Genomic DNA, 56,355 nt, shown 5'->3' with positions numbered 1-56,355 from the left:
TACTGTCAAAGGTTTGTACTGACATGTTTACAACATGACACGGAGGGCCTGAATGCCGCCCCGGCGCGGGCCGTGTGGCAGGCAGTGGGCGCAACCCCTGCGGGCTACTTGCCGGGGACGCCGAGCTCACCGGTGGCGTACTGCGCCCGACGAACCCGAAGGACCAGTCCCCCGCGGTGTTCTCGACGTAGCCAATGAAGACATCCTCGCCCGCGACTCCGATGACGGCCAGCTTCTCCGTGATGGAGGCAAACATGGACTGCTTGGCCTCCTGGCTGCGCCCGGCCTGGGTAAAGATCTGGATCATCACCACATCCGGCGTCCGCTCGAAGCCGAGGCCGGCGTCCTGGGCCAGGATCTGACCCGCGGGATGTTCGGTCAGGACATGGAAGTAGTCCCGCTCCGGAATGCCATAGTCGGCCACGATGGCGTGGTGGATTCCCCGGCTGAGCGCCCGGAGCTCCACCGGGGTCCGGCCCTGGTTGACGTCGATTCGCACGAAAGGCATTCATTCCTATTTTCTTAGTTTGTCCTGACATACTAACAATTACAGACCGACGGATCAAGAGAACACCGCAGTGCGGGGTCATCTCCCGCCCACCCCGGGGTGTGGGATGGACGCGAGGTGACCCCGCGCTGGGCTATTGCGCAGACCGGAAGCCAGGCGTAGCGTTAACAACCTAGAGGTTGATCAATGAACTGGTTGATCACCAGTCACTGCCGGTGGAGCAGCAGAAAAACCCCGCCGGATCCGGCACGGGAGGTGGGGATACAGTGGACGAACGTGACGACGGCATGCTCGATTCGGCCTTTCTGGCCCTCGCCGACCCCGTCCGCCGCCGTATCATTGCCCGGCTCAGCCGGGGTCCGGCCACTGTGAATGAATTGGCGGAACCTTTCGAGATCACCAAGCAGGCGGTCTCGAAACACATCCAGGTCCTCGAGCAGGCGCAACTGGTCACGCGCACCCGTGACGCCCAGCGCCGGCCCGTCCATCTGAATCCCGCACGGCTGGAGGCGCTCACCGCATGGATCGACCAGTACCGGCTGGTCCGCGAAGGGCAGTTCCGCAGCCTTGACGCCGTGCTCCAGTCAGTTGCCGCGGCACGCGGCACGCAGGCAAAGGACACATCATGACCAACGCCCTGAAAGTTACCGCCCCGGAGGGACTGCCCTTCATCGATTTCGACCGGGAATTCGATTTTCCCGTTGCCGAGGTCTTCCGGGCCCACAAAGAACCGGACCTCGTCGCCCAGTGGCTGGGCCCCCGGCGGCTCAAAATGGACGTCGACCATTACGACTTTCGCACCGGCGGTAGCTACCGCTACACGCACACTGGGCCCGACGGCGTCGCCCACTTGTTCAGCGGCGTCTTCCACACTGTTCGGGACAACAGCTTCGCCATCCAGACCTTCGAATACGGCGGCTATCCCGACGTGGTCAGCATCGAGTTCCTCACCTTCGAAGATCTCGGCGCCGGCCGCGCCCGGCTGTCGGCGCATGCCGTCTATCCCAGCATGGAGGCCCGGGACGGCATGGCACAGTCGGGAATGGAAGGCGGATTGACCGAAGCCTACGAACGGCTGGAGGAGGTCCTGGCCGGCGCGGAAGTCTGAGCGCACCACGCCCGCAGCGAGGGCACGACGGCGGCAGGCCACCTACCCGGGGAAGGTGGCCTGCCGCCGTCGTGTTTAAACAAACAACGCGGGGTCATCTCCGGTCCGGCCCCAGCGAGTGGGACAGACCGTAGATGACCCCGCGTTGTGCGGTGGCGCCTAGTCGCGCTTCGGCCCTAGAGGGTGGCGAAGACCTCGCGCAGGAGCTTGGCGGTCTCGGACGGCGTCTTGCCGACCTTGACGCCGGCAGCCTCGAGGGCTTCCTTCTTGGCCTGGGCGGTGCCCGCGGAGCCCGACACGATGGCGCCGGCGTGGCCCATGGTCTTGCCTTCCGGGGCGGTGAAGCCGGCCACGTAGCCGACAACCGGCTTCGTGACGTGTGCCTTGATGTAATCGGCAGCGCGTTCTTCGGCGTCGCCGCCGATTTCGCCGATCATGACGATCGCTTTGGTCTCCGGGTCGGCTTCGAACGCTTCGAGGGCGTCGATGTGCGTGGTACCGATGACCGGGTCGCCGCCGATGCCGATGGCGGTGGAGAAGCCGAGGTCGCGCAGTTCGTACATCATCTGGTAGGTCAGGGTGCCTGACTTGGAGACCAGGCCGATGGGGCCCTTACCCGTGATGTTCGCCGGGGTGATGCCGACGAGGGCCTCCCCCGGGGTGATGATGCCGGGGCAGTTCGGTCCGATGATGCGCGTGACCTGCTTGCCGTCGGCGTCAACGGTGGACTGGGCCAGCGCCCAGAACTCGGCAGAGTCCTGAACCGGCACGCCTTCGGTGATGACAACGACCAGGCCGATGCCTGCCTCGATAGCCTCAACGACAGCGTTCTTGGTGAAGGCCGGCGGCACGAAGACGATGGAGACATCGGCGCCGGTCTCGGCCATGGCTTCCTTGACGGTGCCGAAGACGGTGATCTCGTTCTCGCCGTGCAGCACCGTGGTGCCGGCCTTGCGGGCGTTGACGCCGCCAACGACGTTGGTGCCGGCCTTGAGCATCAGGGCGGTGTGCTTGGTGCCTTCGCCGCCGGTGATGCCCTGGACGATGACCTTCGAGTCTTTGTTCAGATAGATAGACATAGTCGGGTCCCTTTACTTCGCTGCGTTGGCGAGCTCGGCGGCCTTGTCGGCGCCCTCGTCCATGGTGGCGGCCAGGGTAACCAGCGGGTGGTTGGCCTCGGCCAGGATGCGGCGGCCTTCCTCAACGTTGTTGCCGTCGAGGCGGACTACCAGCGGCTTGTTCGCGGAGTGGCCCAGCTCGGCCAGTGCACCGACGATGCCCTTGGCGACGGCGTCACAGGCGGTGATGCCGCCGAAGACGTTGACGAAGACGGATTTGACCTGCGGGTCGCCCAGGATGACGTCCAGGCCTGCTGCCATGACTTCGGCGGAAGCTCCACCGCCGATGTCCAGGAAGTTGGCGGGCTTGACGTTGCCGTGGTTCTCACCGGCGTAAGCGACGACGTCGAGCGTGGACATGACCAGTCCGGCGCCGTTGCCGATGATGCCCACGGAGCCGTCGAGCTTGACGTAGTTGAGGTCCTGCGCCTTGGCCTTGGCCTCGAGCGGGTCAGCTGCGTCCTTGTCTTCAAGGGCTGCGTGCTTGGCGTGACGGAAATCGGCGTTCTCGTCGAGGGAGACCTTGCCGTCCAGGGCGACGATGTCACCGGCGCCGGTGAGGACCAGCGGGTTGACCTCTACCAGGGTGGCGTCTTCCTTCTTGAAGACGTCCCAGAGCTTGAGGATGACGCCGGCAACTTTGGCGCGCAGTTCTTCGGCGAAGCCGGCGGCGGCGACGATCTCGTCAGCCTTGGCCTGGTCGATGCCGACAGCCGGGTCGATGGAGATCTTGGCCAGGGCTTCGGGGCGCTCAACGGCGAGCTGCTCGATTTCCATGCCGCCCTCGACCGAGCACATGGCCAGGTAGTTGCGGTTGGCCCGGTCCAGGAGGACGGAGAAGTAGTATTCCTCGGCGATGTCCGCACCCTGGGCGATCATGACGCGGTGGACCGTGTGGCCCTTGATGTCCATCCCGAGGATGTTGGTGGAGTGTTCAAACGCTTCGTCAGCGGTCTTGGCAACCTTGACGCCGCCGGCTTTGCCGCGGCCTCCGGCCTTGACCTGCGCCTTGACGACAGTTACGCCGCCGATTTTCTCGGCAGCTGCCTTTGCTTCTTCAGGGGTGTGCGCCACGATGCCGGCAAGCACGGGTACACCGTGCGCCTCAAACATATCGCGCGCCTGGTATTCAAACAGGTCCACGGTTGAGTGTCCTTCTACGTCGAAGTAGTTTCTGTACAGCCGGACCCCACGTTCTCGCGGTTACCGGGCTGCGGAATAAACGCACCCTGCGACTTGCTTGGAAACGAGCCACACGACGCAATGCTCCTTTCGGAACTCTAGCCCTTCCTTGGGAGAAGCCCTTCCCAGAGTACCCGGAATGTGAGTAAGGACACTATTCTATGGAGCGTAGAAAAACGCCTAGATTACGGGGTTTTTGGGGCGTCCGAGCGTCCCCGCGGGCCGGGTTTTCCGGCTGCGGGAATCCGTTCGTTGCCCTCGCGCGCACCGCTGAAAGAGGCGCCCCGCGGAGAGGTTTCCGCAGACAGCGCCGTTGCTAATACAGCTAGGCGTCGATTTTGGTCAGCGGGGCGTACCGGAGCAGGAGACGCTTCTCGCCGACGCCGAACTTCACCTTCGCGACGGTCTTGTCCCCGGCGCCTTCGACGGCGAGTACGGTGCCGTTGCCGAAGCTCGTGTGGTTGACCTTGTCGCCCACACTGACCGCCACGATCTCCTTTTGCGGCTGCACCCGGTTCTTGGCGATGGCCGCGGGGACGTCCGCGTTGAACCCGGCGGTGGGAGTGCCTTCGGACCCGCGGGCGGTGCCGGCGCCCCAGAAGGACCCGCCGTACCGGCTGGAGCCGATCGCGGCGCCGCTCCCCCAACCGCCGGCCTGGCGGCTGGAGCCTTCGCGCTTCCACTCCACCAGTTCCGCGGGGATTTCCTCGATGAACTGGCTGGCAGGGTTGTATTGGCTTTGACCCCACATGCTGCGGACCTCGGACCGGGTCAGGTACAGGCGTTTCCGTGCCCGGGTCAGGCCCACGTAGGCAAGCCGGCGTTCCTCTGCCAGTTCCTTGGGGTCGGTGGCGGAGCGCTGGTGCGGGAACAGCCCGTGCTCCATGCCGGTCAGGAACACCACGGGAAATTCCAGGCCCTTGGCGGTGTGCAGGGTCATCAGGGTGACGACGCCGAGCCGCTTGGCTTCGGCGACGGCGGCGGCGAGCTGGTCGGGGCTCCCTGCGGGTGCGTCCGGAATCTGGTCGGCGTCGGCGACGAGGGACACACCTTCAAGGAAGGCTCCGAGCGACCCTTCAGGGTTGTCGCGTTCGTATTCACGCACGACAGCGACGAGTTCCGCCAGGTTCTCCACGCGGGACTCGTCCTGCGGGTCGGAGCTGGAACGGAGGGTGGCAAGGTAGCCGGTTTGTTCCAGCACCGCTTCCAGGGCAGCCGCCGCACCGGAGCCGGAGGCGACCTCGGCGAGGTCGTCGAGGAGTTTCACGAAGCCCTGGACCGCGTTGACGGAACGGGTGGCCATGCCCGGCGCCTCATCGGCGCGGCGGGCCGCTGCCATGAACGAGATCCTGTCGCGCTGCGCGAGGGAGGCCACGGCACCCTCGGCCCGGTCGCCGATGCCGCGCTTGGGCTCGTTGAGGATGCGGCGCAGGTTGACGTCGTCGTCCGGGTTGACCAGGACCCGGAGGTACGCGAGCGCGTCTTTAATTTCCTTGCGCTCGTAGAACCGGGTACCGCCGACCACTTTGTAGGGGAGCCCGACACGGACCAGGACGTCCTCGATCGAGCGGGACTGGGCGTTGGTGCGGTAGAAGATCGCGACGTCGCCCGGGCGCAGATCGCCTTCGTCCTGCAGCCGGTCAATTTCCTTGGCGATGAACTGGGCTTCGTCGTGCTCGTTTTCGCCGACATAGCCGACGATCTTCTCGCCGTCGCCCTCTGCCGTCCAGAGCCGTTTCTCCGGCCGGTTGGGGTTGCGGGAGATCACCGAGTTGGCGGCGCTCAGGATAGTCTGGGTGGAGCGGTAGTTCTGCTCGAGCTTGATCGTGTGGGCGTCCGGGTAGTCCTTCTCGAATTCCACGATATTGCGGATATCGGCGCCGCGGAAAGCGTAGATGGACTGGTCCGAATCGCCGACGACGGTCAGCTCGGCAGCGCCGGGGCCTTCGCCGACGATCTCCCGGACGAGGGCGTACTGGGCGTGGTTGGTGTCCTGGTATTCGTCGACGAGGACGTGCCGGAAGCGGCGCCGGTAGGACTCCGCGAGCGCCGGGAAGGCGCGGAACATGTAGACCGTCTCGGCGATCAGGTCATCGAAATCCATGGCGTTGGCCTGGCGCAGCCGCTGCGTGTAGCCCTTGAAGACCTCGGCAACGGCCTGTTCGAAGGGCTCGTTGTGGTTGGCGCTGGAGGAATAGCTGTCAGCGTCGATCAATTCATTTTTGAGCGCCGAGATCTTGTGCTGGATGGCCTTGGGCGGAAAGCGCTTGGGGTCCAGGTCCAGGTTCTTCGCCACCAGGTTGATCAGTCGCAGCGAGTCAGCGGAATCGTAGATGGAGAAGTTGGAGTTCAGCCCGACGTTCTTGGCTTCGCGGCGCAGGATCCGGACGCAGGAGGAGTGGAAGGTGGAGACCCACATGGTTTTGGCCCGGCCGCCCACCAGGGCTTCCACCCGCTCCCGCATTTCGGCGGCAGCCTTGTTCGTGAAGGTGATGGCCAGAATTTCGCCGTGGTGGGCGCGGCGGGTGGCGATCAGGTAGGCGATGCGGTTACTGAGTACCCGCGTCTTGCCCGAGCCGGCACCGGCCACGATCAGCAGGGCGCTGCCGGCGTGCTTCACGGCCTCTTCCTGCTGCGGGTTCAGCCCTTCCAGGAGCTCCGCTGCGCCCGGAAGCGCGGGGTGGTCCCGTTCCCCTGCCGGGTGGCCTCCGTGGACGCGGCCCGGCCCGAGGTTTTCCGCGGAATCCAGCCCGGCCATGCCCATTCCGGCGGGCGTTTTTGTGTGCACCGCCGACTTTGAGTTAGCTGCGAAAGGTCCGTCGGCGTAAGGGTCAAACAACATATCCATGGTGTTAACAAGTCTAGGCGGTGCCGCTGACGCCGACGTCCGACCTGCCGGGCATGCCCGTCTTTGCCCCCGGCCACTGGACATAACGCCCATATGTCCAGGCCCCGCCACCAACAATGAGCATGTCCGTCTGGGACGGCAACCACCACCGGGCATGCCCGTCCGGGCCCTCAAAAAACGGGCATGTCCGTCTGGGACGGGACCCACCACCGGGCATGTCCGTCCTTGCCCCCGGCCACTGGACATAGTGCCCATATGTCCAGGCCCCGCCACCAACAATGAGCATGTCCGTCTGGGCCCTCAAAAAACGGGCATGTCCGCCGCACGCGGGGCGCCCGCCGGCCGCTAAGCTACGGAGCCGGATTCCAAGGCGGCGCGGAGCTGCTGGACCGCCGTCGTTCCGCCGGCGACAAACCAGTCGAGCCCGTTGACCCGGACGACGTCGACAGCGCCGCCGGCAGCGAGAACAATCGCTTGGCCCGGGAGCCAGTCCCATTCCGGGCAGCTGTGCTGGAACCAGCATCCCAGTTCGCCGTCGGCCACCCGGCTCAGGTCGCAGGAACCGGAGCCAAACATGCGCAGGGCGGCGGCGGACGTCGCAGCAGCATGCCACGGCATGGCGCATAACGGGTCGGCGAGCCAGGTGGGATGGATGTAGGTCGCTGCTCCGAGTTCGGACAAGGGGGTATCAGCGCGGCGGGCGCCGGCGACCCCGCCCGGACGGAACGTCACGAGTGGATCGCTGTTGAGGGTGGCCGGCTTCTCGGTTCCGCCGAGCCAGAGTTTGTCCTCCTCCGGCTGGTAGATTGCGCCGAGCAGCACCCCGGAGGGATCCTTGAGGGCAATCGCGGAGCACCAGTAGGTGGAGCCGTTCAGGAAGTTATACGTCCCGTCGACGGGGTCGATGACCCAGGTCCGGCCGCTGGTGCCGGCCACGGAGGCCCCCTCTTCGCCGAGGATGCCGTCGTCGGGCCGGCAGCGCTGGAGCTGCTCCAGCACGTAGGCCTCGGCCGCGTGGTCGGCGGCGGTGACGACGTCGGAAACCGAGGTCTTTTGCCGGCCCTCCAGCCCGGCCTGGCGCATGAGCAACGCCAGGGTGCCGGCCTCACGCACCAGCGCCTCGGCGAGCCGGTAATCGTCCAAGGCGGGGTCGAGTTCAGCAGTGCTGTGCCGGCCAAGCCGGTGCTTTCCTAGTTCGGTCACGCGCTCCAGCCTATCGGCGCCCACCGGCAGTGAACAGACAGCCCGGGGCGGCACGGACCTGGCGGGCGCCCCACGCCGCCGGACGGCCGGTTTCGCGGCGGGGCCGGGCGATAATGGAGCCATGGCCAAGACACCCGCACAGCGAATCAAGAAGCACGGCGCCAACGCGTCGGTTCCCCAGCACCAGCTGCCGCCGGTGGTCAATCCCAGCACCAGCCGCACACCGCAAAAGGCGCAGAGCAACAGCAACCTGATCCTTATCGCCGGCGTCGTGGCCAGCCTGTTCCTGTTCTGGTACCTCCACCTGCTCACGCTGAACCAGCTCACCCAGCTCAGTGGGGGCATGGCTATGCCGGACTCCCTGATTGGCGGCTTCGACCCAGGCTTCGTGGAACAACTCCGCGGCGCGACGGATGAAGCGGCCCGCGGCCAGCTCAACTACGTCCACAAGACGGCCGGCACGCTCTTTCCGCTGATCTTCGGCTTCACCTGGCTGCTGCTGATCGGCACCAACGTGGCCAGGAAGGGGCTGCGGTGGGCGCTTTGGGCAGTTCCCCTGCTCTTTGCGGCCGTCCGGCTGTGGGGTAATGCGGCGATCGACTCCATGCTTTCTGCGGACACCGTCGACGCCGGCCAGGTCGCTTTGGCCTCCGGCCTCACGGTCGCGGGCTGGGTGCTGCTGGTGCTGAACCTGGTGGCCGGCGGCGCTGCAGTGTTCCTGGGCCGCAAGCGTTCCTCCGCCGCAGCTCCCCCCACTGGACATGCTCATTCCTAAGCGCCGCCAACGAGCATAATCCGGTTATGCCCAGCAGTCCGGGCGATCGGAGGGCATGTCCATCCGTCCGGGCGATCGGAGGGCATGCCCAGCCGTCCGGGCGATCGGAGGGCATGCCCAGTAGGAGGGCGGCCGGGCCCGCGCACCCGGCCGGCTCAAGCGTCGTCCGCGAGGAACTCCCGGGCCTGGTCCGCACGCTGTTGCGCGCCTGACGCCTCGAAATGGTCCGCGGCCAGCAGCAGATTGTCCCTTGCCGCCTCACCATTGCCGGCGCTGGAATGTGCCCGGCCGAGCAAGAGATGGGCTTCACCGAGGATCTGCGGGGACGGCTTGTCGGGAGCGGCGATAATCTGCTCCAGCAAGCCGATGGCCACGTCGGCTTCGCCTGCCAGGAAGTTCCAATGTGCCCGGTTCAGCTTCATCAGCAAGAAATCGTTGGCACTTCCGCCAATGACGTCGGTGGCCAGTTCTGCCCGCTCAATACAGCGCAGAGTGTCGGCGTCCGCCACATCGGCCGCGAGCCGCATAGCCGCTGACGCTTTGTTGAACTTTGCCCAGACATCGAGGTTCCGGGCGGGAGAAAAAGTCGCCGCTGCGAGCTCGTGATATTCAAGCCCCTCCCGGACTTTGCTGCACAGAAAGGCTACGTTGCCGATCACCCAGTAGACCTTGCCGATGAGCTGGTCGTCGACTTCAGCAGAAACTGCCTCATCCAGGCCAAGGCACTCAGTCCAGGCTTCTTCCAATCGTCCGCTATCCGCCAGTGCCGCGATCAATGCTTGCCGGGCCTTAACCGTGGTTTCCACGTCGTTCTCCGACACGAGCTCGACGGCGGCCCGGGCAGCGTCTGCCGCTTGTTCCAACAGGCCGGCGCCCTGCCGGGCCTTGGCCAACAAGATATTTGCCCGTGCCTCGGCCTGGTCCTCGGTCGTCGCGTCTCCGCCATCGACCAAGTCTGAAGCGAGGCAGGCGCAGGTCGCGAACTCCTCTGCATCCAGCAGGTTTTCGGCCTCGAGAAACGTCATCCGCCACCAAGCATCGGTTTCCCCGTCGCCACGGGCTATTGCCGCGGCATCGTGAGCGCTGGCGGCAGCCTGGATGAAGTCATGATTGATCCGATGCTCGTACGCCCTGAGTTCAGCTGCAGCGTACGCAGGCGAGGCGGAGTGCAATGTCATGACTTCATTATCTGTTGCCGCGGCTGGGCTGCCGCACGGCACGCTCTTACGGGCAAGGTGAACATTCGATGGCCACAATGGCAGACCTCGTCCAATAACACAGTTACGAAAATAATTGGCGAATAGTTGCCACGCGGCGTGTCTTATGCCCCTATACTGAACTCGTATCACACGAGTCACATCAGCCTCTTACGTATCAGGAGTTCTTCATGAAGAAAACCCTCGCAACCCTTCTCGTCGCCGGTGCGCTGGCAGCCGCAGGGCTTACCACCACCTCGGCGATCTCCGCATCCGGCGACAACGCCGGCCAGGGCTCCGTTCAGGCTGTCAACTGGTGGCCGAACTCCACCCCGAAGAACTAGTCGGGACAACGAAGGGCGGGCAGCGGACCTAGGGTCCGGTGCCCGCCTTTTTCGTGCCGCCGTTCACCGGAACAGTGGTAACAAACAGTTGGGAGCGCTGCCTATCGCACGCGGCGGCGGAGCGTTGCCTCAAGCTCCGCCGCCGGGACGGGCCGGCCGAAATAGTAGCCCTGGCCGCTCGAGCATCCCAACCGGATCAGCTCAGCTGCCTGCTCCGCCGTCTCGATACCCTCGGCGACGGCCGTGAGCCCGCAGGCGTGGATGAGGTGCAGGACCGCCGCCACAAACGCGCTCTCCTTCGCGTCGCTGCCCAGCCCGTCGATCAAGCTCTTGTCGATCTTGACCACATTGACCGGCAGTTGCCGCAAATAGCTGATGGATGAGTATCCGGTGCCGAAGTCGTCAATCTCCAGCTGGACGCCCAGGCGTCGCAGGCCGCTGAGGGAGTATTTGTCCACGTCCCCGCCGTTGACGGCCATGGATTCCGTCAACTCCACCACGAGGTTGGCGGCGTCCACACCTGTTTCGCGGAGGATATCGCGGACGTTCTCGATCAGGTCGAGATTTTGCAGCTCGGTGGTTGAAATGTTGACCCGAACGTTGAACTGCGCGTCCACGTGCAGCCCTTGCTGCCAGTGCCGCAATTGACGCACCGCGTGCTGCAGGACCCAGTGGCCGAGTTCCACGATCATCCCGGTCTCTTCCGCCAGCGGGATAAACGAATCGGGCATCAGGAGCCCCCGCTCCGGATGGTTCCAGCGCACCAGGGCTTCCACACCTTCAATCCGGCCCGTGGCCAGGTCCACCACCGGCTGGTAGTGCAGCGTGAGCTGGTCCTGGCGGATGGCCTCGCGCATCTCCGTGACCATGACGCTCTGCAGTCGGCGGGCATAGAGCAGCGCCGGTTCGAACACTTTGATGCTGCTGTGCGGCTGGGCCTTGGCCGCGTACATCGCGGTGTCGGCCTCCATGACCAGGTCATCGACGGACTGTCCGGCCTCCGCGACCCGCAGGCCGATGCTGGTGCCGCAGGTGATGCGGAGGTCCCCCACCTCGAGGCTCTCGCTGAGGGCCTTGAGAATCCGGTTGGCCACCCGTCGGGCCCGGACCAAATTGGATTTCGGCAACATGACGGCAAATTCGTCGCCGCCGAGGCGGGCGACGGTGTCGGTGTCCCGGACGGCGCTCTCAAGCCGCCGCGAAATCACCCGGAGGACGTCATCGCCGGCGCTGTGTCCCAGCGTGTCGTTGATGCCCTTGAAGGAGTCGAGGTCCAGGACCAGCAGCGCCGGCGGCATTTCGCCCCGGGAGGTCTCTGCGAGGGCGTGGCTGAGGACGGAGTTCAGTGCGGTCCTGTTGGCCAGTTGGGTCAACGGGTCGGTCAGGGCCATCCGCTCCAACTCCACCTGGGCATCGCGCAGCATCGCCGTCCGGCTTTCCACGCGTTCTTCCAGTTCCTGGTAGATGGTCTGCAGGTCATCAGCCATCAGGTTGATCCCGGCAATGACCGCCGCGACGTCGTCCCTGGCGCCGGAGGGCGCAATCCTGGTGGTCAAATCGCCGCCGGCGATCCGGACGATGCCTTCGACGAGGGCGTGCAGACGGGGGTCGGGAGGATCAGCCTTCACTCGAGTATTGCCCTAACCATTCGATGGCCTCCGCCTTGGAGGTGAAGAACCGCGCGGGGATATTCTCGGTCTTTGAGCGCAGCAGATAGTGGGCGATCACCCGGTCCACCGGACTTTCGCCCACGAGCGCAAATGCGGACGCCGCAATGGTGGTGGCGTAAACGTGCCGGGCGTCGACGCTGACGCCCTCGACTCCCGTGATGACCAGCAGGACCGGCAGGCGCCGGCCGGCCGCGAGTGTCCGTACGGTGGCGCCCGCCGTACGCGCCTCGGGACCCCCAATGTCCCCCGTGCCCGGAAGCACCACCTCGATGATGCTGCCGTCGAGCAGGCGGACACCGATCGGGGCGGGAGCTTCCGGCCTCGACGCCGGCGCCGCGGCCGGCAGACCAGGGGCCCCGGGCGCTGCCGGGATTTGCCCAGCAGGGAGGGCGGGAAAGTCGATGCTCACCGGATGGCGATTCGACGACGGCGGTCAGTAGTGCCACGAAGGTCCCGGTTGAGCCGGCGGTCGCCGTGGTAGAGGATCGTCTCCCAGTCGGCCTCCTCGGCCGTCTTCTCCACCACGGGGCTCTCCTTCACTTGCTTGGGGCGCGGACTGATGTAGAGCCAGTTGACCATACCGAGGAACACATCCACCACCGAGTTGCGCACGCCGATGTAGGCCCGGATAGCGCCGGCGGCGAGGACGGCATTCAGCGTGGCAAAGGCCACGTTGCCCCAGTTCCCCAGCTGGGCGTCGCGCCAGACGGTCAGCAGCGAGAAGGCAACAATCGCGTAAGGGGTCAGGACATAGATGGCCGGGGCTGCTGTGCGGTCCTTGACCTTCGGGGTGCGGGCGAACGGAATTTTGTCGCCGGTGACAGCCTGCTGCAACGACTTGAGGACGCCGGCAAGGTTCACCGGAAGCAGCACAAGGTTAAAGCCGTAGATTCGCAGGATGTCACTGAAGCGGTGCCCGCAGTCCCGCAAGTCGCTGCCCATGGCCAGGAAGTACGGCAGTGCGGCGAGGAAGACGATGGGGCTCAGCAGCCGGCTGTCGTAGGGGTAGGCGAGCAGGAACAGCAGGCCAAAGCTGGCCCAGGCGATGGAGGCCATGTAGTTCACGCGCAGGAGGACTTCCCGGAACAGGATCTTGCGCCGGTCGGAACGGTTTTGGAGGAGCTGGGCCCACAGCTTGGGCAGGATCAGAAGCCCGCCGTTGGCCCAGCGACGGCGCTGGACCACGAGCGAGCCGAAGTCCGGTGGGGTGGCGCTGTAGCTGAGGCGTTCCGGGTAGTTCACCAGGGTCCAGCCATGCTGGCCGAGGTCGATGCTGGACTCGGTATCCTCAATCACCGTGCGGTCCTGGATGTAGGTCCGGATTTCGAAGGCACCCTTGGACTCCACCTCAACAATGTCCTCGAGGGCCCGCTTGCGGATGACGGCATTCGCACCCACCCAAAAAGTGGCTCCGTAGTAGGACATGCCCTGGTGGAGGATGTGCTGGAGGTCGGTGGTTGCCCCGGCCACGCGCTCGATCCGGGTGGGTGCCCCACGGAACGAGGAGTATGGCGTCTGCGTTACGGCGACCTGCTCGTTACCGGCCGATTCCAGGAAATAGACCAGGCGCAGGCAGTAGTCGCGCAACAGGAGGGAATCGGCGTCGAGCGTCAGCAGGTAGGTGGTATCCGGGAAATCCAGGACCCGGCCAGTTCCTTCGAGCTCAGCGTCGCCCTCGATTTTGCGCAGCACCACGCCGTCGGCGGTGGCTTCTTCGCGCCATGAATTTCCCATCAGGGAAATGTAGGCATTGAGGTTCATCGCCTTGTTGGCCTCGTGCGAGAGGCTTGCGTACTTCTTGCGCTCAAACGTTTCGGTGGTGACATTAAATATCCAGGTCAGGCGGAGGTACAGTTCCTCGCGCCGCGTCGCGGACGGCGAGGTTTTCTGCGCCAGAGCAGCGTTCAGGCCGACCAGGACGAGCCGCAGTTCCCGGGCCAGGCCCATGAGGACAAGGTCCACGAAGAACTCGTCGACGTGGTCCTCCACCTGCTCTGCGGCTGCCATGGTTTCCAACCAGTCCGCGGCGGCCTGGTACTCGGTAATCAGCAATGCAAGTTCAGCGGCCTCGTTCAGCGTGCCCGCCTGGGACCGCCGGCGGACGTCTGCCAAGGCGGCGTTGAACCGTGCGGCCGGAACGCCCATCGCTGCGGCAATTTCGGCCGACAGTGCACGGGTCTTTTCAAGCTTTGCGAGTTCGCCGGGATCTTTGGGATTGGGCGGATCGTCAACGAGCAGCACAACTTTAAGGGCGGGGAATTCCTGCAGCGCGGCGGACCACAGCGTGGCCCGGACCACCTGCGGTTCTTCGGCGTAGGAAGGCACCAGCACGGTGATGCCCTCGTCGTATTCAGCGAAGTGGCGATCCAATTCCCCGCGCGGTACCCGTGAATGGTCCCGGAACCGGTAAAGGGCTCCCTGCCGGGCCATCAAGTACATCAACGCCGAAAAAGTCAGGAATGTTACGACAATCAGGTATGACGCCGTTTCAAATTGAAACCTAAAACCTGCGTTTGGGTTGTCCGCCAACTCCCGAAGGATGGTGGTGATGACGTAGGTCACCCACGCGAGCAGGGTGGTGAGAATTCCCAGTCTTCCCAGTATTATTTTCCGGCGGGACGGGCGCGGGTGCACGATTGACAGCGGCTCCGAGCGACGCTCAGCGCCCCACTGGCGCCGGCGCACCACGTCTTTGAGCTCGGTGGAGACGCTCTCTGCGTCAGGGCGCGGCAAGACAAGCTGATCAGACATTAGTCCCCATAGACTGCAAATTCGCTGTTTGAGCGTGCGCATTTGTTCCAAAGCGCCCGGCGCACCGGAATGTTTCGGTGAGTGCCCTTAGGATAATGCAAGGTCAGACCGTTGCCGGACATCAGACACTCCGGAATATCACGAGCTGATCGCGATGGCCGGCGTGTGCCCGGCAGTTCACAATAAAAGACATTAGGGGGCCCTGTGTCCGCAAGATTCCCAGGCCGTAAATTATCGCTTGCCCGGCTGGGCGTTCTCACCGGAGTCGTCGTGGCCGTCACTGCCGGTGGCGTGGCCGCATGGGGCAACTTCAACGATGGCAGGGCGGCCGAGGCCATCCCGTCCATCTTCTCCGGTTACGTGGATGTTACAGCGACGCCCCGCTACGCCTTCGAAGACCCGGTATCCAAGGAGGCGCAGAAGGTTCAGCTGTCCTTCATCGTCGCGGACTCCAAAGACCCGTGCACGCCGACGTGGGGTGCCGCCTATTCCCTCGACGAAGCCGGTTCGGCCCTGGACCTGGACCGGAGGATCGCCCGCCTCCAGCAGCTGGGTGGAACAGTTTCGATCTCCTTCGGCGGCCTGATCAACAACGAGCTGGCCACGGGCTGCACCGATGCAGGCAAGCTTGAAGACGCCTACCGCGCCGTAGTGGAGCGGTACAACGTCAGCAGCATTGACCTGGACATCGAAGGCGGGGCCCTCAGCGATGTCGCTTCCCTCGACCGGCGCGCCGCGGCGGTAACCGCCCTGCAGAAGGACCGCCGCGAGAGCGGAAAGAACCTTGATGTGTGGCTGACGCTCCCGGCGGATCCCAACGGGCTGACGACGGCGGGCACCGACGCGGTACGCCGGACTATCGCGTCGGGGACCGACCTCGGCGGGGTCAACATCATGACCATGGACTACGGCGGAAGCCGGCTCATGGACCGGTCGATGTACGAGAATGCCGTCTCGGCGGCGGAAGCCACGCACCGGCAGGTCACCGGCCTGTACAAGGATGCCGGCAGCGAGCTGGGCAGTGAAACGGTGTGGCGCAAGATCGGGTTGACCCCGATGATCGGCCAGAACGACATCGTCGGCGAGATCTTCACGCTCAAGGACGCGGAGGAACTGAGCACATATGCCAGCGCCAAGGGCGTGGGCCGCTTGTCGATGTGGTCGCTGAACCGGGACCGGACCTGCAGCCCCAACTACCCCGACGTCAAAAAGGTTTCGGACGGTTGCAGCGGCATCGAGCAGGGCTCTTCCACGTTCGCCACCATCCTGGGCGCCGGGGTCGCAGTTTCCCCGGACGCCACGGGAAGCGCGGCAGCCGCGCCGTCGTCCGGCGAAGCCACCCGGGGCGCCGCCGCCGTCGATGATCCTTCTTCCAGCCCGTATCCGGTCTGGAATGAAGAAACCGCCTACACAACCGGCGAACGGATCGTCTGGCACGCCAACGTCTATGAGGCCAAATGGTGGACGCGGAACGAAGCACCGGACAACCCGGTACTCCAGGGGGCCGCGACGCCTTGGCGCATCATCGGCCCGGTACTGCCCGGCGATAAGCCCACCCCGCAACTCACCGCCCCCGCCGGCACCGCCCCGGAGTGGGAACCGGCCAAGGTTTACCGCAAGAGCGACCGGGTGCTCTTCGAAGGCCGGGTTTATGAAGCAAAGTGGTGGACGCAGACGGACAGCCCCGAGGCGGCCATGCAGGGTGCCCCGGAATCGCCATGGACCAGGCTGCGCGATGAGGAACTGCTGAAGCTGATGGCGACGGCGCCCGCGTCCCCCGCCACGACGCCGGCCCCGGCCACGGCCCCGGCCACGACGGCGCCTGCGTCGCCGGCCGCAACGCAAACGCCGACGCCAACGCCAACGCCAACGCCTTAGTCGGCACCACGCAGCGCTGACGGGGGGCCGTAGGGACGTTGTCCCTGCGGCCCCCCGCAGTCAGCGCGGGAGCGTGTCGGGCAGTGCGGGTGGGTGGTCCCGGGCCGCGGACGACGTCAGGTACCGGCCGGAAAGGGAGTCTTTGAGCATGCGAAGAATTTTAACCGCAGTGGCCATGATCCTGCTGGCGCTGGTGCTGGCGGGGTGCGGGGCGCACCCCGGAACCGCGGACGCCGATTACGCCGCCAAGTACCAAGCGGCGGCTGAGCCGCTGGCCCACGTGGCCAGCGTGAACGCCAGCTACGAATCCTCCGGCGGCATGGGCCGCAGCGGGGATGTCTTTCTGCACGCGGATACCTCTGAGCGGGAGACCTTGCTGGGGGTCCTCCGGGACGCTTTCCCGGCGATTGTGGACGCCGCGGCGGGCGACCCGGAAGTGAACCTGGCCATCCAGGTCATATCCGCGGATGGAGCATCGGCCGTTTCGCCCGCAGACCTTGGCTATTCCGGCCCTGGATCCTTGAGCAGTTACCGGACGTTCCTCGGCCAATAGGTGGACCCGGCGTCCAGCCCGTGGAAACCAGCCCGTGGAAACCAGCCCGTGGAAACCAGCCCGTGCAAACCGGCCCGGTCAGCGCGCCGTCGCCGCCCGCGAACGCCGTACGGCAGCGCGGTGCCGCCCGATCCGTTGGGCGACCACCAGCCCGACGACGGCGGTGCCGAGGGTGATCGGGTAGCCCATCACCCGTTCCAGGGTGCCTGGTTCCGGCACGTCCATCCGCGTGATGCCGCCGGTAATGAGGGCGCCCAGGGACAGCAGGCCGCAGGCGAGGATAATCCAGCCCAGCGGAGTCTGCCGGAGCCAGAGCCCGCCCAGCAACACCAGCGCCAGGCCTCCGGCCGCGAAGTACAGGATGGCGCCGGCCACATGCCACGGGGAGCCGGCATCCTCGGGGACCAGCCCCACCAGCGCCGTTCCGGCGCCGGCTGCCGCGGTGAGGGCGCGGGCAGCCACGGCGGCCCCCTGCTGGATCCGGGTGGCCGAGGGTGTGGAGCCGGGCACCCCCGCCGTACACAGCAGCGCGGCGCTCAGCAGCAGTGCCCCGACCATCATGGCGACGCCCTGGACCACAAAGGAGGCGTTCATGAGCACATGCGCCGGTGAGCAGACATCCCGGCCGGCGTAACCCCCGCAGCCCAGGGCGCCCAGATCACTGATGTACCCGGTCCGGCGGCTGTACGGCTGCTGCCCTGTCCACGCGCCGATCACGGCCGTCTCCGCCACGAAATATTGCATCACACTGAGCAGCGCCAGGGCGCCGGCGTAGAACCGGGTGGACGGCACGTCGGGAAAGGAGACGGCGTCCCGGGACGGGGAATCAGCTGCGGCGGTCATCCCAAGAGCGTAGTACGCCGCCTTACCTTGTATGCTTGTACCCGTGTCCCAACGGGCCGGCCCCGGCCGGCCCGTTGCGGACGCCCGCCCTCGTAGCTCAGTGGATAGAGCACGGCTCTCCTAAAGCCGGTGTCGTTGGTTCGATTCCAATCGAGGGCACTTGAACCCCCAGTCCCCGGACCCCGCACCCGATTTCGACCTGCGCGCTTACCTGCTGGGCAGCTGGAAAGTGGAGCGGACCCTGCTGGACCGGGCCACCGGCACCCGGGGGACGTTCACCGGCGTCGTGCGGTTCGCCCCAACGGAGGACGACGGCGGCCTCCAGTTCCGCGAAGAAGGCACCGTGTCCTGGGCATCCGTACCGGGCGGGCCGGTGTCCGCCCCCTTCACCGGCCCGGCCAGCCGCGAGTACCTGCTGCTGCCCACGGGCGCGGCGGACACGATGGACATGCTCTTCGCCGACGGACGGCCGTTCCACCGCATGGGCTTCGGCCCGCAGAACAGCCAGGCCCGGCACTGGTGCGATCCGGACACCTACCGCGTGACCTACACGAAAACGGGCCGGGACGGTTTCCGCTACCAGTGGGATGTCACCGGTCCGGCCAAGGACCAACTGCTTACCTCGGTCCTGCGGCGCGCCTCGGACCGGCCGTCGTGAACCCGCTCATTGTCGTCTCCGCCGTCTGCGTCTTCGACGAGGCAGGCCGGCTCCTCACCGTCCGCAAACGGGGTACGGACAAGTTCATGCACCCCGGCGGCAAGCCGGAGCCGGGTGAGACCCCCGCCCAGACCGCCGCGAGGGAACTCGCGGAAGAAGTCGGGATCGTGCTCCCGGCCAATGATCTCGTGTTCCTGGGGCTCTGGTTCGCGGACGCCGCGAATGAGGCCGCAACGCAGATCCAGGCGACAGTCTTCACGGCCCCGGGCGTCTGGGACGCCCGGCCGTCCGCGGAAATCGCCGAGATCCGCTGGCTGGACCTGGCCGCGGACCTGCCCGGCGACCTCGCCCCGCTGCTCACCGACCACGTCCTGCCGGCCCTGTGGGGCCGCTCCGGTTAGAGCCCCGGCACGGCCTGGTCCGCCGCGGCGCTGGCCTCGGCGAACTGGGTCCGGTACAGCTCCGCATACCGGCCCTCGGCGGCCAGCAGCTCCGTGTGGGTTCCGCGTTCAACGATGCTGCCGTCCTCCACCACCAGGATGGCGTCCGCGGCGCGGATCGTTGACAGCCGGTGGGCAATCACGACGGCCGTGCGGCCCTCGAGTGCGGCGCCGAGCGCTTCCTGGACAGCCGCCTCATTGGTGGAGTCCAGGGCTGCGGTGGCTTCGTCCAGGATCACGATCCTCGGCTGGGCAATGAGCAGCCGGGCGATGGTAAGCCGCTGGCGTTCACCGCCGGACAGCCGGTACCCGCGCTCCCCCACCACAGTGTCCAGGCCGTCCGGGAGGGAACGGATCATGTCTTCGAGCCGGGCCTGGCGCAGCACGTCCCACATCAGGGCCTCGGTCGCGTCCGGGCGGGCCAGGCGCAGGTTGGAGGCGATGCTCTCATGGAACAGGTGCCCGTCCTGGGTCACCATGCCCAGGCTCTGCCGCATCGAATCAAAGGTGAGCTCCCGGACGTCCACGCCGGTCCCGGGCGTGGTCCCGCCGAAGCGCACGGCGCCGGAGTCGACGTCGTACAAGCGTGAGAGGAGCTGGGCAATGGTGGACTTGCCGGCACCGGAGGATCCGACCAGGGCGATGGTCTGTCCCGGCTCCACCCGGAAGCTGATGCCGTGCAGCACCTCCTCGCCGCCGCGGGTGTCCAGCGTGGACACGTCCTCCAGCGATGCGAGGGAGACTTTGTCCGCGGCCGGGTAGGAGAAGCGGACGTCGTCGAACTCCACGGCGAGAGGTCCGGCCGGGGATGACACCGCACCGGGTTTTTGCTGGATGAGCGGTTTGAGGTCCAGGACTTCAAAGACCCGCTCAAAGCTGACAAGGGCGCTCATGATCTCCACCCGGGCGCTGGAGAGCGCGGTGAGCGGGGCGTAAAGGCGGGTGAGCAGCAACGCCAGCACCACGACGTCGCCGGCTGCCAGCTGGCCCTGCAGCGCCAGGAAACCGCCGAGCCCGTAGACCAGGGCAAGGGCCAGGGCGGAGACGAGCGTCAGTGCCGTGACGAAGGTGAATTGCAGCATGGCGGTGCGGATGCCGATGTCCCGGACGCGTCCGGCGCGGAGGGCGAACTCGCGGGATTCCTCGTCGGGGCGGCCGAAGAGCTTCACCAGGGTGGCGCCGGGGGCGGAGAAACGCTCCGTCATCTGGGTGCCCATCGAGGCGTTGTGCTCGGCGGCCTCACGGCGCAGGTCGGCGAGCTTGGAGCCCATCCGGCGGGCCGGAATCAGGAAGATCGGCAGCAGAATCATAGCGAGCACGGTGATGAGCCAGGACTTGCCCAGCATCACCACGAGGGTCAGGGCCAGGGCCACCACGTTGCTCACCACGCCGGACAGGGTTCCGGCGAAAGCGGACTGCGCGCCGATCACGTCATTGTTCAACCGGCTCACGAGGGCGCCGGTGCGGGTGCGGGTGAAGAAGGCGATGGGCATCTTCTGCACGTGGTCGAAGACCTTGGTCCGCAGGTCCACAATCACGCCTTCACCGATCGTGGAGGAGAGCCAGCGGGTCACCAGTCCCAACCCGGCCTCGGCCACCGCCACAATGGCGATCAGCACGGCCAGCCACACCACCGTCCCGGTGCCCGCTTTGGCGATGATCGCGTCAACCACCTGGCCGGCGAGGACGGGCGTGGCGACGGCCAGGACTGCCATCACGATTGAGAGCAGCACAAACGCGATCAGTTGCGCCTTGTGCGGGCGCGCGAAGCTGAAGACCCGCTTGAGCGTCGCCTTGGAGAACGGCTTGGAGCCGGACGAGGCGCGGGTGATGTTGTAAAGGGAGCTCCAGGCTACCCGGTCCATGCTCATGCGTTGTTGCCTTTCGGGGCGGTGTGGCCCAGCAGTTCGGTGACGACGCCGTGTTCCACGTTCCAGCGTGCGTCGAGCCGCACGTTTTCCAGGAGCCGGCGGTCGTGCGTGACGAGCAGCAGTGCGCCCTCGTAGTGTTCCAGGGCTTCTTCCAGCTGCTCGATCGCGGGGAGATCCAGGTGGTTGGTGGGTTCATCGAGCACCAGCAGGTTCACGCCGCGGGCCTGCAACAGGGCAAGCGCGGCGCGGGTCCGCTCCCCCGGCGACAACGAGTCGACCGGGCGTGAGGTGTGGTCTGCCTTGAGGCCGAACTTCGCCAGCAGGGTCCGGACCTCAGCGGGGGTCTGGTCCGTCAGGACGGCTTCGACGGCGTCGGCGAGTCTTAATCCGCCGGCCAGCAGCCCGCGGGCCTGGTCGATCTCGCCGACCGCGACGGAGGCGCCCATGGACGCGTCCCCCGAGTCGGGCCGCTGGGTGCCCAGCAGCAGGCGCAGCAGGGTGGATTTGCCGGCACCGTTGGGCCCGGTGATCCCGATCCGTTCTCCGGCGTTGAGCTGCAGATTCACCGGTCCCAGCGTGAAGTCCCCCTGCTGGAGTACGGCGTCGCGGAGTGTCGCCACGACGGCGCTGGAACGGGGGGCCGCACCGATGGTGAACTGCAGTTGCCATTCCTTGCGGGGTTCTTCGACCTCGTCGAGCCGGGCGATGCGGGATTCCATCTGGCGGACCTTCTGGCCCTGCTTTTCCGAGGACTCGGTGCTGGCCGCGCGGCGGATCTTGTCATTGTCAGGGTTTTTCTTCATGGCGTTCCGGACACCCTGGGAGCTCCACTCCCGCTGGGTCCGGGCGCGCGAGACGAGATCGGCCTTGGTGTTGGCGAACTCCTCGTAGCGTTCCCGGGCATGCCGGCGCGCGACGGCCCGTTCCTCCAGGTAGGCCTCGTAGCCGCCGTCGTAGACGGCGACGGAATTCTGCGCGAGGTCCAGTTCCACGATGGTGCCCACGCAGCGGGCGAGGAACTCTCGGTCATGGGAGACCAGCACGACGCCGCCGCGGAGCCCCTGCACGAAGGACTCGAGTTTGGCCAGTCCACTGAGGTCGAGATCGTTCGTGGGTTCGTCCAGGAGCACAATGTCGAAGCGGCTGAGCAGCAGTGCCGCGAGCGCCACGCGGGCTGCCTGGCCGCCGGAGAGCCCTGTCATGTCGGCGTCCTGGCCCACTTCAAGGCCGAGGTCTGCCAGGACGGCCGGGACACGTTCGTCCAGGTCCGCGGCGCCGGAGGCCATCCAGCGGTCGAACGCGAGGGAGTAGGCGTCGTCGGAACCGGGAGCGCCGCTGCCCAGGGCCTCCGCCGCGGATTCCATCTCAACGGTGGCCTGGGCGCAGCCGGTGCGCCTCGCGATGTACCCGGCCACCGTTTCACCGGTGATCCGTTCGTGTTCCTGGGGCAGCCAACCCACGAACGCGTCCGCCGGGGCCAGGCTGACGGTGCCTTCCTGCGGCTCATCGACGCCGGCGAGCAGCCGGAGCAGGGTGGACTTGCCCGCGCCGTTGGCTCCCACGACGCCGACGACGTCGCCGGGCGCGACCGTCAGGGAAAGTTTTGAAAACAGTGTGCGGTGGTCATGGCCACCGGAGAGGTCCTTGGCAACAAGGGTTGCAGTCATTGATCCATTCTCTCACCGCGGCCCGTTACGGCCAGCCACGGGTGGGGGTTGCCGGTTCTGGCGACCACCGGGTTCCGGGCATGAAAGAACCCGCTGGTCCGGACTTGGGGGGTGTACGGACCAGCGGGTTCGAACAATTAGCATAGTTGAAGAAGCACCTCGGGTAAAATCAAGGCAGCCCACGCACTCGGCAGCACCCCAGCCGCATTTCCATTCGACTCCGCAGGAAGCCATTAATGCCCTTATCCGCCAAGGCGTTTCAAGCCTGGCTCCACCGGGTCGCCCCCGCCGCGAGCACAGCCGATATCTGCAGGATTTCCGGCATCAAGCGCACCACACTCGCCCAGCAGCTGGTCCGCGGGAAGGTTGCAGAAAGCACCCTTGTCAGCATCAGCCGGGCCCTGCACCGAAGCCCGCTGGCAGACCTCGGATCATTCGAGAGTTACGCGGAGCTGGCCGGCCAGCCGCGGCCGCCCACAGCCGCCGAGCTGGTAAGCCAGATCGCTACCATGGACCTGCTGCGCGCGGTCATTTCCCGGTCAGCCCCGGCGTACGGCGGCTTTGGCGATGAAAGCAGCTCCCAGACCCCGGCGCTTGGCCCCGCGCCGCACGCCACCTCGGTCCGGAATTGGGTGGACGCGATCGACGACGGCGAGTTGCGGCACCGGGTGTCCGCGGCCACCGGGGTCGCGCCGCAGAACTATTCGGCCCAATTGACCGCAAACCGGCTCTCAGTGGAGCTGGCGGTCGCCACCTCCCGCGCTGCCGGTGTGGGATTTACGGGCGGACTGGTCGCCACCGGTCTGATTACCGAGGCCGAGGCCGGTTGGGCCCCGGAGGCGAAGCAGGCCGCCCTGGATGCCCTGTCTGACGGCGAACTTACCGCCCTGGCCGGCGAGCGGCTACAGTCCCTGGGCAGATTCCTGCGCCGCCAGGAGCAGGAAAACGAACAAACCAAGACAATATTGGAGAACCTCGGATGATCGCGATCCTGCAGTGGACCACGTTGGCGGTCTGCGCTCTCGCCGCGACCGCCCGTATTCCAAGCGCAATTCGGGGTGAAAACCGGTCAATCTTCGGCATTTTCCTGCTCTCGACGGTTGCAGTTCTGCTCAGCATCGATCCCACGTATGTGGCCATCGATATCTGGCTGGGGTCCGCTAACTACACGAACCTGATCCTTCGCTTTGTTGTTTACGCGACGGTGCTGCTGGCCGGGTACCGGGTCGCCAAGGCGTTCAATGCGACGAACAGCATCCGGTTTATTGCCGGCCCCATAGGACTGGCGGTTCTGGCCGCCGTGGGCGTCGCCACTTTCGTGCTCTTCCTGCTGGCCGACACCGCAGGGACCGCCACCGGGCTAACGACGTTGCCCGCGCGGAGCCCTCGAAACGCGGCACTCATCGAGTGGTATGCAGCGACGGGGCGGCTGTACCCGTCCTATGTGGCGGCCTGCATTCTGCCTGCCACCTACCAAGCCGCCAGTCAGCGGCTGCCCGCCACAATCCGGCTCGGAGCACTGTTGCTGACGATCGCCTTTGCTGCGATGGCGGTCGGGTCCTTGTACCCCCTGATTCCCAGCAACTTCGGCTATCTGGAGTACATCATCAACTATGCTTCGGTCCTATCCCTCGCGCTGGGACTCGCCTGCGTCTGGATCTCTGCTCTGATGGCCAAGCGATCGTCCCGCCGCGGACCATCCCTGGCTTCTTCGACTGGCCTGGACGCAGATCAAGCAGGCGCCGCAGCGAAGCGACGGGCATAGACTTCATGACCTCACCCCTGGAGTGGGCAACCCTGGCGGTGTGCTGCGCAGCGCTTCTCCTGCGGCTGCCGGACGCAGTGCGCGGCCGGAACCGGACCGTGTTCGGGATCCTTCTCCTGGCCACGCTGTGCAGCCTGCTCGCCGTGTCCGAGCTTTATGCAGTGGTGGACGGTGCGCTCGGAGGCAGGGATATCACGAGTCTGATCCTGCGCTACACCGTCTTCGCAACGGTCCTGCTGGTGGGCAGTCGCCTCACCCGGGGCCTGGGTGCTGCCCGGGAGCAAAGCCTCATCACCGGAGGCCCCGGCTGGTGGGCGTTGGGGCTGAGTTGCCTGGCCGTGACGGTAACGTTCTTCCTCGGGTACGGGCCACGGGCCGGGGTGCAGGACTGGTCGTCGGGCGGCGCCGGAAACCCCGCCCTGGCACCTCTCTATGCTGCTGCCGGCCGAACGTATCCCGCCTATGTCTCCCTGGTCCTGATACCACCCCTGCTGGCAGCCTTCCGGGGCCGGTTGCCGCGCCTGGTCCGGGCCGGCGCCCTCACAGTGCTGCTCGGCGCTTGCTTCGCCGTCCTGAGCCTTCCGGCGTCACTGGGACCTGCGGGCTGGTCCGCGGCGCAGGACTTCCTCAATTACGGCGCGGTGCTGGGATACGTCGTTGGCCTCGCCCTCTTCTGGTTCTCCGGGCTGGTCACTAAATCTAGTAACGCTCAGGCAACATTCAGTCACAGGCGCCGTTAGGCATTCACAAAATCATTAGACCGTGAGAGAATCATGAATGTGTGAAAGCGGCAATCACTTCGTGGACGGGAACGCTCCGTGCGGAGCCAGGCAGCCGCCCAAACGCCATTGGGGGGATGAGTGGTAGCGGTCCGCAAGGACCGCTCCCACTCAGCCTGTTTAACGGCCCGGACTGCGCCTGGGCGGCGCGGGCAATCCGAGCCGGAGCCCGGGAAGGGCATCCTTCGGAAAGTACCTCAGCGCACGAACCTCAGCGTGACCAGCTGGAAAGGCCGGAGCGCCATGGCAACCGAGTTCCCTTCCACAACCACCCCGGGAACTGCCGTAGCGCGCTCCAGCAGATCCACGCTGCGGATGCCAGTGACCGCGAAATCGGCTGTGACGCGCCCGGTGGAGCGCTCCCCCAGCGATTCATAAACCCGGACGATCACGTCGCCGGAGCCGTCCTCGGCGAGCTTTACGGCCTCAACAACGAGAGCCGGGTTGGACACCGCGATGAGCGGCTCCGCCCCGTGCCCGCCCTTGAGTACCCGGGGTGCCAGATTTGTCCGGTACCCCTCCTCGACGGCATCGGCGATGCTGGCACCGGGCCGGATGGTGACGTCCAGCTCCTGACGGCCGCGGTCCGCACCGGGGTCCGGGAACGTGGGCGCCCGCAGCAGTGAGAGCCGAACAGTGGTGGTTGTTCCGCCGTCGTCCTCCCGGATGTTCCGGGTGACGTCGTGGCCGTAGGTCGCTGAATTCGAAATGGCCACCCCGTAGCCAGGCTCGGCGACCTGGATCCATCGATGGGCGCAGATCTCGAACTTGGCCGTTTCCCAGGACGTGTTGAGATGGGTCGGACGGAACACGTGCCCGAACTGGGTCTCCGATGCTGATCGGTCCGCGCGGACGTCGAGGGCGAACCCGAGCTTGAGCAGCTTCTGGCTCTCCTGCCAGTCAACCACCGTCGAAATCGCCAGGGAGGCGGCACCGGCCTCAAGCGTGATCCGCTGGGTGACCGGGGAGGAACCGGCAAGCCGTTCCACCACTACGACGGCGTCCCTTCCGCCGGCTTCCAGGCTCACCGAGCGGGCGTCGGTCAGCGCGACGACGTTGCGGCGGTAGAAAGCGTCAATGTCCCAGGCGTCCCACTCGTTCGGGGTGTCCCGGTGAAGTTCAAGCAGGTTGCCGAACTGTCCGGGAGCAATCGCCTCCCGGCCGCTGGCGTAGTCAAGAAGGGATTCCAGCAGACCGTCGGCATTGACGACGGCGCGGATAATGCCGTTGTCCAGGATGAAGCTGCCGGCAGCGATGGTGGCCAGCGCCGCCGGTGCGGTGGCCACCGGAGCGGCGGCGGCCAGGGCAGGAACGCCGCAGCGGCTGTGCGGTGCGGCGTTGAGCAGGAAGTCGGTGTCCCCGGCGCCCAGCAAGGCACTGCCGGCGTCGGCGATGATCGCCTCAAGCTGGTGGCCCACGGCGGCGTAATTTCGCTCGGCGTCCTGGTGAACCCAGGCGATGGAACTGCCGGGGAGGATGTCGTGGAACTGCTGCAGGAGGACCAGGCGCCAGAGCCGTTTGAGCTCGGCGGCCGGGTACGGGTAGCCGGTCCGGACCGCGGCCGTGGCGCACCACAGCTCAGCCTCCCGCAGAAGGTGTTCGCTGCGGCGGTTGCCACGTTTGGTTTTTGCCTGGCTGGTGTACGTGCCGCGGTGCAGTTCGAGGTACATCTCACCCACCCAGACCGGGAGGGCGTCGTAGTCGGCCTCGGCCCGGGTGAAGAAGGTGGCGGCCGAGCCGAGCTCCACTTTGGGAGAGCCCTCAAGGTCTGCGGTGCGGCGCGCTGCGGCAAGCATCTCGCGCGTGGGTCCGCCGCCGCCGTCTCCGTAGCCGAACGGGACCAGCGAGGTGGTGCCGCGGCCATGGTCCCGGTAGTTCCGCTCGGCGTGGGCCAGTTCGCGGCCGCTGAGTTCGGAGTTGTAGCTGTCCACCGGCGGGAAGTGCGTAAATATCCGGGTGCCGTCGATCCCTTCCCAGTTGAATGTGTGGTGCGGCATCCGGTTCACCTGGTTCCAGGAAATCTTCTGCGTCAGGAACCATTTGCTGCCGGCGGCCTTAACGATCTGCGGCATGGCAGCCGAGTAGCCGAAGGTGTCCGGGAGCCAGGCTTCCTCGCATTCGATTCCGAATTCAGCCAGGAAGAAGCTCTTGCCTTCCAGGAACTGGCGTGCCATGGCCTCGCCGCCGGGCATGTTCGTATCAGACTCCACCCACATGCCGCCGACGGGAACGAACTGGCCCGTCGCGACCTTTTCCCGGATCCGCCCGAACAGCTCCGGGTACAGCTCTTTGATCCAGGCCAGTTGCTGGGCCGAGGAACAGGAGAAAACGAAGTCGGGGTCCTCGTCCATCAGGGCGATGACGTTGGAAAACGTGCGGGCGCACTTGCGGACGGTTTCGCGGACGGGCCAGAGCCAGGCGGAGTCAATATGGGCGTGTCCGGTAGCGAGCAGGCGGTGGGCTGAGGCATAGGCCGGCCGAGCCAGCACCCCCGCCAACGCCTCGCGCCCCGCGGACGCTGTGCCCGCCACGTCCTCGGGATCCAGAATGTCCAGCATCCGTTCCAGCGCGCGCAGGATCTCGTGCCGGCGGGGCAGCTCCATCGGCAGTTCGTGCATGAGGCCGGTAAGGGTCCACACGTCCTGGTGCAGTTCCCAGACGGTTTGGTCGAGTTCGGCGATGACGATCCTGCCGAGCCGGTACTTCGGGTCCTCACCCGAGGTCGCCTTGTCGCCGTAGGGGGTGGCCTCGAATGTCCAGCCCTGGGACAGGTCGGGGTTGGCGGCCGCCTCGACGTAGAAGTCGATGGACATCCCGCTGCCCAGGAGCTTGAGCGGGACGTACTGGTTCCGGGGCGAAATGGCCTTGATGATGGTCCCGTCCGGCCGCCAGGCGATACCTTCGCACTGGAAACCAGGAAGATCGCTGCTGAATCCCAGGTCCACGATCACTTCCACGGAGGTGTCCGCTGCCGTGCCCCACGAGTCCGGAACCTGACCCTGGAGCCGCAACCACTTGGTGCTCCAGGGCTTCCCCCAGGCCGCTCCGTGCTCCTGCGGCGTGAACTCCTGCTGGAGCGCCTCCAGCGCGGGAACCGGCTCGCCCGGGGCGTCCCAGCTGCTCAGGGTCAGCGGCACGCTGCGCGGATAGATCGCAGGGACCAGGCGTTCGCGGACGAAGCGGTCTAGGCGGACTTCCGTAAGCCGGCGGTCGTCATGCAATGTGGTCCTCTTAGCGCTGGCGTGGATGGCCGAAATGCATCCAATCGATGGCTAAAATGTACGTCGTCGTCAGCCCCAAGCCAAGCAGCGAACCGCCGACATTACCGCTGCACCGGAGCGGGCGCCGCTATGCGGTGGGCGCCTGCGTACACGTTCAGGGACGTGCGGCGGCTGAAGCCGGCCAGCGTGATGCCTCTGGCCTCGGCCAGCTCGACGGCCAGGCTCGACGGCGCGCTCACGGCCGCCAGCACGGGAATCCCGGCCAGTGCGGCCTTCTGGACCAGTTCGAACGACGCCCGTCCGGAAACCTGCAGCACGGTTCCGCGCAGCGGCAGGAGGCCCTCGCGCAATGCCCAGCCCACCACCTTGTCCACGGCGTTGTGGCGGCCCACGTCCTCACGCAGGCAGAGGAGTTCGGCGGAGCCGTCGTCCGCCGTGCGGAACAGACCCGCGGCATGCACGCCCCCGGTGACGTCGAACACGGCCTGGGCTTCCCGCAGCTGGTCCGGAAGGGCCGCGAGGGTGGCCACGGGGACCACCAGCGGGTCCTCGGCCGGGCTGTAATGCGAAGACTTGTGGACGGCCTCGATGGAGTCCGTGCCGCAGATGCCGCACGAGCTCGAGGTGTAGACGTTCCGCCCCGTTTCCGGGCGGACGACGTCGGGCCTTAGCTGAGCTTCCACGACGTTGAACGTCTGGACGCCGTCCTCGTCCTCTCCTGCGCAAAACCGTAGCGAGAGGAGTTGTTCGGGGTGCCAGATGACGCCTTCGGAGACGAGGAAACCCGCTACGAGGTCAAAGTCGTGCCCCGGAGTCCGCATGGTGACGGAGAATTGCATGCTGCCAATTCGAATTTCCAGCGGCTCCTCAACGGCGAGCACGTCTTCACGGTGGCGGACCGGGAACTCCAGGGCTTGGGGGGATCCGTCCAGGACATATTTGTGCACCTTGCGGCGCTGCGTGACGCGGCCCATCACGTACTCCTAACCAACATAGTTTCATTCTGGCAAGCACTGGGCCGGGTGGCCAGTGCGCGTTCGGGACCGGGTTCTCAGCCCAGCAGCTCACTCCAGTCCACAGGGCCGCCGGAACCGGCGGACTTGCGGGACGTTCGTTTGGGTGCGGGTTCTTTCTTCACCGCCGACTCCGGCAGCGGCACGCTCCAGGGAAGGGCGAAGGCGGGAACCGCTTCTCCCAGCTGAACCCCGTGCGGCGGGACAACGAGGACGCCGTCGGCCGCGGCCAGCCCGCGCATCATGCCCGAACCGGTATGTTGCGCCGGTGAGGCCATCCCGTAGACAAGCCGGAACGGCATTAACCGGGTCCGGCCGGGAAGGGGGCCGATCAGGGAGCCGCACGTGACATCCGTGACGTGCGGCGGGGGCCGGTGCCCCAGCGCGGCCAGGAGCGGTGCACCGATAGTTGACAGGGCCATCATGGCTGCGAGCGGGTTGCCCGGCAATCCGATGATGAACCTGCCGTCCGGCAGTTCAGCCAACACGGCAGGGTGGCCAGGGCGCATGGCGATGCCATCGATCAGCAGGCGGCCGCCGAGCTCGGCCACCGAACGCCGCAGGTGGTCAGTTCCGGACAGTCCGGTGCCGCCCGTGGTGATGACGACGTCGGCGGGCAACGGCTCAGCGCCGGACCCGCCGGGAAACTCTCCGCTATCCTCCGCCGGGTCGGTGTCCGCCAGGGCAGAGAGCCATGCTGCGTAGCTGTCGCCAATTTTCGCTTCGCCCGCACAGGTGCCGCCGAGCATTTCCACCACCGCCCCTAGCTGGGGACCGAAGGTGTCGCGCACCTGGCCCGGCTGCGGAATTCCCGCCGAAACCACCTCGGACCCGGTCAACACCAGCCGGACCACGGGTTTGCCCAGGACCGGGACCGTGTCGTGGCCGGCCAGGGCGGCGAGGGCCACGTGCGCCGGGTTGAGCCGGACCCCGCTCCTAATCAGCACGTCGCCGGCGGCGGCTTCCTCCGCGGCTTTTCGAATGTGTTCGCCGTTTCGGGGCTCGCCGGGCTTGGCAGCGCCAGCGAGCTTTAGGACGGGCAACCCGTCCTCGTCGGCGGCAATCAGGCCGCTTTCGCTGCGCAGCACGGCCTTCGCCCCGACGGGGATCAGCCCGCCGGTGACAATCGGGCTGGCCTGGTGGGGAGCCAACCGCTGGCCGGGTTCTGCGAGGATCCAGGGTCCGCTGCCGTTGACCGACCATCCATCCATGGCGGAGGAAGCGTAATGCGGCATGTCGACGAGCGCTTCCACGTCGGCGGCGAGGACGCGCCCCAAAGCGGCGCGGAGGACGACGGGCGCGGCGGGAATGGGCGTGGCGCAGTCGAAGGCGAGCTGCCAGGCTTCGAGCCAGGTGTGCGCGAGGTGCCGGTGCGCTGTGGGTTCGGTGTCACCTGGCACCGCCGACGGACCGCTTGCCGGCCGGGCAGCCGCACCGCTGATTGGAGGTGCAGCTGTCATGCTCCCGGGGCTTCGGTGGCTGCGTAGTCCTTGGCAAGCCGGCGGGCCACGGCCATGGCGGCCTGCATCGAGACGGCATCGCTCGCCTGGCCGGAGCCGGAGGCAAGGCCGGCGGCGAAGCCGGCGATGAAAGTCGTCAGAGGGGCAGCCGGGCGCACTATCGAGTGCGCTGCCACTCCTGCCAGGGAAAGGACCTCATTGACGTCGACTTCGACGTTGTCCAGTTCCAGGGCCTGAAGCAAAGCGCGGCACCAGTCTTCCAATGTTTCATCCTGGCTTTTCACCGTTTGCCTCCAAGGTCGAGTTCAGCTGGGGAGTCCCGGGCCGGGCGCCTGGAACGGAACGGCCGATGCCGCCGCGGCCCTGCCTTCCGGGCGGGCCGCACACCCCTAAGGCGGCGGCATCGTCCCATGTATCCACATCATCGGTGGACCCGTCCGGAACGTTGACGTCGCGCACGTCCAGCCTAGCAAGAAGGCCGAATATGGAGGCGTTCTCCAGCGCGCCGCGTTGCCGGGCACCGGCCACCGCCCGTTGTAGCGCAGCCGTGCTATATAGCCCTGCCAACGGCTGTCGGCGTCCGTCCGCCGACACCGCCACCAGCCCGTCCCCGCCAGCCGCCTCCGCGGCCGCGGCCAGCAGCGATTGGACGGCGGACTCCGCCCGGGGCATGTCGACGGCGAGGACAAGGGTGTAGGGGTCCGCCCCGCTCTCCCGGGGACCCTGGCCATGATGGCGTTCCAGGGCGTCGAGCCCGGCGGCGACGGCCGCGGCGGGACCTGCGAAGGGTGGATCTTCGCGGCAGCTCAGCACACCGACCGGCAGCATGCCGGGGTCTGGCCCGACCACGGCAATGGCCAGGGCACCGCGCGCCGTCCGCAACGCCAGCTCCAGGAGGGTGGCGCCGCCGTGGGTCAGCCCGGATTTGGGAACGCCTCCCAGCCGGGATGACCGGCCCCCGGAGAGAATGACAGCATCGAATTCCACCGGTCCAGCCTAGCGCGGTCTCGGCCTGGCGGCCCGGACCGCGGAGGTACGCGCCGGAGTCAGGCGGCGGATTCCGGCAGTAGGAACGGGTCCCATGCGGGCGTCGGCTTCTCCAGCTCCTTGATCTGCCAGGTGGTGCCCCTGGGGGGCGCGGGGCAGAAGCTGAGCTTCCACCCCATTTCCGCCGGAGTGTGGTCGCCCTTGGCGTTGTTGCACCGCAGGCACGCAGCGACGAGGTTTTCCCACGAGTCCGCCCCACCCCGTGATTTGGGCTGGACGTGGTCGATGGTGTGGGCGGCTTTGCCGCAGTACGCGCAGCGGTGACCGTCCCGGCGCAGCACTCCCCGGCGGCTCACCGCCGTCGTGGTGTTGTACCGGGGCCTGATGTAGCGATGAAGGAGGATCACTGAAGGCCGACCCAGGACGTCCTGCGGCCCGACGACGGGATCCTCCCCTTCCGCGACAACACTGGCCTTACCCGTCAGCACAAGGACCAGTGCCCGGCGGAAGGTTACAACCGCCAGCGGTTCATATCCAGCATTCAGCACAAGAGTGCGCATCCGCATACCTCTTCACGGCCGCACCCGCCAGGGGCACGAGGGCCGGCTGCCCTCTGCATGGTCGGGCTATGGATCGACTAAATAAGAGTAAACACGGACATGGCAATTCGCCGAATTTTTTTCCCGTCAGCGACCCGCTCGAAGGCTGGATTGTTCAAGGCAACGCAAAAGACCCCCGCCACAATGGCAAGGGTCCTGTGCGTTGCTTCAGCGCGACTTAGCCGCCGACGCGGATGAACACCGGGCCGGAGCCGACGTTGACGCTCTGCAGGGAGGTGGTTCCACCGTTCCAGCCGCCGTGAACTGCCCGGCCATTACCGACGTAGACAGCGATGTGGGCCATGCCGGAGCCACCGTTCTGGTAGTAGGCGAGGTCGCCCGGCTGTGCCTCCGCAGCGCTTACCGTGCGGCCGAGGGACAGGTAACCTGCCGGCCAGCCGTGGTAGTTGATACCCGCAGCGGCCAGCGCGTTCGTGGCAAGTGCGGTGCAATCCTGGCCAACGCCGAGCTGGGCGTAGGCAGCGGCTGCGATTGTGGCGCCCTTGCCGCTGGCGGCGGCCGGTGCGCGGGTGGCGGCCGGTGCCGCTGCCGTGGCAGCTGCTGCGGTGCGGGTAGCGGCGGGGGCAGCTTTGGCCGCGGGGGCAGCCTTGGCGGCGGGGGCGGCTGCGACGGGGGCAACCGTGGCAGCGGGGGCGGCTGCGACGGGGGCAACCGTGGCAGCGGGGACTTCCTGGACCTTCACGACGGGCTTCGGTGCCTCGACGACCGGAGCCGGCGAGGTGGTGACCGCCGGCTTCTCGTAGGAGATCGCGATGGTGGAAGCAGCGGAAATGGTCGCCGGGGCGGCCGACTGAACGTCGAGAGTGGAAGCCGACGTGGACTCGCGCTGGACATTGGTCTCAGCAGCGTTGGCTGCGATACCGCTGGTCAGGACAAGGCCCGACGCTGCGGCGATAACTGCGGCCTGGCGGCCCATGCCACCGGCGTTGCCGCCGACGGTCTTGGCAATAACGGCCAGCGAGTTGGTCTTGGTGACCTCGGCGCGGTGCCGTGCGTTTGCACGAATAGTCATTAAGTTCTCTCTTTCGTGATCCTGGGTCTGCGCTTTTTGGGCGCAGGCTGAGGACGCTCCGGCATCTTGGGGGTACGCCGGATCGCCCCGAAATGGGTTACTTAGCGAAGGGTGTACTGCGAAGACGCGCCAAAAGCGGGAACTGCTTGCAGGTGCATAGCCTGCGGGCCGGACTCAGCAGAGATTGAGTCGGCAGTGCGGAGTCCGGTTCGGGCGCCGGCAAGGGCGGCACAAACGTTGGATTCCAGCGGGCTCGTAGGAGCCGCGCAAGCGCGATAAAGCGCAGCATTGTGGCGTGAAGACACGAAAGTAGCCTCTCCCAATGCCTGCGAGGTGAGCTGTCGGATTCGGATGGGAGTCACCCGGCCGCTCGGCTTCCGTAGGAAGCTTTACGACTTAACCCCAAGGTCTTCTTGCGAAGACCAAAATTGGTTCCCCCGCCCCTGCCAGACGATGTCATGCGAACGGACCTTGAGCGGTGGCAGAGCTAGGCAATCCACTCAAGAGCGCCAACTTCGGAAAAGTTGGCGTAGGTCAAACGGTACAGCAGTGCGGACCGAATGTCACATTCGGGTCACGGCGTGTTCCCAGAATTTGAGAGCACCCCATCAGATTTCTACAGCCATCCGGTCGGGTCAACGACTTCGCCGTTGACCATGACTTCGAAGTGGAGGTGGCAACCGGTGGAGGCACCGGTGGTGCCGCTCAGCGCCAGGACATCGCCGCGGGCGAGTGTCTGGCCCACCTTGACGCTGGCGGAGGACAGGTGGTTGTACGTGGTCTCCAGGCCATTACCGTGATCGACCACCACCCGGTTTCCGCCACCGTAGGGATGCCAGCCCGTGAAGGTCACGGTGCCGCTTGCCGCGGCGTGGACGGCCGTGCCACATTGGGCCGCGTAGTCCTGGCCGCGGTGGAACTCGCCGGAGCCGCCGGTGATCGGGCTGACGCGGTAGCCGAACGGCGACGCGGTTTTCAAATCGTCCAAGGGCGCGCCGAGCACGCCTGTTGACGCTGCGCGGGTGATGGAGCCGACCGACTGGGCGCTCAGCAGTTGCTTGAGCTTCCCGTCCGGATCGCTCTGGGTGGTGACAGCGCTGCGGTTGAAGTCGATCTTTGCGTCTGCGGCCGTGATGGCGGGCTGGACCGCGGCGGGGACGGCATCGGACACGGTGCCGGTGTCTATGGCCATCACGGGTGCGGCCGCCGGGGCCATCACCGTGAGTATTAATCCCGTGGCGGCCAGCGCAATCCCGGCCTTCTGGCCGACGCCGCTGGCGGCGGCCAAGTCCGTTACCTGGCGGAACGCGCTGCGGCGGACCCGGCGATCGTCTCGGTGCGTTTCACGCGGGTGGTCGGCGGGGGCAGCAAGGGCCGGGCGCGGCTCCGGAGCGGCGCCGGTCGCGCGGCGGCGGCCCCTTGCGGTTTGGGTGGTCAAAGACGAATCCTCTCTGGAGAGCCTGCGGAGTTAGCTGTCGGATTCGGGTCAGAGAGATCAAAGACCCGGTCCGCCGTAGCAAGCACGCAGACACAGAGGGCTCCAGCGGAGTCCTCTGGTTACACGTGATTGCCGCTGACGGACTTCACCCCGAGGCCGCTGAACAGCCAAAAAGTGGTTCCCCCGCCCCTGCCAGAAAGTGATACTGCAACTGGTCCGCTGGCAGAGCTCGGCGTCGGATCAGATAACGGTTTGGTATCGGTGCTTGTTTTCAACTATAGGCGATGAAGCTGTCCAGAGATAAATCCGTTATCCATCTTGTGCGCCACCTTTGGGCGTCCGCGAGCTTGAGGGCGGCGGTTATGACCCGACGGTAACGAAAACGTGGGCGGCGACCTCGGGAGGAAGTTCCAGCGCACCTTCGATGTCCGGCACGCGCACGGAAATGTACTCACCGACGCGCTCCAATGAGATCAGTGCCCCCGGCCGGATGCCGCCCTCATCGAGTTGAACCAGCAGTTCCGGTTCAACTTGGATGGGTTCCGCCAGCCGGTTGACTCTGACCACCGAACCGGGTCCGTAGCCGGCCATGGCGTCGAGCAGGTTCACCACGCCGTCGGAATAGGGTGAAGAGGGCAGGCCGCCAAGCTCCGCGAGGCCCGGAATCGGATTGCCGTAAGGCGAGACTGTGGGGTGGTCGAGTAGCTCAAAGATCCGCCGCTCCACCCGTTCGCTCATCACGTGTTCCCAGCGGCAGGCCTCCTCATGGACGTAGGCCCAGTCGAGCCCAATGACGTCTGCGAGGAGCCGTTCGGCCAACCGGTGCTTGCGCATGACACCGATGGCTCGCCTCCGGCCGGTTTCGGTCAGTTCAAGGTGCCGGTCACCGGAGACAACCACCAACCCGTCGCGCTCCATCCGGCCGACGGTCTGGGACACGGTGGGACCGGAGTGGCGCAGCCGTTCGGCAATGCGGGCACGAAGAGCAACGATGTTCTCTTCTTCGAGTTCCAGAATGGTCCGGAGATACATCTCGGTTGTGTCGATCAGATCCGTCATTCAGCTCCGCTCCTCAAGCGCCGTCCCTGCGTGCTTTCCACCGTACCGCGTGCTGCTGGCGCCCTGGCGGGGTCCGCCGTACGTTCGCAGGCCAGCTTAGTCTAATTTGAATTACTCCGGATAATCTCAATGACCGGACTGTGACGGGCCGCTTTGCTTGCCCCGCGGGCCAGTCAGGCAGAATGAAACGACAGGCTCCGCTGCAGCCACCCTGCCGGGCCACACTTAGTACCAGCCGAAAATTGGAGCCACTGTGAGCGACACCAGCATCACGATTCCCGCAAATCTCCTCCCCAAGGATGGCCGGTTCGGCGCCGGCCCGTCCAAGGTACGTCCGGAACAGATGGAGGCCCTTGCCTCCGCGTCGGCGCTGCTGGGGACATCGCACCGCCAGGCGCCGGTCAAGAATCTTGTCGGGTCGGTCCGGACCGGGCTCGGCCAGTTCTTCCGGGCACCCGAAGGCTATGAGGTCATCCTGGGCGTCGGCGGATCAACGGCGTTCTGGGACGTTGCCAGCTTCGGTCTGGTGGAGAACAAAGCACAGCACCTGTCCTTCGGTGAGTTCGGCTCGAAGTTCGCTGCCGCCACCAACAAGGCTCCGTTCCTCGCGGAGTCCTCCATCATCACGTCCGAGCCCGGTACCCGCCCGGCGGCGCGGGCAGAGAACGGCGTGGACGTCTACGCGTGGCCGCAGAACGAGACCTCCACCGGCGTCGCCGCTCCGGTGCGGCGGGTGGCCGGCGCCGACGACGGTGCCCTGGTGTTGGTGGACGCCACCTCCGCTGCCGGAGGGCTGGACGTGGACGTCGCAGAGGCCGACGTCTACTACTTCGCCCCGCAGAAGAATTTTGCTTCCGACGGCGGCCTGTGGCTGGGCTTGTTTTCCCCGGCGGCGCTGGAGCGCGCGGCGAGGATCAAAGCCGGCGGCCGCTGGATACCGGACTTCCTGGACCTCCAGACGGCGATTGACAACTCGCGGCTGAACCAGACCTACAACACACCGGCGTTGGCCACCCTCGTCACCCTCGACGCCCAGGTGCAGTGGCTCAACGCAAGCGGCGGGCTGGACTTCGCTTCGGCGCGGACGGCGGACTCTGCGGGGCGGATCTACCGCTGGGCGGAGGCCTCGGAGTTCGCCACGCCGTTCGTGGCCAAACCGGAGGAACGGTCCAATGTGATTGCAACGATCGACTTCGACGACTCCATCGACGCTGCGGCCATCGCCAAGGTGCTCCGCGCCAACGGCGTCGTGGACACGGAGCCCTACCGCAAGCTCGGCCGCAACCAGCTGCGCATCGCCACGTTCGTTGCGATCGAGCCGGATGATGTGTCGGCTCTGCTGGAATGCATCGACTTCGTGGTGGGCGAACTGAGGAAATAACCCGCGCCGGACGCCGCTGCGTCAGCGTTCGACGGCGTCGTCCGGGTTGGAATCCCGGGCGGCGCCGTCTGTGTCGGGGCGGCCGCCCCCTGGCACGGCGGTGTTCGGGCCGGTTGGGCCCGGTGCGCCGGCGGACTCGACGCGGAAGTGCCGGATTCCGCGGGCCCGGCGGTCAAACCTGATCCGCAGGTGTTTGGCCCGAACAATCCAGCCCAGCCCGATCAGGGCGGCGATGATGCCCGAGGCAGCAGCAACACCCAGGGACCAGCGTGGACCGGCGACATTCGCCACCCAGCCCACGAACGGTGCCCCGATGGGGGTGCCGCCCATGAAAATGGCCATGTAAAGCGCCATCACCCGCCCGCGCATCACCGGGTCCGTGGTGGTTTGCACGTACCCGTTGGCGCTCGTCATCATCGTGATGGCGAAGAGCCCCACCGGAACCAGCGCCACACCGAACCAGAAGTAGGTGGGGGCCAATGCGGCTACGCCGGACGCCACGCCGAAAGCTCCGGCAGCTCCGAAGATTATCCGCAGCCGCGGCTTTTGGCGGCCGGCGGACAACAGGGCACCGGCGACGGAGCCGATCGCCATGATGGAGTTCATGAGCCCGAACGCACTGGCATCCAGGCCGAACTCCGTGCCGACCATGGCCGCGATAAACAGCACGAAGTTCAGTCCGAGGGTCCCCACGATAAAGACTGCCACCAACACCACAACGATGTCCGGCCGGAACTGCACGTAGCGCAGGCCTTCCCGGATCCGGCCTTTCCCAGGCGCGGCCCGGGGCAGCTGGCGCAACGAACTGGTGGGGATCTTCCAAAGGCTCAGCAGCAATGCCACAAAGGTCAGGGTGTTGATCAGGAAGACCCAACCGGGCCCTACCGCGACCGTGAGGATACCGGCCACTGCGGGTCCGATCATCCGTGCCACATTGAAGGAGGCGCTGTTCAGGGCCACGGCATTGGGCAGGAACTCGTCGTGGACCAGTTCGGAGACGAACGTCTGGCGCACCGGAGCATCGAGGGCGGACACGAGGCCCAACAACAGCGCAAAGCCGTAGACGTGCCAGAGCTGGGCCGCGCCGGAGATCACCAGAATGCCCAGGCCGGCGCTCAGCAGCGCCATGGCGGACTGGGTCATGACCAGCAGTTGCTTGCGGTTGAACCGGTCGGCCATCAGCCCGGCCACGGGGGCGAGGAAGAGCTGGGGACCGAGCTGCAAGGCCATCGTGATCCCCATGGCGCTGGCATCATGCTCGGTCAGATGGTCAAAGACCAGCCAATCCTGGGCCGTGCGCTGCATCCAGGTCCCGATGTTCGAGACCATTGCCCCAATGAACCAGATCCGGTAGTTCAGGATATGCAGGGACTTGAAGGTGGACATCATGTCCAGCCCTCACTCTGCCGCGACCCTGATGGTTTCAACCGCTAGTCAGCCTGTGCCGCGGGGCGCTCGTCGTCCGGACCGACACTGGCGGCCGCTTCCGAGTCGTCATCGTCATCGTCATCGTCGTCGTCAACGTCATCGGCGTCGTACTCGTCGCCGGCGCCGTCCGCGTTGCCGTCTGCGTCGTCGGAGTCGTCCTCCGGCGCATCGTCTTCCGCCGAACCGTCGTCGTCTTCCTCGTCGTCTGCGTTTCCGTAATCCGCGCCGGCGGCAGGCTCGGGCTCGATCACGTCCTCCGAGGGGACAGCGCCGGCGGCTTCAAGAATGTCATCGCCCTGCTCATCTCCCGGCCGGACCCGCTCGGCCCAAGGAATCCACTCCGGCGCCAGGACCGAGTCCTCAGAGGGCAGCAGGCCGAGCTCGTCGACTGTCACCACTTTGGACCGGGAGTTCCGGGTCAGCACGGCGTACCACTGCCAGCCGCCGTAACCGGCCAGCTTGGATTCGAAGAGGTGGGTGACCAGACGGTCGCCCTCGCTCTTGGCCGCCAGGTGCCGGCCGATCTGCTCGGCGGGAGCGATGCCCTCAAGGGCGGTACGTGCGGCGTCGACGGCGTCGGCGAGGAAGGCGTCGGGCTTGCCGGTGCGCCAGACGGGAACCCCCGCGCGCGGCTTGGAGCCGTCTTTCGTTCCGGCATTTCCGGCCCAGGCGGCGGTCTGCTCCCCGGCGTCGGTCTGGTCAGTTTCCGGAGTCATCGCCTACGCGTCCAGCTCGTCGGCAACCTTACGCAGGGCGACGGCGATCGCCTTGCCCTTGTTGCCTTCCGGGTACTTTCCCGCGGACAGAGTTCCGGAGAGGTTGTCCAGGACGCTGACGAGATCCTGCACCAGCGGGGCGAGATCTCTCGCGCTGGGGCGCTTGGCTTTCGCGATGGACGGGGTCTTGTCCAGCACCCGCAGGCCCAGGGCCTGGGCGCCCTTGCGGCCGTCGGCCACGCCGAATTCGACCTTCGTGCCCGCCTTGAGCTCGGTTACGCCCTCGGGCAGCGCCGACTTGGGAAGGAAGACTTCCTGGCCGTCCTCGCCCGCGAGAAATCCGAAGCCCTTGTCCTTGTCATACCACTTGACCTTGCCGGTAGGCACGTAATCAACCCTCTTCGTTCTGCTGGTGACGCGGCCGGCGGCCACCGCATCCGCATGGATATGCGGGTTCAAGGGATGACTGCCTCGACCGTGTTGGTCTGTTCCCCCAAGGTTATCGTGCCGAGCCCACTTTGGCCGTTCGGGGCACGGTGCGGGCCGGACTGTTAGCGTTAGCCCCATGACTGAACTGCGTCTCCGGCGGCCACTGTTGATCGCTGCGGCAGCAGCCGCCATGCTGTCGCTCGCTGCTGTCGGCCTCGTGATGGGGCTGGCGTTCAACCATGCCGTGCCGCCGGTGTGGGTGACGTCCACCGCCCTCTACGGGCTTCCGGTGGCGTTCCTGTTGATGCTCCTGCTCGTGATCGACGGCGCCGCATCCCGGCGACGGACCCGAGAGCCAGACGGAAGGTAACCTGACACTGATGTCCCTTATCCGCGCGCTAAGCAAAGACCTGCAGGCACGAAGCGATGACTCGTTGCGGGCCCTGTTCGCTGCGCGGCCGGACCTCATTTCCCCCGGTGTGCCGGATTTTGCCGCCCTCGCGGCCCGCGCCAGCGGCCGCGTCAGCGTCCAGCGCGCTTTGGAGCGACTCAACCGTCCGCAAATGCAGGTCCTGGAAACTTTGCACCTGTGCACCAACACGGACACCGGGCACAGCGCCTCGGCCCCGTCGCTGAAGAAGCTGATCAACGGCGCCTCCCTCGCGGCCATTGAAAGGATGCTGCAGTCGCTGCAGGACCTGGCGCTGGTCCACCGCGCCGAACCCCCGCACGGCACCGCCCCGGCCTCCGCAAAGCACCACTACTACCTGCCGGTGGGCAGCCTCAAGGATGTGATCGGGATTTACCCGGCCGGGCTGGGGCGCAGCTACACCGAACTCGTGCGGCTCCAGCCGGCCTTCGCCCAGCGCGCCGTGCAACTGGTCGGGGAACTGCACCACCACGGCGCGGCCATCTCCCCCGCGGCCACCCCGATGGAAGCTGCGTTGTCGCTGCAGCACTGGACGGACACACCGGAGTCGCTCCGGCAGATCCTGGAGACCGCACCTGAGCGCACCACGGCGTTGCTGGCACGTTTCGGGAACTGGGCCATGGGCGCGGTTCCGCAGGCGCAACGGCGCGCGTGCGTGCTGCACGAGCCCACCGACGTAGGACCGGTGGACTGGCTTCTCGCGCGCGGGCTGCTGGTGCCGCTGGACGCCGCCCACGTCGAACTCCCGCACAGCGTGGGGGTGTCCCTGCGCGGCGGGTATATCATCGAGAACTTTGCGTTGACTCCCCCGGTCCCGCAGCTGGGGTGGACCTCAGCCGGATTGCGCCGCAACGCCGCGCTGGGCGCGATCGCCGAGACCTTGCGGTTGGTGGGCGAATTGCTGCACGTCCTGCGGGAACAGCCCCTCGTTACCCTGCGCAGCGGCGGGGTGGGCGTCCGGGAGCTCAAGCGTTTGGCGGACGCGCTGCGGGTTCAGCTGCCCGAGGCCGGCGTGCTGGCGGAATTATGTGCTCTTGCCGGCCTGATCCGGCTTGACGTCGACAGTTCCGCCTGGGTCCAGCCTGCTCAGCTTGAATGGCTGACGCTGCCGCGGCAGGAACAATGGCTTTGGCTGGTCAACGCCTGGCTCGCCAGCGAGCGGGCGCCCTCCCTCGTGGGCCAGCCGGTCTCCGGCCAGTCGGCGGTCCCCGCCCTTCACCGCGGCATGGCCGGCACCACCATCAATGCGCTCTCGGCCGAAGCCCAGCGTCCGGACGCCCCGGTCGTCCGGAAACGGATCCTTGAAATCCTGGCCGAACTGACCGCGGAGGCCGCTGCCGCCGACGGGCAGGCACCGGTACTGGATGCCGCGGCCGTGCTGGAGCGCGCCGACTGGGCCCAGCCCCGGATGGCACGGCGTTTCAGCTCACTGATCCAGGGAGTCCTGGCGGAGGCAGAGCTCCTGGGCCTCATCGGCTCCGGCGCGCTCAGCCAGATCGGCGCGGCCATCGCCGCCGAGCAGCCCGACGAGGCGATGGGGATCCTGGGCGAACACCTGCCGGCGGCCTTGAACCATGTGCTGCTTCAGGCCGACCTCACGGCGGTGGCCCCGGGGTACCTCGCACCGGAACTGACCGAGAAGCTCCTCACCATGGCCGACGCCGAGGGCCAGGGACCAGCCACGATCTACCGGTTCTCGGTCGCTTCCGTCCGGCGCGCACTCGATGCCGGCCACGATGCCCAGGCGTTGCTGGACTTCCTCAGCCAGCACTCGGCCACCGCGATCCCGCAGCCGTTGAAGTACCTGATTGAGGACACCGCCGCGCGGCATGCCCGGCTACGCGTCGGCTCAGCGGCGAGTTTCATCCAGAGCGACGACGAGACGGCCCTCCTGGAACTCCTCAACACCCCCGGCGCCGCCGGCCTGGGACTGGTCCGGATCGCACCCACCGTGCTTCTCTCGCACGCCGCACCGCGGGAAACAGCGCAGCTGCTCCGGAGCCTGGGCCTCTCGCCCGCCGTGGACGAATCGGAGGCCGGCGGGGTCCGGCTGCGCCGCACCGTCGCGGCGCCCGGAAGTGTCCGGCCGGTCTACAGCGCCCCGCGCACAGCCCCGCCGGAGGCCGACGTCGACGCCCAGCTGGCGGTGCTGCGCAACGAAACCGCCGCCGCGGGCGGCGGCCAACCCGCACTGGCCCCCGGCAGCGAGGAAGCGACCCAGATCGGTCTGGAAACCCTGCAGAAAGCGATCCGGCTCAAACAACGGGTGGTGATGAACGTCGTAGACGGCATGGGGAATGCGGTGCGGGAAACGGTTGTTCCGGTAGCTGTAACCGGCGGACGGGTGCGGGTCTTCGACCCGGCGAAGGAAACCGAACGCGTACTGTCCATCCACCGGATTATTGACGTAGAAGCCGCAGAGGAATTGCTCCAGTGAACGATGGACCGCTGATCGTCCAGAGTGACAAAACCATCCTGCTCGAAGTGGACCACGAACTCGCCACTGAGGCCCGTCACGCCATCGCCGCGTTCGCCGAACTTGAGCGCGCCCCCGAGCACATCCACAGCTACCGGCTCACGCCGTTGGGCCTGTGGAACGCGCGGGCCGCCGGCCTGGATGCCGAAAAGGTGCTCGATACCCTGCTGAAGTACTCCCGTTTCCCGGTGCCGCATTCCCTGCTGATCGATGTCGAGGAAACCATGTCCCGGTATGGCCGGCTGCGGCTCGAAAAAGATCTCCAGCACGGGCTCGTGATGCGCACCTCGGACTATCCGGTCCTGGAGGAGGTCAGCCGCGCCAAGAAGATCGCGCCCCTGCTGGGTCCGAGGATTGACGGTGAAACCGTGGTGGTGCACTCCTCCCAGCGCGGGCAGCTCAAGCAGCTGCTGCTGAAGATCGGCTGGCCGGCGGAGGACCTCGCCGGGTACGTTGACGGCACGCCGCACCCGATCGTACTCAACGAGACCGGCTGGAAGCTCCGTCCCTATCAGCAGCTGGCGATGGAGAACTTCTGGGCCGGCGGCAGCGGCGTCGTCGTCCTGCCGTGCGGCGCCGGCAAGACACTCGTGGGAGCCGCCGCAATGGCCACCAGCTCCACCACCACGTTGATCCTGGTGACCAACACGGTCTCTGCCCGGCAGTGGAAGGACGAACTGCTCAAGCGCACGTCGCTCACCGAAGAGGAAATCGGCGAGTACTCGGGATCCGTGAAGGAAGTACGCCCCGTCACCATCGCCACCTACCAGGTGCTGACCACCAAGCGCGGCGGCCTCTACCCCCACCTTGAGCTTGTTGACGGCAACGACTGGGGGCTGATCATCTACGACGAAGTCCATCTCCTGCCTGCCCCGATCTTCCGGATGACCGCGGACCTGCAGGCCCGCCGCAGGCTCGGCCTGACCGCCACGTTGATCCGTGAGGACGGCCGAGAGGGCGAGGTCTTCAGCCTGATCGGGCCCAAGCGCTACGACGCGCCGTGGAAGGACATCGAGGCGCAGGGCTACATTGCGCCGGCGGACTGCGTCGAGGTGCGGATTGATCTGCCCCGCGATGAACGAGTGGCCTACGCGATGGCCGAGGACGCGGACAAGTACCGGCTTTGCGCCACGTCCGAGTCCAAGACCCTGGTGGTGGAACGGCTCGTGGCCGAGCATGCCGGTGAGCAACTGCTGGTGATCGGGCAATACATCGACCAGCTCGATGAGATCGGCGAGCGCCTGCAGGCGCCGGTGATCAAGGGCGACACGTCCGTCAAGGAACGCCAGAAGCTCTTCGATGCCTTCCGCGCCGGGGACGTGCACACCTTGGTGGTGTCCAAGGTGGCCAACTTCTCCATCGACCTGCCGGAGGCGTCGGTGGCCATCCAGGTGTCCGGCTCCTTCGGCTCCCGGCAGGAAGAGGCCCAGCGCCTCGGCCGGCTGCTGCGTCCCAAGAAGGACGGCCGCGCTGCGCGCTTTTACTCCCTGGTGGCCCGGGACACCCTGGATCAGGACTTTGCGGCTAAGCGCCAACGGTTCCTGGCCGAGCAGGGCTACGCGTACCGGATCATGGACGCCCGGGACGTCGGCACGGGTTCGCCGACCGAATGACCGCAGCGCCCGAGCGCGGGCCCGCGGTCCGCACGCGGGCCGGGCCGCCGCGCGGCACCGGGGGCGCCCCCGGTCAGCGGACCCGGTCAGCGGATATACGTCGAGCTGTCCCGTTCCAGCGCCCCGGTGCGCGGATCCCGCTGGGGCCGCTGGTAGGCAAATTCGCCGCCGCTGCGCCCGCCGAAGGGGCGCCCGTGGTCTGCGTATTCCTCCCGGAAGAAAGCCAGGCACCATTGACCCATTTGGAGCCGGGCGCCGGTGCGCAATACAGACGAAGATCCCGGAGCGAAGCTGCCGGTGACTTTGCCGTGCCGGACCAGGACGTATTCGTCCTGCTCGTTATGGACGATTTCCGCGTGGATCCCTTCGAGGCCGGGCAGTTGCAGGTCTACAGCGGCGTCGCTGCCGATGCTTACGCGCTCGGCAGCAAGGCTGAATACCCGCGGGACCTGTCCGTTCCAGGATTCCGAGTCCTGGACGAAAATCAATCGCGGGGAGCCGCCGCCGCGCGTGTAGTGCGTGGTGGTGATGCGCCGGGGGATCTTGCGCTTCACCGTGGGTAGCAGCGGCAACAGCGTGCCTGGTGGAAGCAGGGAGAACCCCCGTGCAGGAGCGCGCCTGCCCCGCTTCAGCATGGGCGCCAGCGCACCCAGCTTTCCCAGTTTGATGTGCGGTGACCTGGTAATCACGCGTTGGGAGGCAGGAGCCGCGACGGCGCCGAGGCTGATGATTCTGCCATCGGGCCCCTCCACAGCCACTGTCAGGCCCTGGTCGGACAAGGTCTTGGCCAGCGGCCGAATATCGCCCAGAGACGGCATCCGCTGGGACAGCAGGGCGCCCATGCTCTCCAAGGACACCACCACCTCGGACCCGGACGCCTGCACCGATCCGCGGACCTCTTCCCCGGACGGCTCCTGGAGCGAGAAGTCCAGATTGATATCGGCCCTGAAGCGCGGGGCCAAGGTCAGCCTCTGTTCTCGTCTGAACCCGCTGCATCCTTGTCGCTGGTGGTCACACGGAGGCTTCCATTCAGCTTCCAGGTGGCGCGCGGCGCGTCGGGGCCAATGTCACGGGGAACTTCGATCGTCATGTCGACGAAGTTGTAATTGATCGCGGCGCCCTTGCCGGTCAGGTAGGACCACATCTCTTCGGCCAGGTCCGCCCAGTCCCGGATGCTCCGGTCAGCGGATCCCGCACTGCTAGCTGCGTTGCTCTCAGTCGTCACTTGTGTCCTCCTTGTTGGCTGCCGGTCGCTCGTACCGCCGCGGCAAAGTGGGTTCGATATGGCCACTCTAGTATCGGCCTGCGCGGAGGGGAATGCCTTTGGCGGCCCCCTTGGTTTCCCGCACGGTCGAGCGCTGCGGCCGGCGGCCGCCCGGGCCCATCCAACACACATCTCCCATACAGAAAACTCCCAGAATCTGGGAGCATTATGGGAACTATGAAAAAGAACGGTCCCGAAGCCAAGCTGCTCGTCGTTGACGATGAACCGAACATCCGCGAGTTGCTGTCCACCTCGTTGCGCTTCGCCGGCTTTGAGGTCGTCTCTGCCTCCAACGGGCGTGAGGCCCTGGCAGCGGTGGATCTGCACTCCCCCGATCTTGCCGTGCTTGACGTGATGTTGCCGGATATGGACGGCTTCACCGTCACCCGCCGGCTGCGCGCCGCAGGAAAGCACTTCCCCGTGCTCTTCCTGACCGCCAAGGATGACACCGAGGACAAGGTGATGGGATTGACCGTGGGTGGCGACGACTACGTCACCAAGCCGTTCAGCCTCGACGAGGTTGTGGCCCGAATCCGTGCCGTGCTCCGCCGCACCCAGCCGCTGCAGGACGACGACGCCGTTATCCGCGTCGATGACCTGGAACTCGACGATGACGCCCATGAGGTCCGCCGCGGCGGCACGGTGATTGAGCTGTCCCCCACCGAATTCAAGCTTCTGCGCTACCTCATGCTCAACCCCAACCGCGTGCTGTCCAAGGCACAGATTCTGGACCACGTGTGGGAGTACGACTTCAACGGCGACGCCTCCATCGTGGAGTCCTACATCTCCTACCTCCGCCGCAAAGTGGACATTGATGCCGATGCCCCGGCGCTGATCCAGACCAAGCGGGGCGTGGGTTACGTGCTGCGGACGGCCGAGAAGCGCTGACCTCGTTGCTCCACCGTTGGAAGTCGGCGTCCCTGAGGTCGCAGCTCGTCGCCATCATGACCGCCCTGATGCTGGTGGCGCTCACCGTCACCGGCGCGGGAACGTTGACCCTGCTGCACAGCTACCTGCAGGGGCAGGTAGACGACAAACTCCGTGCCGCCGTGGCCTCCGTCCGGCAGCAGCAGTCATTTAGCCAGCTGCAGGAACAGAACCAGAGCATTCCCACTGACTACTCGCTGATGCTCTTCACACCGGGACAGCCGCCGCGGCCGTTTGGCGGCAACAAGGACGTCCACCCGGACATCGCCAGCATCAGCGCCACGGACGCCGCAGAGCGCCAGCTGGCCCCGTTCCTGGTCCGCGGCACGGACGGGCGAAACTGGCGGGTGGTCGCGCTCAACGTCGTCGACAGCAACGAGCGCACTTCCGTGGTGGTGATCGGGCTGCCCTTGTGGCCGGTGGATTCGGTGATGGAACATGCCGTACTGGTGGTCGTCGGCGTCGGGCTGCTGACGCTGGTTTTGGCCTTCTTCATCGCCACCTGGAGCATTTCCCGGTCGTTCCGGCCCCTGGCCCGGGTCGAAAAGACGGCCGCGGCAATTGCCGCCGGTGACCTCTCCCGTCGCGTCGAACTGGAGAACCCCAACACCGAGGTGGGCCGGCTGGGCAGCTCCCTCAACGCCATGCTCGCCCACATCGAAACTGCCTTTGCCGCCCGGATGGCGTCCGAGGAGCGGATGCGGCGCTTCGCCGCCGACGCCTCCCACGAGCTGCGGACGCCCCTCGTGACGATTCGGGGTTTCTCCGAGCTGTACCGGCACGGCGCCCTGTCCGCGCCCGAAGACGTCGCCACGGCCATGAGCCGGATCGAAAGCGAGGCCAAGCGGATGGGCACCATGGTGGAGGACCTGTTGCTGCTGGCAAGGATCGACGAGCAGAGGCCGCTGCAGCAAAAACCCGCCGACCTGCTGCTGGTGGCCAACGACGCCGTCGTCGATACCCAGGCCAGTGACCGCAGCCGTGCCATCACCCTGACCGGACTCGACGGCGGTCCCCCGGCTCCGGCGCCTGTGCTGGGCGAGGAAGCCAAACTCCGGCAGGTGGTGGGAAACCTGGTAGGCAACGCGCTGCGCTACACCCCTGCCGGCACACCGATCGAGTTGGCCGTCGGGGTCCGGACCGGAGACGACGGCACCCGGCGGTCCGTTATTGAGGTCCACGACCACGGTCCCGGCGTCCCGGACGAGGAGGCCGCACGGATCTTCGAGCGGTTCTACCGGGCCGACACATCCCGCACCCGGGAGACCGGCGGCAGCGGGCTGGGACTGGCGATCGTGGCAGCCATCGTCGGCGCGCATGCCGGCAGCGTGCGGGTTGCACGGACGGAGGGCGGCGGGGCCACGCTCGTGGTCAGCCTGCCGTTCCTGGATGAGGCTCCGGACGACACCCGGGACGACGATGCCGGCTCCGGTGCAGGTTCAGGTGCCGGCGCAGGTGCAGGTGCAGGTGCAGGTGCCGGGGATGCTGCCAGGAGCTGACCGGTTCGTGGCAGCACCGGCTTTTTCCACATAGCGCGGCCCTCGCTCCCCCGCACCCGGGCGCCTGACTAGGCTCGCAATGAACCGGAAAACCCGGACCAGCGGTATTGCAGAGAGAGGCCAGCCCATGAGCATCATCACCGTCGATACAGAACTCCTCGAGCTCAAATCGGCGAACGTCAAGGCCACCGTGGACAGGATCAGCGCCGACGTCCAGGCCATGAAACGCGGGCTCGACGAGCTACAGGCCACTTGGCGGGGCTCGGCGGCCACCAACTTCCACGCCCTGGTCTCCGAGTGGACCCTGACCCAGGGAAAAGTTGAGGCGTCCCTGGCGTCGATCAACCTTGCGCTGACCTCCGCGGCGGCGAGCTACGCCCAGGCAGAGCTGGGCAACACCCAGCGTTTCAGCTGATCCGCCTGTCCGCCGGAGAGCGCCGCAAACCTCGGGCGTGCCCTGTCCGCTGGAGAGCGCCTTAAACCTCGGGCGTGCCCTGGTGGAACCGAAGCCGCCATTGCGCCCCGTCGTGAACCCAAAGAGAGCTGCGCAGGGCCGTTCCCGTCCGGGTGTGGCTGCGGTAGGTAAGCAGGATGGTCTGCTCCCCCAGCCGGTCCGCCCCGATCACCTCGAGGTCGGCGGGACCGCCGGGCTGCTCTGCGAGGGACATCATCACGGCGTCCCGGGTCCACATCCGGCCCGAGCTGCCGATTTCGGTGTACTCCGGGTGCAGGAGGATCCCGGTGCGTCCGATGTCGGCGCGGGTTTCCGGGCGGAGAAGCTCACGCTCGAGCGCCTCGACGATTGCCTCGGGGCTTGCGTCCGTACCGGGGGCCGGCGTGGTGTCCTCGTCGAGTTCGCTGAAGAGGTCCGGCTCGTCGAAGAGCGAGGGCTCCGAAAACAGGGACGGCGCTGCGGCGTTGGGGTACTCGTCGAACAGCTGCCGCCGGCGGACCGGCTCCGGTTCTGCCGGGGGCCCGGCGTGCCGGGGCGCAGGAGCTGCCGCGGCTGACTGGGCCGCGGGTGCGGCGGAATCAGGGGCCGCGGAAGCAGGGGCAGCGGTGCCGAAACCGGGCCCCTGGCGCACCGCCACGCCCTGCTGGTAGGACGTCGCGGCGGCACGGGCGCGGTCATCCGCTGCCTCGTTGAGGTCATGCCCGGCATGGCCGCGCACCCACTCGAAGGTGTATTTCCGGCCGGCCAGCGCCTTGTCGATTTCCTTGAGCAGCTCGACGTTCATCACGGGCTTGCCGTCGGACTTGCGCCAGCCTTTGCGCTTCCAGCCCGGCATCCACTTGGTGACCGAGTTGATGACGTACTGGCTGTCGCAGAGGATGTGCAGGTCCTCGCCGGGCAGGTGCGCGGTGGCGTGGAAGAGATCCAGCACGGCCATGAGCTCGCCCATGTTGTTGGTGCCGTGCGGCCATCCGCCGGCCCGCCAGCAGTCATCGTTGACGTACCAGGCCCAACCGGCCGGGCCGGGATTTCCTAATGCCGAACCGTCGGCTGCTGCTGTAATTGTCACTGCACCATCCTGCCAGACACCCGCCGGCACAGCTGTCACCGCCGGTGCCGGCACCGGCTTAACGCCGGCGGCGGCCCCACCCGAAGGTGGAGCCGCCGCCGTTGAACTGGACGTTCAGGACTGGTTTCCCAGACCCGGGAAGCAGGGTGATTAGAAACCGCCCATGCCGCCCATGCCGCCCATGTCGTCGCCGCCGCCCATAGCCGGAGCGTTCTTCTCCGGCTTGTCGGCCACAACGGCCTCGGTGGTGAGGAAGAGACCGGCGATGGACGCCGCGTTCTGCAGGGCAGAGCGGGTGACCTTGACCGGGTCGTTGATGCCGGCAGCCAGCAGGTCGACGTATTCGCCGGTGGCTGCGTTGAGGCCGTGGCCGGCAGGCAGGCCGCGGACCTTGTCGACCACAACACCGGGCTCGAGGCCGGCGTTGAAAGCGATCTGCTTCAGCGGTGCGTCGATGGCAACACGGACGATGTTCGCACCGGTTGCTTCGTCGCCTTCGAGCTGCAGGTTGGCGAATGCCTTGGCACCGGCCTGGATCAGGGCAACGCCGCCGCCGGCGACAATGCCCTCTTCGACCGCAGCCTTGGCGTTGCGGACAGCGTCCTCAATGCGGTGCTTGCGTTCCTTGAGCTCAACTTCGGTTGCGGCACCGGCCTTGATGACTGCAACGCCGCCGGCCAGCTTGGCCAGGCGCTCCTGCAGCTTCTCGCGGTCGTAATCCGAATCGGAATTCTCGATTTCGGCACGGATCTGCGAAACGCGGCCGGCGATCTGGTCGGCGTCGCCGGCACCCTCGACGATGGTCGTCTCGTCCTTGGTCACAACGACCTTGCGGGCGCGGCCCAGGAGTTCGAGTCCGGCGGTCTCAAGCTTGAGGCCGACTTCCTCGGAGATGACCTGGCCACCGGTGAGGATGGCGATGTCGGCCAGCTGCGCCTTGCGGCGGTCGCCGAAGCCCGGAGCCTTGACGGCGACGGACTTGAAGGTGCCACGGATCTTGTTGACGATCAGGGTGGCCAGGGCCTCGCCCTCGATGTCTTCGGCAATGATCAACAGCGGCTTGGAGGACTGCATGACCTTTTCGAGGACAGCAACCAGTTCCTTGACGTTGGAGATCTTGGAGTTGACGATCAGGATGTACGGGTCCTCAAGGACCGTTTCCTGGCGCTCTGCGTCGGTGACGAAGTAAGCGGAGATGTAACCCTTGTCGAAGCGCATGCCTTCGGTGAGCTCCAGCTCGAGGCCGAAGGTGTTGGACTCCTCGACGGTGATGACGCCTTCCTTGCCGACCTTATCCAGGGCTTCGGCAATCAGGGCGCCAATCTCGTTGTCACCGGCAGAGATGGACGCGGTGGCGGCGATCTCTTCTTTGGTTTCGATTTCCTTGGCGGAGGCCAGGAGCTCGCGGGTGACAGCGGCGACAGCCTTCTCGATGCCGCGCTTGAGGGACAGGGGATCAGCGCCGGCCGCGACGTTGCGCAGGCCTTCCTTGACCAGGGCCTGAGCCAGCACGGTGGCGGTGGTGGTTCCGTCGCCGGCGACGTCGTCCGTCTTCTTGGCAACTTCCTTGACCAGCTCGGCGCCGATCTTCTCGTAAGGATCGTCCAGCTCGATCTCCTTGGCGATGGAAACACCATCGTTGGTGATCGTGGGGGCGCCCCACTTCTTTTCGAGGACGACGTTGCGTCCACGCGGGCCGAGGGTGACCTTGACGGCGTCGGCGAGGATGTTCAGGCCGCGCTCAAGACCGCGGCGTGCCTCTTCATCAAATGCAATGATCTTGGCCATAACGGCAGTAGTCCTTTCGGGACAGTCGTTAAGAATGAACCTGGGCTTTGGTGCCCGCGACGGACGATCCTTGCCCGGCGGCCTCTGTATGCCGCTGGATCAGGGATCTCACCCCAGCCAGGTGTTTCTTTCGCTCCAGGAACGGCTGCTTCAACTTCGCGGCCGGACGAACCGGGCGTTGTTTTAGCAGTCAATACGCAGGAGTGCTAACTCCATAATTAGCACTCCCCCGGGGAGAGTGCAAGCAGTGGGGGTGCTGGAAGTCCGCTATCGGCGGGCTGGAGCCACTGGATGCCGACGCAATACGCTACGGGCGATTAACTCCCGCTGCTGCCGGCTGTTTCGCTTCCGCTCCTGGTCGGCGAGTTGTCCGCCCCGTAGCTGTACACGACGTAATTGGCCGAGCTGACGTCACCGCGGGCGTCGAAACTGATCCGCCCGGATTCGCCGTCATAGTCAGCGCGCTTACCGGCCCCGAGAACAGCCAGGCACTCCTGGTAGCTCTTGCACACGGCAGCCTCCCCGGCGGGCGCGGCACCGCCGGAGGCCGGGGCTTTGCCGCCCGAGACCGCGGTCAGGCCCGCCGCAATGGAGGACCCGGCATCGTCCTGCGCCGCGGCGGCCGCGATGGCGGCGAGATTCACGGCGTCGTACGTCTCGGCGGCGAACGTCATATCCGTCAATTGCGGATCCACGGAGACCAGTTCAGCCTGGAAATGTGCGGAAGCAAACGTCCCCGGAAGGATTCCCCGCGCGCCGTCGAGGGCGTTGGAACCGAGCCCTGATCCGTAGGCGTTGACCGCCCCGTCGCTGAGGAGGAGCTTCTTCCCGGCGACGCCGGCGTTGTTCAGTTCGGCGATGGCGCCCTGGGCGCCTGCGCGGGAGACCAGCACGACGGCGTCGGGGACCGCAGCTTTCACAGCGTCCGCCGCCTGCCGGGCCTGGCCCGGAGCGAAGCTGGCAGAGGCCACGACTTTGAGGCCCGAGTCCTTGGCCGCGGCTGCCACGGCGGTGGACACATCCTTGCCGTAACTGCCCTCCTCGTAGACCACGGCGATGCTTGCCGCGCCGCCGTCCTTGGCGAGCTTGACCAGGACGGGGGCCTGCGCGATGTCCGCCGCGGAGGTGCGGAAATAATAGCCTTCGCTCGAATAGCTGCTGAGTCCGCTGGCCGAGTTGGCGGGCGAAATTACGGCGATTTTGGCATGGGCAAGGACATCGATGGCGGCAGGCGCACGGCTCGAGTCTGTGGGGCCGATGACCACATCGGCGTTGGCTGCGACCAGCGCCGTCGCCTGCGCCGCGGTGTCCTCACCGATCATGGGCGGAAGCAGCTCCACCGGCTTGCCTTTGTGCCCCCCGGCAGCGTTGATGTCCCTGATGGCCAGCTTCGCAGCGGCCAGCTGCGGAGCGTTGAGGAAGCCCTGGGGTCCGGTGTTGTCCAGGATCATCCCGATCCGCAGGGTGCCGTCACCGCTCGCATCGGCCCGTTCCAGGCGCGTTCCGCCGGACGGGCCGAGGCACGCGGTAGTGGTCAGTGCGGCCGCTGCCGCCATGGCGGCAGCCCGGACCAGGGGCAGGGCAGCAGTCCGGCGGCGGCGGGGGGCGCTTTTGGTGGCAGGCCCGGCCGGGCCTTTTTCGTCAGGATCCTGTAAGTGGTGCGCGGCGGCGGCATGGGTCACGGGGCGGGCCGGACACTTTCGGCCTGCGGGCCCTTTTCGCCCTCACCGACCTCGAGTTCCACGCGCTGGCCCTCGTCCAGGGCGCGGTAGCCGTCCCCCGCGATGGCGGACCAATGCACGAAGACGTCGGCTCCGGAGCTGTCCACGGTGATGAAACCGTAGCCCTTCTCGGCGTTAAACCATTTGACGGTTCCCAGTGCCATGGTTTTTCCACTTTCAGTCGGCTGTGCGGGCGCCCCACCGCAATGTGGGCCGCGGAATGCAAATGAAGTCCGCGAACACTGTACCCGCAGCCACCGTGCGCGGCGCGGGATGGCGGGCCGGTCCGGCCGGTAATAGTTATCCAGGCGTAACCGAAATGACTTACCGGAAACCGGGCGCGAGGACCACGACGAGCGGCACCTCGAACTCCGCCGAGTCCACGACGCTCGGGATGCCCAGGAGCTGGCCCAGCGCTTCGGCGTTGCCCTTTTGCCCAGCGCCGCTGTAGAAGATCACCGAGGCCCGTTGGGGGGCGCCACCCCAGTTTCCCAACGTTCCGAGGGTCCAGCCGTCGGTGGATACCGTGGCGCCCACCCGCGTCGCCAGCCCAGCCGTTCCGGAGCCATTGAAAACGGCCACCGGCTGGGTCTTGTCCACGGGGGCATCATTCGAGGGGGCATCATTCGAGGGAGCCGAGGAGGTCGGAGCGGGCGCGGACGGCGTTCCACTGGCCGCCTGGCTGGCCGAAGACCCGCCGGCCGCCGTGAGGGCAGGCGACGCCACCGAACTGCTGCCGGAAGCTGCCGGAGTCTGTCCGGCGGAGGAAAAACCGGGATGCGGGAGGGCCAGGAAGGCCAGCACACCAACGGCCAGGGCCGCAGCGCCGGCAGCCAGGACGGGACCCAGACTGCGTCGGCGGCGGATTTCGGCAACTGCCCGGTGCACACCCTGGCGTGCGGAAGTCTCCGGGACCCGATCGAATTCATCGCGAGCGTATTTGGTCATGGTCACACGAAGTCCTTGCTGATTTCTGACGGGGTACCACGCCGGCGTCGCTGCACGAACCCGCAAAATGTAGCGGCGCTGCTAGACGTCCGAGCCCAGGCGGCGGGCAGTGCGGGCCCGCTGGCGTGACGTACGTAGTCTACGCAATCTCTTAACCAACATGGGATCGTGGGCCAGGGCATCCTCGGTGTCGATGAGGGCATTGAGGATTTGGTAATAGTGCGTCGCTGAGAGGTCGAAGAGCTCCCGAATTGCTTGTTCCTTGGCGCCGGCGTACTTCCACCATTGCCGTTCCAGGGCCAGCATCTGCTGGTCCCGGCTGCTCAGCGGCGACTCGGCGCTGGCGCTTTCAGCAGGCGATCCCACCGTTGACAGCTGCTCTTGCGCTTGTTCGGCCATGTCACACTCCCTGGCTGGCTCGGCTGAAAAGTCTTTTCCCATGTTACGGGCGAATAACAGGGTTGTCATTTGCCCGTCCTGCGAGAATGGGCCTGTGCCTATCACCGAGCCATCTGACCCCGCCGCCCTTTTTGAGCTGGAGCCCGCGCCGGGCGCGGCGGCCGGGTTCGCCAGCCTGGCACGCCAGCCGCTGGAGGAGCTTGTGGCCGCCGACTGGGCCGCCGCGCTGGCTCCGGTCGAGGGCCAGTTGCGCGACGTGCTGGCATTTCTGGCCCGGGAAACCACCGGGGGTCACGAGGTCCTCCCGGCAGCGTCGAAGGTGCTGCGGGCTTTCCGGCAGCCGTTGGCGGGCATCCGCGTACTCATTGTCGGCCAGGACCCGTACCCCACTCCCGGCCACGCCGTCGGCCTGTCCTTCGCCGTGGACGGCGCCACCCGGCCCATCCCGCGAAGCCTCACCAATATCTTCAAGGAGCTCGACGCCGACCTGGGACTGCAGGCACGGAGTCATGGGGACCTCAGTGCCTGGACGGACCAGGGTGTGCTGTTGCTTAACAAGGTTCTCAGCGTCCGGGCGGGCAACGCCGGTTCGCACCGGAACAAAGGCTGGGAGGTCATCACCGCGACGGCGATCAGCGCCGTCGCAAACCGGGTAGCCACCGACGGTTCCAGCGCACCCCTGGTGGCCATTTTGTGGGGAAAGGACGCGGAGAGTGTCCGGCCGCTGCTGGGAACCGCGCCGGTGATCGCGAGCGCCCATCCGAGCCCGCTCTCAGCCTCGCGGGGGTTTTTCGGCTCCCGGCCGTTCAGCAAAGCCAACAAACTGCTCCAGGAACAAGGCGGCGGCACCGTGGATTGGCAGCTCCCGCCGCTGCCCGAGCCCCCTTCGCCGTAAAGGGCATGCGCAGCCGCGTTGGCTAGGCTTAGGCCATGACTTCAGTCCCCGCTGCCACCTCGGCCACCCGGAAGTTGCGCCCGCAGACCAACCTCACGGTGCTGCGCCGCGAACAGCTCTCACCGCACATGGTCCGGATCATTGCCGGCGGCCCGGGATTTGCCGGCTTCGTGGACCGCTACGTCAAGATCGTCTTCCCGCAGCCGGGAATCAGCTATCCGGAACCACTGGACCTTTGGCAGATCCGGGAGACCATGACGCGCGGCCAGTGGCCGTACACCCGCACGTACACGGTCCGCTGGGTCGACGAGGCAGCCGGTGAACTTGCCATCGACTTCGTGATCCATGGCGATGAAGGCCTTGCCGGCCCCTGGGCCGCAACCGCGCAGCCCGGCGATGACCTCATTTTTACGGGCCCCGGCGGCGGTTACAACCCGGATCCGACCGCGGACTGGCACTTGTTCGCGGGCGATGAATCCGCTTTGCCGGCGATCAGCGCCGCGATCGAATCATTGCCATCGGACGCCCGGGGCCTCGCCTTCCTCGAAGTGGACAGCCCGGCCGACATGCAGGCTATCGCCGCGCCGGCCGGCGTGGGCCTGCACTGGCTCCTGCGCGGCGGTGTGCCCGCCGGCGCCAGCGAACTCCTGGTCAACGCTGTGCGCGAGGCAGTCTGGCTGGAGGGCCGGGTGCAGGTTTTTGCGCACGGGGAGCGCGGCTACATGAAGAAGCTGCGGGAGGTTCTGTACACCCGGCGCGGGCTGGAGCGCTCGCAGGTCTCCTTGTCAGGGTATTGGGCAAAGGGACGGGTGGAGGATGATTTCCAAGCCGAGAAGAAGCTCCCCATCGGTGTGATCTAGTGGTGTGTCTCCAAAATAGTTAAAGGTTTGGCTGTTAAGATTGGGGTATGTCGAATCTTGCTCCTGCCTTGGTGGTCTCGGACGCCCAGCG

Annotated in this window: 51 protein-coding genes, 1 tRNA gene, 1 pseudogene and 2 riboswitches; of the genes and pseudogenes, 21 read left to right on the top strand and 32 right to left on the bottom strand. The window is 66.6% G+C overall.

The features are described from left to right. Nucleotides 1-104: 104 nt before the first annotated feature. Nucleotides 105-508: pseudogene (locus tag RCH15_RS11750) on the bottom strand (tautomerase family protein). Between the two features lie 287 nt (nucleotides 509-795). Between RCH15_RS11750 and RCH15_RS11745 the strand changes: the two are divergent. Further along, the gene (locus RCH15_RS11745) at nucleotides 796-1,137 is read left to right on the top strand and encodes an ArsR/SmtB family transcription factor (protein WP_326960875.1); all 342 of its coding nucleotides are present in this window, start codon (nucleotides 796-798) and stop codon (nucleotides 1,135-1,137) included. Then, nucleotides 1,134-1,616 (top strand): SRPBCC family protein, encoded by a 483-nt coding sequence (locus tag RCH15_RS11740; RefSeq protein WP_326960841.1) that lies wholly within the window; start codon nucleotides 1,134-1,136, stop codon nucleotides 1,614-1,616. Before RCH15_RS11745 ends, RCH15_RS11740 begins: the two co-directional genes overlap by 4 nt. A 176-nt stretch (nucleotides 1,617-1,792) precedes the next feature. Here the strand turns inward: RCH15_RS11740 and sucD are convergent, their stop codons facing one another. From sucD to RCH15_RS11720, 4 genes are all read right to left on the bottom strand, one after another. Next, nucleotides 1,793-2,695: a succinate--CoA ligase subunit alpha gene (gene sucD, locus RCH15_RS11735; RefSeq protein ID WP_326960840.1), complete on the bottom strand. Its 903-nt coding sequence runs from the start codon at nucleotides 2,693-2,695 to the stop codon at nucleotides 1,793-1,795. A 12-nt stretch (nucleotides 2,696-2,707) separates the two neighbouring features. Further along, nucleotides 2,708-3,877, bottom strand: a complete 1,170-nt coding sequence (sucC, locus tag RCH15_RS11730) for an ADP-forming succinate--CoA ligase subunit beta (protein ID WP_326960839.1) — start codon at nucleotides 3,875-3,877, stop codon at nucleotides 2,708-2,710. Between the two features lie 364 nt (nucleotides 3,878-4,241). Then, nucleotides 4,242-6,758: a DNA helicase PcrA gene (gene pcrA, locus RCH15_RS11725; RefSeq protein WP_409017167.1), complete on the bottom strand. Its 2,517-nt coding sequence runs from the start codon at nucleotides 6,756-6,758 to the stop codon at nucleotides 4,242-4,244. Between the two features lie 351 nt (nucleotides 6,759-7,109). Continuing rightward, complete coding sequence (locus tag RCH15_RS11720; RefSeq protein ID WP_326960837.1) at nucleotides 7,110-7,967, bottom strand: inositol monophosphatase family protein; 858 nt, start codon at nucleotides 7,965-7,967, stop codon at nucleotides 7,110-7,112. Nucleotides 7,968-8,088: 121 nt separating this feature from the next. Here RCH15_RS11720 and RCH15_RS11715 point away from each other — a divergent pair, with 121 nt between their 5' ends. Further along, nucleotides 8,089-8,742 carry a hypothetical protein gene (locus tag RCH15_RS11715; RefSeq protein ID WP_326960836.1) on the top strand — a complete coding sequence of 218 codons (654 nt, stop codon included), beginning with the start codon at nucleotides 8,089-8,091 and terminating at the stop codon, nucleotides 8,740-8,742. Nucleotides 8,743-8,897: 155 nt separating this feature from the next. Here the strand turns inward: RCH15_RS11715 and RCH15_RS11710 are convergent, their stop codons facing one another. Beyond that, entirely contained in the window at nucleotides 8,898-9,920 is a 1,023-nt protein-coding gene (locus tag RCH15_RS11710; protein WP_326960835.1) for a hypothetical protein, read from the bottom strand. Nucleotides 9,921-10,129: 209 nt separating this feature from the next. Here RCH15_RS11710 and RCH15_RS11705 point away from each other — a divergent pair, with 209 nt between their 5' ends. Continuing rightward, entirely contained in the window at nucleotides 10,130-10,282 is a 153-nt protein-coding gene (locus RCH15_RS11705) for a hypothetical protein (RefSeq protein WP_326960834.1), read from the top strand. A gap of 101 nt (nucleotides 10,283-10,383) precedes the next feature. Here the strand turns inward: RCH15_RS11705 and RCH15_RS11700 are convergent, their stop codons facing one another. Genes RCH15_RS11700 through RCH15_RS11690 form a run of 3 tightly spaced genes read right to left on the bottom strand, consistent with a single transcriptional unit; the run spans nucleotide 10,384 to nucleotide 14,703 of the window. Next, complete coding sequence (locus tag RCH15_RS11700; RefSeq protein WP_326960833.1) at nucleotides 10,384-11,910, bottom strand: putative bifunctional diguanylate cyclase/phosphodiesterase; 1,527 nt, start codon at nucleotides 11,908-11,910, stop codon at nucleotides 10,384-10,386. Further along, nucleotides 11,900-12,361, bottom strand: coding sequence for a DUF7793 family protein (locus RCH15_RS11695; RefSeq protein WP_326960832.1), 462 nt, complete (start codon nucleotides 12,359-12,361; stop codon nucleotides 11,900-11,902). The genes RCH15_RS11700 and RCH15_RS11695 overlap by 11 nt, the downstream gene beginning before the upstream one ends. Next, nucleotides 12,358-14,703, bottom strand: coding sequence for a glycosyltransferase family 2 protein (locus RCH15_RS11690; RefSeq protein WP_326960831.1), 2,346 nt, complete (start codon nucleotides 14,701-14,703; stop codon nucleotides 12,358-12,360). The genes RCH15_RS11695 and RCH15_RS11690 overlap by 4 nt, the downstream gene beginning before the upstream one ends. Nucleotides 14,704-14,907: 204 nt before the next feature. On the opposite strand from RCH15_RS11690, the gene RCH15_RS11685 reads away from it, so the two are divergent. Together RCH15_RS11685 and RCH15_RS11680 are read left to right on the top strand one after the other, a co-directional pair. Beyond that, entirely contained in the window at nucleotides 14,908-16,581 is a 1,674-nt protein-coding gene (locus RCH15_RS11685) for a chitinase (RefSeq protein WP_326960830.1), read from the top strand. A gap of 148 nt (nucleotides 16,582-16,729) precedes the next feature. Beyond that, complete coding sequence (locus RCH15_RS11680; protein WP_326960829.1) at nucleotides 16,730-17,134, top strand: hypothetical protein; 405 nt, start codon at nucleotides 16,730-16,732, stop codon at nucleotides 17,132-17,134. 78 nt (nucleotides 17,135-17,212) lie between these two features. Here the strand turns inward: RCH15_RS11680 and RCH15_RS11675 are convergent, their stop codons facing one another. Next, nucleotides 17,213-17,977, bottom strand: a complete 765-nt coding sequence (locus tag RCH15_RS11675) for a DUF998 domain-containing protein (protein ID WP_326960828.1) — start codon at nucleotides 17,975-17,977, stop codon at nucleotides 17,213-17,215. 86 nt (nucleotides 17,978-18,063) lie between these two features. Between RCH15_RS11675 and RCH15_RS11670 the strand changes: the two genes are divergently transcribed. The 3 genes from RCH15_RS11670 to RCH15_RS11660 all read left to right on the top strand — a co-directional run bounded on the left by RCH15_RS11670 (nucleotide 18,064) and on the right by RCH15_RS11660 (nucleotide 19,036). Continuing rightward, a tRNA-Arg gene (locus tag RCH15_RS11670) sits at nucleotides 18,064-18,136 on the top strand. Between the two features lies 1 nt (nucleotide 18,137). Then, entirely contained in the window at nucleotides 18,138-18,635 is a 498-nt protein-coding gene (locus RCH15_RS11665) for a DUF6314 family protein (protein WP_326960827.1), read from the top strand. Next, on the top strand, nucleotides 18,632-19,036 hold the full coding sequence (locus RCH15_RS11660) for an NUDIX hydrolase (RefSeq protein WP_326960826.1): 405 nt from the start codon (nucleotides 18,632-18,634) through the stop codon (nucleotides 19,034-19,036). The genes RCH15_RS11665 and RCH15_RS11660 overlap by 4 nt, the downstream gene beginning before the upstream one ends. Here the strand turns inward: RCH15_RS11660 and RCH15_RS11655 are convergent. Beyond that, on the bottom strand, nucleotides 19,033-20,946 hold the full coding sequence (locus RCH15_RS11655; protein ID WP_326960825.1) for an ABC transporter ATP-binding protein: 1,914 nt from the start codon (nucleotides 20,944-20,946) through the stop codon (nucleotides 19,033-19,035). The genes RCH15_RS11660 and RCH15_RS11655 overlap by 4 nt on opposite strands. Continuing rightward, nucleotides 20,943-22,613, bottom strand: a complete 1,671-nt coding sequence (locus tag RCH15_RS11650; RefSeq protein WP_326960824.1) for an ABC-F family ATP-binding cassette domain-containing protein — start codon at nucleotides 22,611-22,613, stop codon at nucleotides 20,943-20,945. The genes RCH15_RS11655 and RCH15_RS11650 overlap by 4 nt, the downstream gene beginning before the upstream one ends. A gap of 236 nt (nucleotides 22,614-22,849) precedes the next feature. Between RCH15_RS11650 and RCH15_RS11645 the strand changes: the two genes are divergently transcribed. Genes RCH15_RS11645 through RCH15_RS11635 form a run of 3 tightly spaced genes read left to right on the top strand, consistent with a single transcriptional unit; the run spans nucleotide 22,850 to nucleotide 25,118 of the window. Next, on the top strand, nucleotides 22,850-23,596 hold the full coding sequence (locus RCH15_RS11645; RefSeq protein ID WP_326960823.1) for a hypothetical protein: 747 nt from the start codon (nucleotides 22,850-22,852) through the stop codon (nucleotides 23,594-23,596). Beyond that, nucleotides 23,593-24,378 carry a hypothetical protein gene (locus tag RCH15_RS11640; protein ID WP_326960822.1) on the top strand — a complete coding sequence of 262 codons (786 nt, stop codon included), beginning with the start codon at nucleotides 23,593-23,595 and terminating at the stop codon, nucleotides 24,376-24,378. Before RCH15_RS11645 ends, RCH15_RS11640 begins: the two co-directional genes overlap by 4 nt. Nucleotides 24,379-24,383: 5 nt before the next feature. After that, on the top strand, nucleotides 24,384-25,118 hold the full coding sequence (locus tag RCH15_RS11635) for a hypothetical protein (RefSeq protein WP_326960821.1): 735 nt from the start codon (nucleotides 24,384-24,386) through the stop codon (nucleotides 25,116-25,118). 236 nt (nucleotides 25,119-25,354) lie between these two features. Here RCH15_RS11635 and RCH15_RS11630 read toward each other — a convergent pair whose 3' ends face one another. The 9 genes from RCH15_RS11630 to RCH15_RS11590 form a co-directional block, all read right to left on the bottom strand. Further along, nucleotides 25,355-28,378 carry an alpha-mannosidase gene (locus RCH15_RS11630; protein ID WP_326960820.1) on the bottom strand — a complete coding sequence of 1,008 codons (3,024 nt, stop codon included), beginning with the start codon at nucleotides 28,376-28,378 and terminating at the stop codon, nucleotides 25,355-25,357. Between the two features lie 101 nt (nucleotides 28,379-28,479). Continuing rightward, nucleotides 28,480-29,352 carry a formate dehydrogenase accessory sulfurtransferase FdhD gene (fdhD, locus tag RCH15_RS11625; RefSeq protein WP_326960819.1) on the bottom strand — a complete coding sequence of 291 codons (873 nt, stop codon included), beginning with the start codon at nucleotides 29,350-29,352 and terminating at the stop codon, nucleotides 28,480-28,482. A gap of 77 nt (nucleotides 29,353-29,429) precedes the next feature. Beyond that, nucleotides 29,430-30,851 carry a molybdopterin molybdotransferase MoeA gene (locus RCH15_RS11620; RefSeq protein WP_326960818.1) on the bottom strand — a complete coding sequence of 474 codons (1,422 nt, stop codon included), beginning with the start codon at nucleotides 30,849-30,851 and terminating at the stop codon, nucleotides 29,430-29,432. Continuing rightward, on the bottom strand, nucleotides 30,848-31,135 hold the full coding sequence (locus tag RCH15_RS11615) for a DUF6457 domain-containing protein (protein WP_326960817.1): 288 nt from the start codon (nucleotides 31,133-31,135) through the stop codon (nucleotides 30,848-30,850). The genes RCH15_RS11620 and RCH15_RS11615 overlap by 4 nt, the downstream gene beginning before the upstream one ends. Continuing rightward, the gene (gene mobA, locus RCH15_RS11610; protein WP_326960816.1) at nucleotides 31,119-31,838 is read right to left on the bottom strand and encodes a molybdenum cofactor guanylyltransferase; all 720 of its coding nucleotides are present in this window, start codon (nucleotides 31,836-31,838) and stop codon (nucleotides 31,119-31,121) included. The genes RCH15_RS11615 and mobA overlap by 17 nt, the downstream gene beginning before the upstream one ends. A gap of 59 nt (nucleotides 31,839-31,897) precedes the next feature. After that, a complete protein-coding gene (locus RCH15_RS11605) occupies nucleotides 31,898-32,398 on the bottom strand; it encodes an HNH endonuclease (RefSeq protein WP_326960815.1) in 501 nt (166 codons plus the stop codon). 217 nt (nucleotides 32,399-32,615) lie between these two features. Further along, nucleotides 32,616-33,470, bottom strand: a complete 855-nt coding sequence (locus tag RCH15_RS11600) for an NlpC/P60 family protein (RefSeq protein WP_326960814.1) — start codon at nucleotides 33,468-33,470, stop codon at nucleotides 32,616-32,618. Between the two features lie 309 nt (nucleotides 33,471-33,779). Continuing rightward, nucleotides 33,780-33,939, bottom strand: a riboswitch (cyclic di-AMP (ydaO/yuaA leader). 147 nt (nucleotides 33,940-34,086) lie between these two features. Then, nucleotides 34,087-34,908 carry a M23 family metallopeptidase gene (locus tag RCH15_RS11595; RefSeq protein WP_326960813.1) on the bottom strand — a complete coding sequence of 274 codons (822 nt, stop codon included), beginning with the start codon at nucleotides 34,906-34,908 and terminating at the stop codon, nucleotides 34,087-34,089. Between the two features lie 4 nt (nucleotides 34,909-34,912). Beyond that, a riboswitch (cyclic di-AMP (ydaO/yuaA leader) is annotated at nucleotides 34,913-35,128 on the bottom strand. A 140-nt stretch (nucleotides 35,129-35,268) separates the two neighbouring features. Beyond that, nucleotides 35,269-35,967: a metal-dependent transcriptional regulator gene (locus RCH15_RS11590; protein ID WP_326960812.1), complete on the bottom strand. Its 699-nt coding sequence runs from the start codon at nucleotides 35,965-35,967 to the stop codon at nucleotides 35,269-35,271. Between the two features lie 253 nt (nucleotides 35,968-36,220). Here RCH15_RS11590 and serC point away from each other — a divergent pair, with 253 nt between their 5' ends. Further along, the gene (gene serC / locus RCH15_RS11585; RefSeq protein ID WP_326960811.1) at nucleotides 36,221-37,348 is read left to right on the top strand and encodes a phosphoserine transaminase; all 1,128 of its coding nucleotides are present in this window, start codon (nucleotides 36,221-36,223) and stop codon (nucleotides 37,346-37,348) included. Nucleotides 37,349-37,369: 21 nt separating this feature from the next. On the opposite strand, the gene RCH15_RS11580 is transcribed toward serC, so the two are convergent. From RCH15_RS11580 to RCH15_RS11570, 3 genes are read right to left on the bottom strand one after another with little or no spacing between them, the layout of a single operon-like run. Next, nucleotides 37,370-38,734, bottom strand: a complete 1,365-nt coding sequence (locus RCH15_RS11580; RefSeq protein ID WP_326960874.1) for an MFS transporter — start codon at nucleotides 38,732-38,734, stop codon at nucleotides 37,370-37,372. A gap of 44 nt (nucleotides 38,735-38,778) precedes the next feature. After that, complete coding sequence (locus RCH15_RS19100) at nucleotides 38,779-39,492, bottom strand: DUF3027 domain-containing protein (protein ID WP_409017165.1); 714 nt, start codon at nucleotides 39,490-39,492, stop codon at nucleotides 38,779-38,781. Between the two features lie 3 nt (nucleotides 39,493-39,495). After that, the gene (locus RCH15_RS11570) at nucleotides 39,496-39,879 is read right to left on the bottom strand and encodes a cold-shock protein (protein ID WP_326960810.1); all 384 of its coding nucleotides are present in this window, start codon (nucleotides 39,877-39,879) and stop codon (nucleotides 39,496-39,498) included. 178 nt (nucleotides 39,880-40,057) lie between these two features. Here RCH15_RS11570 and RCH15_RS11565 point away from each other — a divergent pair, with 178 nt between their 5' ends. From RCH15_RS11565 to RCH15_RS11555, 3 genes are read left to right on the top strand one after another with little or no spacing between them, the layout of a single operon-like run. Next, on the top strand, nucleotides 40,058-40,291 hold the full coding sequence (locus RCH15_RS11565; RefSeq protein WP_326960809.1) for a hypothetical protein: 234 nt from the start codon (nucleotides 40,058-40,060) through the stop codon (nucleotides 40,289-40,291). 10 nt (nucleotides 40,292-40,301) lie between these two features. After that, nucleotides 40,302-42,788 (top strand): helicase-associated domain-containing protein, encoded by a 2,487-nt coding sequence (locus RCH15_RS11560; RefSeq protein WP_326960808.1) that lies wholly within the window; start codon nucleotides 40,302-40,304, stop codon nucleotides 42,786-42,788. Next, entirely contained in the window at nucleotides 42,785-44,440 is a 1,656-nt protein-coding gene (locus RCH15_RS11555) for a DNA repair helicase XPB (protein WP_326960807.1), read from the top strand. The genes RCH15_RS11560 and RCH15_RS11555 overlap by 4 nt, the downstream gene beginning before the upstream one ends. Before the next feature lie 86 nt (nucleotides 44,441-44,526). Here RCH15_RS11555 and RCH15_RS11550 read toward each other — a convergent pair whose 3' ends face one another. Together RCH15_RS11550 and RCH15_RS11545 are read right to left on the bottom strand one after the other, a co-directional pair. Next, complete coding sequence (locus RCH15_RS11550) at nucleotides 44,527-45,402, bottom strand: FHA domain-containing protein (protein ID WP_326960806.1); 876 nt, start codon at nucleotides 45,400-45,402, stop codon at nucleotides 44,527-44,529. A gap of 2 nt (nucleotides 45,403-45,404) precedes the next feature. Then, nucleotides 45,405-45,665, bottom strand: a complete 261-nt coding sequence (locus RCH15_RS11545) for a hypothetical protein (RefSeq protein ID WP_326960805.1) — start codon at nucleotides 45,663-45,665, stop codon at nucleotides 45,405-45,407. Between the two features lie 216 nt (nucleotides 45,666-45,881). Here RCH15_RS11545 and RCH15_RS11540 point away from each other — a divergent pair, with 216 nt between their 5' ends. From RCH15_RS11540 to RCH15_RS11530, 3 genes are all read left to right on the top strand, one after another. Next, nucleotides 45,882-46,592, top strand: coding sequence for a response regulator transcription factor (locus RCH15_RS11540; RefSeq protein ID WP_326960804.1), 711 nt, complete (start codon nucleotides 45,882-45,884; stop codon nucleotides 46,590-46,592). Between the two features lie 5 nt (nucleotides 46,593-46,597). Next, nucleotides 46,598-48,130 (top strand): sensor histidine kinase, encoded by a 1,533-nt coding sequence (locus tag RCH15_RS11535; RefSeq protein WP_326960803.1) that lies wholly within the window; start codon nucleotides 46,598-46,600, stop codon nucleotides 48,128-48,130. 127 nt (nucleotides 48,131-48,257) lie between these two features. After that, complete coding sequence (locus RCH15_RS11530; protein WP_326960802.1) at nucleotides 48,258-48,545, top strand: WXG100 family type VII secretion target; 288 nt, start codon at nucleotides 48,258-48,260, stop codon at nucleotides 48,543-48,545. A 61-nt stretch (nucleotides 48,546-48,606) separates the two neighbouring features. Here the strand turns inward: RCH15_RS11530 and RCH15_RS11525 are convergent, their stop codons facing one another. From RCH15_RS11525 to RCH15_RS11500, 6 genes are all read right to left on the bottom strand, one after another. Beyond that, a complete protein-coding gene (locus RCH15_RS11525; protein WP_326960801.1) occupies nucleotides 48,607-49,653 on the bottom strand; it encodes a ribonuclease HI family protein in 1,047 nt (348 codons plus the stop codon). Nucleotides 49,654-49,803: 150 nt separating this feature from the next. After that, a complete protein-coding gene (groL, locus tag RCH15_RS11520) occupies nucleotides 49,804-51,441 on the bottom strand; it encodes a chaperonin GroEL (protein WP_326960800.1) in 1,638 nt (545 codons plus the stop codon). A gap of 317 nt (nucleotides 51,442-51,758) precedes the next feature. Further along, nucleotides 51,759-53,123 (bottom strand): ABC transporter substrate-binding protein, encoded by a 1,365-nt coding sequence (locus RCH15_RS11515; protein ID WP_442784518.1) that lies wholly within the window; start codon nucleotides 53,121-53,123, stop codon nucleotides 51,759-51,761. After that, nucleotides 53,120-53,326: a cold-shock protein gene (locus tag RCH15_RS11510; protein WP_029704816.1), complete on the bottom strand. Its 207-nt coding sequence runs from the start codon at nucleotides 53,324-53,326 to the stop codon at nucleotides 53,120-53,122. The genes RCH15_RS11515 and RCH15_RS11510 overlap by 4 nt, the downstream gene beginning before the upstream one ends. A 160-nt stretch (nucleotides 53,327-53,486) precedes the next feature. Further along, the gene (locus RCH15_RS11505) at nucleotides 53,487-54,110 is read right to left on the bottom strand and encodes a LytR C-terminal domain-containing protein (protein ID WP_326960799.1); all 624 of its coding nucleotides are present in this window, start codon (nucleotides 54,108-54,110) and stop codon (nucleotides 53,487-53,489) included. An 81-nt stretch (nucleotides 54,111-54,191) separates the two neighbouring features. Continuing rightward, nucleotides 54,192-54,509 carry a DUF3263 domain-containing protein gene (locus tag RCH15_RS11500; protein WP_326960798.1) on the bottom strand — a complete coding sequence of 106 codons (318 nt, stop codon included), beginning with the start codon at nucleotides 54,507-54,509 and terminating at the stop codon, nucleotides 54,192-54,194. A gap of 94 nt (nucleotides 54,510-54,603) precedes the next feature. Between RCH15_RS11500 and RCH15_RS11495 the strand changes: the two genes are divergently transcribed. Continuing rightward, nucleotides 54,604-55,404: a uracil-DNA glycosylase gene (locus RCH15_RS11495; RefSeq protein ID WP_326960797.1), complete on the top strand. Its 801-nt coding sequence runs from the start codon at nucleotides 54,604-54,606 to the stop codon at nucleotides 55,402-55,404. 35 nt (nucleotides 55,405-55,439) lie between these two features. Beyond that, nucleotides 55,440-56,264, top strand: a complete 825-nt coding sequence (locus tag RCH15_RS11490; RefSeq protein WP_326960796.1) for a siderophore-interacting protein — start codon at nucleotides 55,440-55,442, stop codon at nucleotides 56,262-56,264. Nucleotides 56,265-56,355 lie beyond the last annotated feature (91 nt).

Origin of the sequence: Arthrobacter sp. MP_M4, from assembly GCF_035984855.1 — a bacterium.
In the GTDB taxonomy this organism is placed as follows: Bacteria; Actinomycetota; Actinomycetes; order Actinomycetales; family Micrococcaceae; genus Arthrobacter.
Note: the sequence above shows the minus strand (reverse complement) of the source record. Positions and strands in the feature narration are given on the sequence as shown.

What these genes read in the sequence shown, in the direction of transcription:
- RCH15_RS11635 (WP_326960821.1), top strand. Translation starts at nt 24,384, where the DNA reads ATGACCTCACCCCTGGAGTGGGCAACCCTGGCGGTGTGCTGCGCAGCG.
- RCH15_RS11530 (WP_326960802.1), top strand. Translation starts at nt 48,258, where the DNA reads ATGAGCATCATCACCGTCGATACAGAACTCCTCGAGCTCAAATCGGCG.
- RCH15_RS11505 (WP_326960799.1), bottom strand. Translation starts at nt 54,110, where the DNA reads ATGACCAAATACGCTCGCGATGAATTCGATCGGGTCCCGGAGACTTCC.
- RCH15_RS11620 (WP_326960818.1), bottom strand. Translation starts at nt 30,851, where the DNA reads ATGACAGCTGCACCTCCAATCAGCGGTGCGGCTGCCCGGCCGGCAAGC.
- groL (WP_326960800.1), bottom strand. Translation starts at nt 51,441, where the DNA reads ATGGCCAAGATCATTGCATTTGATGAAGAGGCACGCCGCGGTCTTGAG.
- RCH15_RS11580 (WP_326960874.1), bottom strand. Translation starts at nt 38,734, where the DNA reads ATGTCCACCTTCAAGTCCCTGCATATCCTGAACTACCGGATCTGGTTC.
- RCH15_RS11540 (WP_326960804.1), top strand. Translation starts at nt 45,882, where the DNA reads ATGAAAAAGAACGGTCCCGAAGCCAAGCTGCTCGTCGTTGACGATGAA.
- RCH15_RS11740 (WP_326960841.1), top strand. Translation starts at nt 1,134, where the DNA reads ATGACCAACGCCCTGAAAGTTACCGCCCCGGAGGGACTGCCCTTCATC.
- RCH15_RS11715 (WP_326960836.1), top strand. Translation starts at nt 8,089, where the DNA reads ATGGCCAAGACACCCGCACAGCGAATCAAGAAGCACGGCGCCAACGCG.
- RCH15_RS19100 (WP_409017165.1), bottom strand. Translation starts at nt 39,492, where the DNA reads ATGACTCCGGAAACTGACCAGACCGACGCCGGGGAGCAGACCGCCGCC.
- RCH15_RS11560 (WP_326960808.1), top strand. Translation starts at nt 40,302, where the DNA reads ATGTCCCTTATCCGCGCGCTAAGCAAAGACCTGCAGGCACGAAGCGAT.
- pcrA (WP_409017167.1), bottom strand. Translation starts at nt 6,758, where the DNA reads ATGTTGTTTGACCCTTACGCCGACGGACCTTTCGCAGCTAACTCAAAG.
- fdhD (WP_326960819.1), bottom strand. Translation starts at nt 29,352, where the DNA reads ATGGGCCGCGTCACGCAGCGCCGCAAGGTGCACAAATATGTCCTGGAC.
- sucD (WP_326960840.1), bottom strand. Translation starts at nt 2,695, where the DNA reads ATGTCTATCTATCTGAACAAAGACTCGAAGGTCATCGTCCAGGGCATC.
- RCH15_RS11650 (WP_326960824.1), bottom strand. Translation starts at nt 22,613, where the DNA reads ATGACTGCAACCCTTGTTGCCAAGGACCTCTCCGGTGGCCATGACCAC.
- RCH15_RS11645 (WP_326960823.1), top strand. Translation starts at nt 22,850, where the DNA reads ATGCCCTTATCCGCCAAGGCGTTTCAAGCCTGGCTCCACCGGGTCGCC.
- RCH15_RS11675 (WP_326960828.1), bottom strand. Translation starts at nt 17,977, where the DNA reads ATGACCGCCGCAGCTGATTCCCCGTCCCGGGACGCCGTCTCCTTTCCC.
- RCH15_RS11680 (WP_326960829.1), top strand. Translation starts at nt 16,730, where the DNA reads ATGCGAAGAATTTTAACCGCAGTGGCCATGATCCTGCTGGCGCTGGTG.
- RCH15_RS11690 (WP_326960831.1), bottom strand. Translation starts at nt 14,703, where the DNA reads ATGTCTGATCAGCTTGTCTTGCCGCGCCCTGACGCAGAGAGCGTCTCC.
- RCH15_RS11500 (WP_326960798.1), bottom strand. Translation starts at nt 54,509, where the DNA reads ATGGCCGAACAAGCGCAAGAGCAGCTGTCAACGGTGGGATCGCCTGCT.
- RCH15_RS11490 (WP_326960796.1), top strand. Translation starts at nt 55,440, where the DNA reads ATGACTTCAGTCCCCGCTGCCACCTCGGCCACCCGGAAGTTGCGCCCG.
- RCH15_RS11710 (WP_326960835.1), bottom strand. Translation starts at nt 9,920, where the DNA reads ATGACATTGCACTCCGCCTCGCCTGCGTACGCTGCAGCTGAACTCAGG.
- RCH15_RS11605 (WP_326960815.1), bottom strand. Translation starts at nt 32,398, where the DNA reads ATGCGCACTCTTGTGCTGAATGCTGGATATGAACCGCTGGCGGTTGTA.
- RCH15_RS11640 (WP_326960822.1), top strand. Translation starts at nt 23,593, where the DNA reads ATGATCGCGATCCTGCAGTGGACCACGTTGGCGGTCTGCGCTCTCGCC.
- RCH15_RS11745 (WP_326960875.1), top strand. Translation starts at nt 796, where the DNA reads ATGCTCGATTCGGCCTTTCTGGCCCTCGCCGACCCCGTCCGCCGCCGT.
- RCH15_RS11705 (WP_326960834.1), top strand. Translation starts at nt 10,130, where the DNA reads ATGAAGAAAACCCTCGCAACCCTTCTCGTCGCCGGTGCGCTGGCAGCC.
- RCH15_RS11510 (WP_029704816.1), bottom strand. Translation starts at nt 53,326, where the DNA reads ATGGCACTGGGAACCGTCAAATGGTTTAACGCCGAGAAGGGCTACGGT.
- RCH15_RS11565 (WP_326960809.1), top strand. Translation starts at nt 40,058, where the DNA reads ATGACTGAACTGCGTCTCCGGCGGCCACTGTTGATCGCTGCGGCAGCA.
- RCH15_RS11600 (WP_326960814.1), bottom strand. Translation starts at nt 33,470, where the DNA reads ATGACTATTCGTGCAAACGCACGGCACCGCGCCGAGGTCACCAAGACC.
- RCH15_RS11590 (WP_326960812.1), bottom strand. Translation starts at nt 35,967, where the DNA reads ATGACGGATCTGATCGACACAACCGAGATGTATCTCCGGACCATTCTG.
- RCH15_RS11655 (WP_326960825.1), bottom strand. Translation starts at nt 20,946, where the DNA reads ATGAGCATGGACCGGGTAGCCTGGAGCTCCCTTTACAACATCACCCGC.